The sequence below is a fragment of the Gemella cuniculi DSM 15828 genome (assembly GCF_000425665.1).
GTDB lineage: Bacteria > Bacillota > Bacilli > Staphylococcales > Gemellaceae > Gemella > Gemella cuniculi.
The window spans coordinates 1-54,528 of record NZ_AUDW01000018.1 but is presented as its reverse complement, the minus strand read 5'-3'; the positions used below and the strand labels follow the sequence as shown (position 1 = coordinate 54,528).

General features: G+C 30.3%; 66 protein-coding genes. 62 read left to right on the top strand and 4 right to left on the bottom strand.

Features of this window, described 5'->3' with window-relative positions; translation table 11 throughout:
* The 5 genes from H612_RS0102450 to H612_RS0102430 form a co-directional block, all read left to right on the top strand.
* On the top strand, positions 1 to 295 hold a 295-nt coding region (locus H612_RS0102450; protein WP_027130014.1), incomplete at its 5' end, for an IS30 family transposase.
* A gap of 265 nt (positions 296 to 560) precedes the next feature.
* A complete protein-coding gene (cdaA, locus tag H612_RS0102445; RefSeq protein WP_027130013.1) occupies positions 561 to 1,367 on the top strand; it encodes a diadenylate cyclase CdaA in 807 nt (268 codons plus the stop codon).
* Between the two features lie 11 nt (positions 1,368 to 1,378).
* Positions 1,379 to 2,338, top strand: coding sequence for a CdaR family protein (locus H612_RS0102440; protein WP_027130012.1), 960 nt, complete (start codon positions 1,379 to 1,381; stop codon positions 2,336 to 2,338).
* Between the two features lie 8 nt (positions 2,339 to 2,346).
* Positions 2,347 to 2,595, top strand: a complete 249-nt coding sequence (locus tag H612_RS0102435) for a hypothetical protein (protein WP_027130011.1) — start codon at positions 2,347 to 2,349, stop codon at positions 2,593 to 2,595.
* 238 nt (positions 2,596 to 2,833) lie between these two features.
* Positions 2,834 to 4,705: a polysaccharide biosynthesis protein gene (locus H612_RS0102430; protein ID WP_027130010.1), complete on the top strand. Its 1,872-nt coding sequence runs from the start codon at positions 2,834 to 2,836 to the stop codon at positions 4,703 to 4,705.
* A 503-nt stretch (positions 4,706 to 5,208) separates the two neighbouring features.
* On the opposite strand, the gene H612_RS0102425 is transcribed toward H612_RS0102430, so the two are convergent.
* Positions 5,209 to 5,547: a winged helix-turn-helix transcriptional regulator gene (locus tag H612_RS0102425; protein ID WP_027130009.1), complete on the bottom strand. Its 339-nt coding sequence runs from the start codon at positions 5,545 to 5,547 to the stop codon at positions 5,209 to 5,211.
* Between the two features lie 174 nt (positions 5,548 to 5,721).
* Here H612_RS0102425 and H612_RS08960 point away from each other — a divergent pair, with 174 nt between their 5' ends.
* The 4 genes from H612_RS08960 to H612_RS0102410 all read left to right on the top strand — a co-directional run bounded on the left by H612_RS08960 (position 5,722) and on the right by H612_RS0102410 (position 7,785).
* A complete protein-coding gene (locus H612_RS08960) occupies positions 5,722 to 6,027 on the top strand; it encodes a pyridoxamine 5'-phosphate oxidase family protein (RefSeq protein WP_211223594.1) in 306 nt (101 codons plus the stop codon).
* Positions 6,021 to 6,152 carry a hypothetical protein gene (locus H612_RS10350; protein WP_281170286.1) on the top strand — a complete coding sequence of 44 codons (132 nt, stop codon included), beginning with the start codon at positions 6,021 to 6,023 and terminating at the stop codon, positions 6,150 to 6,152. The genes H612_RS08960 and H612_RS10350 overlap by 7 nt, the downstream gene beginning before the upstream one ends.
* A gap of 71 nt (positions 6,153 to 6,223) precedes the next feature.
* Entirely contained in the window at positions 6,224 to 7,042 is an 819-nt protein-coding gene (locus H612_RS0102415) for an SIR2 family NAD-dependent protein deacylase (RefSeq protein ID WP_027130008.1), read from the top strand.
* The gene (locus H612_RS0102410; protein WP_027130007.1) at positions 7,030 to 7,785 is read left to right on the top strand and encodes a protein-ADP-ribose hydrolase; all 756 of its coding nucleotides are present in this window, start codon (positions 7,030 to 7,032) and stop codon (positions 7,783 to 7,785) included. Before H612_RS0102415 ends, H612_RS0102410 begins: the two co-directional genes overlap by 13 nt.
* A 798-nt stretch (positions 7,786 to 8,583) precedes the next feature.
* On the opposite strand, the gene glpK is transcribed toward H612_RS0102410, so the two are convergent.
* Both glpK and H612_RS09850 read right to left on the bottom strand, forming a co-directional pair.
* Positions 8,584 to 10,080, bottom strand: coding sequence for a glycerol kinase GlpK (gene glpK, locus H612_RS0102405; RefSeq protein ID WP_027130006.1), 1,497 nt, complete (start codon positions 10,078 to 10,080; stop codon positions 8,584 to 8,586).
* Between the two features lie 191 nt (positions 10,081 to 10,271).
* Positions 10,272 to 10,412: a hypothetical protein gene (locus H612_RS09850; RefSeq protein ID WP_156882776.1), complete on the bottom strand. Its 141-nt coding sequence runs from the start codon at positions 10,410 to 10,412 to the stop codon at positions 10,272 to 10,274.
* Positions 10,413 to 10,795: 383 nt separating this feature from the next.
* On the opposite strand from H612_RS09850, the gene H612_RS0102395 reads away from it, so the two are divergent.
* From H612_RS0102395 to H612_RS08955, 10 genes are all read left to right on the top strand, one after another.
* On the top strand, positions 10,796 to 11,206 hold the full coding sequence (locus H612_RS0102395) for a hypothetical protein (protein ID WP_027130005.1): 411 nt from the start codon (positions 10,796 to 10,798) through the stop codon (positions 11,204 to 11,206).
* A gap of 2 nt (positions 11,207 to 11,208) precedes the next feature.
* Complete coding sequence (gene yaaA, locus H612_RS0102390; protein ID WP_027130004.1) at positions 11,209 to 11,937, top strand: peroxide stress protein YaaA; 729 nt, start codon at positions 11,209 to 11,211, stop codon at positions 11,935 to 11,937.
* Positions 11,938 to 11,983: 46 nt separating this feature from the next.
* The gene (locus H612_RS0102385) at positions 11,984 to 12,571 is read left to right on the top strand and encodes a flavin reductase family protein (RefSeq protein ID WP_027130003.1); all 588 of its coding nucleotides are present in this window, start codon (positions 11,984 to 11,986) and stop codon (positions 12,569 to 12,571) included.
* A 373-nt stretch (positions 12,572 to 12,944) separates the two neighbouring features.
* Positions 12,945 to 16,226, top strand: coding sequence for a DNA polymerase III subunit alpha (locus H612_RS0102380; protein ID WP_027130002.1), 3,282 nt, complete (start codon positions 12,945 to 12,947; stop codon positions 16,224 to 16,226).
* A 124-nt stretch (positions 16,227 to 16,350) separates the two neighbouring features.
* Positions 16,351 to 17,313 carry a 6-phosphofructokinase gene (pfkA, locus tag H612_RS0102375; RefSeq protein ID WP_027130001.1) on the top strand — a complete coding sequence of 321 codons (963 nt, stop codon included), beginning with the start codon at positions 16,351 to 16,353 and terminating at the stop codon, positions 17,311 to 17,313.
* 119 nt (positions 17,314 to 17,432) lie between these two features.
* On the top strand, positions 17,433 to 18,878 hold the full coding sequence (gene pyk / locus H612_RS0102370) for a pyruvate kinase (protein WP_027130000.1): 1,446 nt from the start codon (positions 17,433 to 17,435) through the stop codon (positions 18,876 to 18,878).
* Positions 18,879 to 19,921: 1,043 nt separating this feature from the next.
* The gene (locus H612_RS0102365) at positions 19,922 to 20,194 is read left to right on the top strand and encodes an autorepressor SdpR family transcription factor (RefSeq protein WP_084167231.1); all 273 of its coding nucleotides are present in this window, start codon (positions 19,922 to 19,924) and stop codon (positions 20,192 to 20,194) included.
* The gene (locus H612_RS0102360; RefSeq protein WP_027129998.1) at positions 20,181 to 20,801 is read left to right on the top strand and encodes a DUF1648 domain-containing protein; all 621 of its coding nucleotides are present in this window, start codon (positions 20,181 to 20,183) and stop codon (positions 20,799 to 20,801) included. The genes H612_RS0102365 and H612_RS0102360 overlap by 14 nt, the downstream gene beginning before the upstream one ends.
* A gap of 208 nt (positions 20,802 to 21,009) precedes the next feature.
* Positions 21,010 to 21,387: an ABC transporter ATP-binding protein gene (locus tag H612_RS10215; protein ID WP_245570435.1), complete on the top strand. Its 378-nt coding sequence runs from the start codon at positions 21,010 to 21,012 to the stop codon at positions 21,385 to 21,387.
* A 14-nt stretch (positions 21,388 to 21,401) separates the two neighbouring features.
* Positions 21,402 to 23,333, top strand: coding sequence for an ABC transporter ATP-binding protein/permease (locus tag H612_RS08955; RefSeq protein ID WP_245570436.1), 1,932 nt, complete (start codon positions 21,402 to 21,404; stop codon positions 23,331 to 23,333).
* A gap of 395 nt (positions 23,334 to 23,728) precedes the next feature.
* Here the strand turns inward: H612_RS08955 and H612_RS09500 are convergent, their stop codons facing one another.
* Positions 23,729 to 26,023: an LPXTG cell wall anchor domain-containing protein gene (locus H612_RS09500; RefSeq protein WP_027129997.1), complete on the bottom strand. Its 2,295-nt coding sequence runs from the start codon at positions 26,021 to 26,023 to the stop codon at positions 23,729 to 23,731.
* Between the two features lie 533 nt (positions 26,024 to 26,556).
* On the opposite strand from H612_RS09500, the gene tadA reads away from it, so the two are divergent.
* From tadA to H612_RS08940, 43 genes are all read left to right on the top strand, one after another.
* Positions 26,557 to 27,015 carry a tRNA adenosine(34) deaminase TadA gene (gene tadA, locus H612_RS0102345; protein ID WP_027129996.1) on the top strand — a complete coding sequence of 153 codons (459 nt, stop codon included), beginning with the start codon at positions 26,557 to 26,559 and terminating at the stop codon, positions 27,013 to 27,015.
* A gap of 386 nt (positions 27,016 to 27,401) precedes the next feature.
* Positions 27,402 to 28,217, top strand: coding sequence for a methyltransferase domain-containing protein (locus tag H612_RS0102340; protein ID WP_027129995.1), 816 nt, complete (start codon positions 27,402 to 27,404; stop codon positions 28,215 to 28,217).
* A gap of 50 nt (positions 28,218 to 28,267) precedes the next feature.
* Complete coding sequence (locus tag H612_RS0102335; protein ID WP_027129994.1) at positions 28,268 to 28,546, top strand: hypothetical protein; 279 nt, start codon at positions 28,268 to 28,270, stop codon at positions 28,544 to 28,546.
* Between the two features lie 72 nt (positions 28,547 to 28,618).
* Complete coding sequence (locus H612_RS0102330) at positions 28,619 to 29,662, top strand: competence protein CoiA (RefSeq protein WP_027129993.1); 1,044 nt, start codon at positions 28,619 to 28,621, stop codon at positions 29,660 to 29,662.
* Between the two features lie 22 nt (positions 29,663 to 29,684).
* A complete protein-coding gene (gene dprA / locus H612_RS0102325; protein ID WP_027129992.1) occupies positions 29,685 to 30,575 on the top strand; it encodes a DNA-processing protein DprA in 891 nt (296 codons plus the stop codon).
* A gap of 24 nt (positions 30,576 to 30,599) precedes the next feature.
* On the top strand, positions 30,600 to 31,274 hold the full coding sequence (locus tag H612_RS0102320) for a hypothetical protein (protein ID WP_035500182.1): 675 nt from the start codon (positions 30,600 to 30,602) through the stop codon (positions 31,272 to 31,274).
* 331 nt (positions 31,275 to 31,605) lie between these two features.
* Positions 31,606 to 32,796 carry a CapA family protein gene (locus H612_RS0102310; protein ID WP_027129990.1) on the top strand — a complete coding sequence of 397 codons (1,191 nt, stop codon included), beginning with the start codon at positions 31,606 to 31,608 and terminating at the stop codon, positions 32,794 to 32,796.
* 112 nt (positions 32,797 to 32,908) lie between these two features.
* Positions 32,909 to 33,523, top strand: coding sequence for a nitroreductase family protein (locus tag H612_RS0102305; RefSeq protein WP_027129989.1), 615 nt, complete (start codon positions 32,909 to 32,911; stop codon positions 33,521 to 33,523).
* Between the two features lie 170 nt (positions 33,524 to 33,693).
* On the top strand, positions 33,694 to 34,359 hold the full coding sequence (locus H612_RS0102300; protein ID WP_027129988.1) for an HAD family hydrolase: 666 nt from the start codon (positions 33,694 to 33,696) through the stop codon (positions 34,357 to 34,359).
* Between the two features lie 96 nt (positions 34,360 to 34,455).
* On the top strand, positions 34,456 to 34,842 hold the full coding sequence (locus H612_RS0102295; RefSeq protein ID WP_027129987.1) for an OsmC family protein: 387 nt from the start codon (positions 34,456 to 34,458) through the stop codon (positions 34,840 to 34,842).
* A gap of 435 nt (positions 34,843 to 35,277) precedes the next feature.
* On the top strand, positions 35,278 to 35,436 hold the full coding sequence (locus H612_RS10040; RefSeq protein ID WP_169515552.1) for a hypothetical protein: 159 nt from the start codon (positions 35,278 to 35,280) through the stop codon (positions 35,434 to 35,436).
* Complete coding sequence (gene rpsJ / locus H612_RS0102290; protein ID WP_003147624.1) at positions 35,396 to 35,704, top strand: 30S ribosomal protein S10; 309 nt, start codon at positions 35,396 to 35,398, stop codon at positions 35,702 to 35,704. Before H612_RS10040 ends, rpsJ begins: the two co-directional genes overlap by 41 nt.
* 19 nt (positions 35,705 to 35,723) lie before the next feature.
* On the top strand, positions 35,724 to 36,386 hold the full coding sequence (gene rplC, locus H612_RS0102285; protein ID WP_027129986.1) for a 50S ribosomal protein L3: 663 nt from the start codon (positions 35,724 to 35,726) through the stop codon (positions 36,384 to 36,386).
* Between the two features lie 32 nt (positions 36,387 to 36,418).
* Positions 36,419 to 37,042 carry a 50S ribosomal protein L4 gene (gene rplD / locus H612_RS0102280; RefSeq protein WP_027129985.1) on the top strand — a complete coding sequence of 208 codons (624 nt, stop codon included), beginning with the start codon at positions 36,419 to 36,421 and terminating at the stop codon, positions 37,040 to 37,042.
* A complete protein-coding gene (gene rplW, locus H612_RS0102275; protein WP_027129984.1) occupies positions 37,042 to 37,323 on the top strand; it encodes a 50S ribosomal protein L23 in 282 nt (93 codons plus the stop codon). The genes rplD and rplW overlap by 1 nt, the downstream gene beginning before the upstream one ends.
* A gap of 35 nt (positions 37,324 to 37,358) precedes the next feature.
* A complete protein-coding gene (rplB, locus tag H612_RS0102270) occupies positions 37,359 to 38,189 on the top strand; it encodes a 50S ribosomal protein L2 (protein ID WP_027129983.1) in 831 nt (276 codons plus the stop codon).
* Positions 38,190 to 38,276: 87 nt separating this feature from the next.
* Positions 38,277 to 38,555, top strand: coding sequence for a 30S ribosomal protein S19 (rpsS, locus tag H612_RS0102265; protein WP_027129982.1), 279 nt, complete (start codon positions 38,277 to 38,279; stop codon positions 38,553 to 38,555).
* A gap of 34 nt (positions 38,556 to 38,589) precedes the next feature.
* Positions 38,590 to 38,925, top strand: coding sequence for a 50S ribosomal protein L22 (rplV, locus tag H612_RS0102260; protein ID WP_027129981.1), 336 nt, complete (start codon positions 38,590 to 38,592; stop codon positions 38,923 to 38,925).
* Positions 38,926 to 38,974: 49 nt separating this feature from the next.
* Positions 38,975 to 39,628: a 30S ribosomal protein S3 gene (gene rpsC, locus H612_RS0102255; protein WP_027129980.1), complete on the top strand. Its 654-nt coding sequence runs from the start codon at positions 38,975 to 38,977 to the stop codon at positions 39,626 to 39,628.
* Positions 39,629 to 39,631: 3 nt separating this feature from the next.
* Positions 39,632 to 40,057: a 50S ribosomal protein L16 gene (gene rplP / locus H612_RS0102250; protein ID WP_003147629.1), complete on the top strand. Its 426-nt coding sequence runs from the start codon at positions 39,632 to 39,634 to the stop codon at positions 40,055 to 40,057.
* Positions 40,057 to 40,266: a 50S ribosomal protein L29 gene (gene rpmC / locus H612_RS0102245; protein WP_003144404.1), complete on the top strand. Its 210-nt coding sequence runs from the start codon at positions 40,057 to 40,059 to the stop codon at positions 40,264 to 40,266. Before rplP ends, rpmC begins: the two co-directional genes overlap by 1 nt.
* A gap of 14 nt (positions 40,267 to 40,280) precedes the next feature.
* Positions 40,281 to 40,544, top strand: coding sequence for a 30S ribosomal protein S17 (rpsQ, locus tag H612_RS0102240; RefSeq protein ID WP_003144356.1), 264 nt, complete (start codon positions 40,281 to 40,283; stop codon positions 40,542 to 40,544).
* A 39-nt stretch (positions 40,545 to 40,583) separates the two neighbouring features.
* On the top strand, positions 40,584 to 40,952 hold the full coding sequence (gene rplN / locus H612_RS0102235) for a 50S ribosomal protein L14 (protein WP_021753546.1): 369 nt from the start codon (positions 40,584 to 40,586) through the stop codon (positions 40,950 to 40,952).
* 36 nt (positions 40,953 to 40,988) lie between these two features.
* On the top strand, positions 40,989 to 41,294 hold the full coding sequence (rplX, locus tag H612_RS0102230) for a 50S ribosomal protein L24 (protein ID WP_027129979.1): 306 nt from the start codon (positions 40,989 to 40,991) through the stop codon (positions 41,292 to 41,294).
* Positions 41,295 to 41,326: 32 nt separating this feature from the next.
* Positions 41,327 to 41,866 (top strand): 50S ribosomal protein L5, encoded by a 540-nt coding sequence (gene rplE / locus H612_RS0102225; RefSeq protein ID WP_027129978.1) that lies wholly within the window; start codon positions 41,327 to 41,329, stop codon positions 41,864 to 41,866.
* A 19-nt stretch (positions 41,867 to 41,885) separates the two neighbouring features.
* Positions 41,886 to 42,155 (top strand): 30S ribosomal protein S14, encoded by a 270-nt coding sequence (gene rpsN / locus H612_RS0102220; RefSeq protein WP_003144337.1) that lies wholly within the window; start codon positions 41,886 to 41,888, stop codon positions 42,153 to 42,155.
* Positions 42,156 to 42,187: 32 nt separating this feature from the next.
* The gene (rpsH, locus tag H612_RS0102215; RefSeq protein ID WP_006364587.1) at positions 42,188 to 42,583 is read left to right on the top strand and encodes a 30S ribosomal protein S8; all 396 of its coding nucleotides are present in this window, start codon (positions 42,188 to 42,190) and stop codon (positions 42,581 to 42,583) included.
* A gap of 23 nt (positions 42,584 to 42,606) precedes the next feature.
* Positions 42,607 to 43,143, top strand: a complete 537-nt coding sequence (rplF, locus tag H612_RS0102210; RefSeq protein WP_027129977.1) for a 50S ribosomal protein L6 — start codon at positions 42,607 to 42,609, stop codon at positions 43,141 to 43,143.
* 27 nt (positions 43,144 to 43,170) lie between these two features.
* Positions 43,171 to 43,527 carry a 50S ribosomal protein L18 gene (rplR, locus tag H612_RS0102205; RefSeq protein WP_027129976.1) on the top strand — a complete coding sequence of 119 codons (357 nt, stop codon included), beginning with the start codon at positions 43,171 to 43,173 and terminating at the stop codon, positions 43,525 to 43,527.
* A 20-nt stretch (positions 43,528 to 43,547) separates the two neighbouring features.
* The gene (gene rpsE, locus H612_RS0102200) at positions 43,548 to 44,045 is read left to right on the top strand and encodes a 30S ribosomal protein S5 (RefSeq protein WP_027129975.1); all 498 of its coding nucleotides are present in this window, start codon (positions 43,548 to 43,550) and stop codon (positions 44,043 to 44,045) included.
* Positions 44,046 to 44,061: 16 nt separating this feature from the next.
* Positions 44,062 to 44,238: a 50S ribosomal protein L30 gene (rpmD, locus tag H612_RS0102195; protein ID WP_003144406.1), complete on the top strand. Its 177-nt coding sequence runs from the start codon at positions 44,062 to 44,064 to the stop codon at positions 44,236 to 44,238.
* A 28-nt stretch (positions 44,239 to 44,266) separates the two neighbouring features.
* Entirely contained in the window at positions 44,267 to 44,707 is a 441-nt protein-coding gene (gene rplO / locus H612_RS0102190) for a 50S ribosomal protein L15 (protein ID WP_027129974.1), read from the top strand.
* Complete coding sequence (gene secY / locus H612_RS0102185) at positions 44,707 to 46,011, top strand: preprotein translocase subunit SecY (RefSeq protein WP_027129973.1); 1,305 nt, start codon at positions 44,707 to 44,709, stop codon at positions 46,009 to 46,011. The genes rplO and secY overlap by 1 nt, the downstream gene beginning before the upstream one ends.
* 5 nt (positions 46,012 to 46,016) lie before the next feature.
* The gene (locus tag H612_RS0102180) at positions 46,017 to 46,670 is read left to right on the top strand and encodes an adenylate kinase (protein ID WP_027129972.1); all 654 of its coding nucleotides are present in this window, start codon (positions 46,017 to 46,019) and stop codon (positions 46,668 to 46,670) included.
* Between the two features lie 15 nt (positions 46,671 to 46,685).
* Complete coding sequence (gene infA, locus H612_RS0102175; RefSeq protein ID WP_003144387.1) at positions 46,686 to 46,901, top strand: translation initiation factor IF-1; 216 nt, start codon at positions 46,686 to 46,688, stop codon at positions 46,899 to 46,901.
* A gap of 26 nt (positions 46,902 to 46,927) precedes the next feature.
* The gene (gene rpmJ, locus H612_RS0102170) at positions 46,928 to 47,041 is read left to right on the top strand and encodes a 50S ribosomal protein L36 (RefSeq protein ID WP_003144208.1); all 114 of its coding nucleotides are present in this window, start codon (positions 46,928 to 46,930) and stop codon (positions 47,039 to 47,041) included.
* A 22-nt stretch (positions 47,042 to 47,063) separates the two neighbouring features.
* Positions 47,064 to 47,429 carry a 30S ribosomal protein S13 gene (gene rpsM, locus H612_RS0102165; RefSeq protein WP_004633585.1) on the top strand — a complete coding sequence of 122 codons (366 nt, stop codon included), beginning with the start codon at positions 47,064 to 47,066 and terminating at the stop codon, positions 47,427 to 47,429.
* Positions 47,430 to 47,454: 25 nt separating this feature from the next.
* Positions 47,455 to 47,844, top strand: a complete 390-nt coding sequence (rpsK, locus tag H612_RS0102160) for a 30S ribosomal protein S11 (protein ID WP_006364578.1) — start codon at positions 47,455 to 47,457, stop codon at positions 47,842 to 47,844.
* A gap of 35 nt (positions 47,845 to 47,879) precedes the next feature.
* Positions 47,880 to 48,821, top strand: a complete 942-nt coding sequence (locus H612_RS0102155; RefSeq protein ID WP_027129971.1) for a DNA-directed RNA polymerase subunit alpha — start codon at positions 47,880 to 47,882, stop codon at positions 48,819 to 48,821.
* Between the two features lie 21 nt (positions 48,822 to 48,842).
* A complete protein-coding gene (gene rplQ, locus H612_RS0102150) occupies positions 48,843 to 49,211 on the top strand; it encodes a 50S ribosomal protein L17 (protein ID WP_003144119.1) in 369 nt (122 codons plus the stop codon).
* A 744-nt stretch (positions 49,212 to 49,955) separates the two neighbouring features.
* Entirely contained in the window at positions 49,956 to 50,519 is a 564-nt protein-coding gene (locus H612_RS08945) for a TlpA family protein disulfide reductase (RefSeq protein ID WP_051210098.1), read from the top strand.
* Between the two features lie 310 nt (positions 50,520 to 50,829).
* Positions 50,830 to 52,404 (top strand): G5 domain-containing protein, encoded by a 1,575-nt coding sequence (locus H612_RS0102140; RefSeq protein WP_027129970.1) that lies wholly within the window; start codon positions 50,830 to 50,832, stop codon positions 52,402 to 52,404.
* 39 nt (positions 52,405 to 52,443) lie between these two features.
* Positions 52,444 to 54,528 (top strand): vWA domain-containing protein (locus H612_RS08940; protein WP_169515553.1); only part of this gene is annotated, 2,085 nt, incomplete at its 3' end.

The window sequence follows — 54,528 nt, the reverse complement described above, 5'->3', positions numbered from 1 at the left end:
TAATAAAGCTTTAAAGTCCTTTACCTCTGATAGAGGAAAAGAATTTTCTTGCTATAAAGATGTAGAAAAGATGGGAATAGATTTTTACTTTGCAGATCCATATTCTTCTTGGCAACGAGGTTCTAATGAGAATAGTAATGGTCTTTTTAGGGACCCTAAAAAGACTAATTTGAGTAATATTAATTTGACTGAACTAATTGAAAATTTAGTCCAATTGAATAATAGACCAAGAAAATGTCTAAATTTTTCAACACCATTCGAAGCATTGTTACACGAGATTAATTTATTGAGTTAGGTGTTGCACTTTTATTTGCAATTCACCTTTTATTAAAAAATTCAGCACAATAAACTTTTTTATGTTATAATAAAATGTGGGTTGTTATATTGTTTTTAAAAAGGTTTAACAATAATATTAAAACATAATTAATAGATTATAGTGAAAAAATATAATTACATGATTTTATTATAAATTAAAGAAAATTATTTTTTATCTGAATAAAAAGTAGCTGCTGTTTATTGTAAGTTTTTTAATAAAATCAAAATTAAGAAAGGAGACTATTATGATAGCTGATTATCTATCAAATATAAGTACGTTAGCATTGATTATTCACATTTTGGATGTTGCACTTGTCTGGTTGTTAGTTTATAAACTTTTGTCATTATTAAAAGGTACTCGTGGTATGCAACTGGTTAAAGGTATTTTGATTATTATTGGTCTTAAAATATTTTTTAATTTTATAGGTTTTACAACTATGACCTATATTTTTGATCAAGTGGTTACTTGGGGAGTGTTAGGAATAATAATTATTTTCCAGCCAGAATTAAGACGTGCTTTAGAATATATAGGAAGAGTACAGCTATCAAATATTCTTAATTTTAATTATAAAGATGTAGAAAAAAATAAAAGGGAACAAATCGTTAAATCTGTGGTTGATGCGTCCAGGCATATGGCAAGAAGAAGGATTGGAGCTTTAATAGTATTAGAAAATCAAACAGGACTTGATGAATATGTGGAAAGCGGAATAGAAATTAATGCAGAAGTTACTAATGAACTTATTATTAATATTTTTATACCAAATACACCGCTTCACGATGGGGCTATGATCGTTAGTAAGGATAAAATAAGGGCAGCAAGTTGTGTTTTACCACTTTCTGATAATAGAAGTATATCTAGTAGTTACGGAACAAGGCATCGTGCTGCATTAGGATTATCAGAGCTTACGGATGCAATCGTTGTTGCAATATCTGAAGAAACTGGTAAGATTACAGTTTGTCAAAATGGTAAGTTGACTACGGATTTTAACGAAGAAAACTTAACCAAGTATCTGACTAATAATTGGCAACAAAATAAAGATAAAATTATATAAGAGGTGATATTATGAGATTAAAAGAAAAGAATCAATTAAAGTTAATATCATTTTTAATAGCAATATTATTATTTATTTCTGTAAATCAAAATTTTAGAAATTTGTCTGTAGTAGGTGTTAGTGATAATACGGCAACAGCATGGGTAACAGATGTACCACTTGAGGTTGATTATGATAGAGATAAGTTATATGTAGTAGGAATACCGAATACAGTTTCTGTAAAAATAAGTGGCTCACCTTCAAAAGTTCAGAAGGAGAGTGTTGCTAAAAATTTTAAAGCAAAATTAAATTTAAAAAATGCTCAAATAGGTGACGATCAAAAGGTGAAACTTGAGGTTGAAGGACTTGATAAGAGTTTAGAAGGTACAGTTGAACCTAATACAATAACTATTTCTATAAGAGAAAAAGTAACAAAAGAGTTTAAAGTTACACCAATAGTTCGAAAAGAGAGGCTTCTAATTGGTTATGAAATAGATAAACTTAGTGTTACTAACGAAACTGTGAAAATATCAGGAGATGCTGATAGTATAAATAGGATAAAAGAAGTACGTGCGGAAAGCGAAACAAGAACAAAAATCAATAAAAATATTAAAGAAGAAGTAAAATTAATTGCTTATGACAGTGATTATAATAAAATAGATGATGTTCAGATTGATCCTGGTACGACTGTAATGAGTATTGATTTAAAAAATGTTGAAAAAGAAGTTCCTATTCAAGTTAATACTGTTGGAAATTTACCACAAGGTTATGAACTTGTCAGTGTTACACCTGATGTTAGCAAAGTAACGGTTCGTGCTGAGACTCAAAGTGATTTAGATAAGATTAATGAAATGTATGTTGATGTTGATTTGAGTGATATAAAAGAAGAGACAGAAGAAAGAAGCAATTTAAAAATATATTCAAAAGAAGATGTACGAGTAGCTGCCGATACACCAATAGTAAAGGTAACTATAAAAGTGAAAAAAAGGTAGAAGATTAAATGGATAAAAAATTATTATTTTTGGCTATTAATATGCTTGTAACTGTTCTTAGTTTAGGTATAATAATAGGGACAATGTTTATAGAAAATGAGAGAACAAAATTAATAGCTATAGTTGTGGCAGTAATTATTTTAATAGTTCAAAAAATCATTGAGATAATAGTGATTAAAGAAACTAGGAAAGTAAGTTTTGTAATATTGATTATAATAATTATTGCTGCAGGATATTTTGGCTATAGACTATTTTAATAAAATGGGTTGTAGGAGTTAACTTGAAAGTAGAAAAGGATGTAAACTTTTGAGTTACTCCTTTCAACAGTTTAGATTATAATTGAGATATTGAAAAAACTTATTCATATTAATTTTAAGGTTAGTGTAGTATTATGTTTTTATAATATCGAATAATTTTTATTTTAAATTTAGTAGAATACGAAAAAATATTTTTTGAATTTTATAATACAATACTTTATTGTTTAGGAGATATATAATGGAAAAGTTGTTTTCATCAAAAATATATATATACCATAGATTCAAGTTGATTATGATGCTTGATCTATTTATTGTTTTATTAGGGACTCTCGCTTCTATTTTTTTAGGGAGAAATGGTTATCCTTTTGAAATGTTGGAAAATCATGGAGCGAGTATTTTAGAATTTTTAATTATTTCATTAGTTGTTTATGGAATACTATTTCGATTATTTGGTATAAATAAATCTTTATGGTCATATTTGGGCGTTAATGAAATTGTTAATATTTGTGCGTCTATTTTAATTGCGGATCTTATTTGCAGTGTACTGTACCAACTTATGTTACCTGATACTTTTTCCAATGTGCGTTTTGCAATATTCTCTCCACTTTTAATAGTGGCGGGTGTGATGTTCCTAAGAATGCTGTACAGAGCTTTAAGAGAAAGAGAAGCAAGTGTTCATGGGAAAAATTCTTATAAAAATACATTAATAATAGGAGCAGGGGATGCGGGATATATTCTTTTAAAAGAACTTTCTAAGAACAACGTATTTAAAGCTAGTGTAGTTGGACTTATTGATGACAATAGAAAAAATTCAATTATTAGTGGAGTAAGCGTCCTAGGGACTACTTATGAACTTTTAAAAATTATCCCTAAGTATGAGGTTGAGCAAGTATTTTTAGCAATACCTTCAATAGGTACTTATGATAAAAATAGAATACTAAATATTTTAAAAGAAGCTGATGTAAGTGTTAAGGTTATGGGTTCAGGAATAACTCTTGAAGAAGGAGAGAGCATTTCTAAGCACCTTAAAGATGTTTCAATAGAAGATTTATTAGGACGAGGTGAAGTTAAACTTTCTCAAGGAGAAATACGTAGTTATCTTCGTGGGAAAAATGTTCTTGTGACAGGCGCAGGGGGTTCTATTGGAAGCCAAATCGTCCGAGAAATTTTTAAATTTAAACCTCAAAATTTAATCTTGTTGGATATTAATGAAAATGCATTATATATGCTAGAGAGAGATTTAGATTTTGAAAAATCTCATATTAAAGATTATGAAAATATAAATTATATTTCGGAAATTGTAAGTATTAGAGATAAACAGGCATTAAGAGAAGTTTTTGATAAATATAAACCAAATGTAGTATTTCATGCAGCTGCACATAAACATGTGCCTTTAATGGAACGTCGTCCACAAGAAGCAATAAAAAATAATGTTTTTGGTACTAAAAATGTTATGGATGTTGCTATCGAAAAAGAAGTAGAGAGATTTATAATGATTTCTACAGATAAAGCGGTTAATCCAACTAATGCAATGGGAGCATCCAAGAGATTGACAGAAATTATTCTTCAATCAAAAGGGGATAAGTACAAAACTAAGTTCGCAGCTGTAAGATTTGGAAATGTATTAGGTTCTAATGGATCAGTAATACCAATTTTTAAAGAACAAATTAGAAAAGGGGGACCAATTACAATAACTCATAAAAATATTATTCGCTACTTTATGACTATTCCAGAAGCGGCACAATTAGTTTTGCAAGCAGGATATTATGCAAGCAGCGGAGAAATTTTCTTATTAGATATGGGAGAACCAGTCAAAATATTAGATCTTGCTACCAATTTAATTAAACTTTCTGGACTTGAACCATATAAAGATATTGATATAGAGGAAATAGGGTTAAGACCAGGAGAAAAAATGTACGAGGAATTATCACTTGACTATGAAAATAGTGAGAATACAGATAATAAAATGATTTATAAAAACACAACTCTAGACATAGATGTTGAAATTTTAGAAGAAAGATTAAATAAACTTTCTTCACTGTTGAACACAGCAAGCAATGAAGAAATTAGAGAAGAATTATTTAAAATAATAAATTGTTATAATGGATAAAACAACTTAATTTTTAAAGGTTATTCATAGGAAAAATCACAAAAAAATCTTAAACTAAAACTTTAGTTTAAGATTTTTTACTTGGAAAATAATAAAATTGAATTAGTTACTTAGCATTTTTTGCTGTTTTTAGGATGTAAGATAAATATTATATAAGGGTTGGTACTTCTTTTTTGCTTGGGGAGTATTCTAGAATGAAAAATTTCTAGATAAAAATAATTTAGATTAGTATAGCTTAAATAATATAAAATTCCAAAAACATTACTAAAGCATATTAAACTATACAAGGCGGTTTAATATTAAAGGTTACTGCTAACATTACTATTTTAAGATTTATTTTCGTAAATATAATGTTTTTAGTTTTTCGTATAAGATAAGGATAAAATAAAAAGGATAGGAGTCCAAGTAGATATATTCATTCAAGGTTGATTAAGCATATAACTTTTAGGAGCATTGCTTAGTTAAACCCAATCCTTTTATTGCTTCATCACTTAAGAGAATTACTAATTTTCATAGTTAGTTTTGTAAAATACTCCCCATTCATGCATGCTGTCGATAATAGGTTTAAGAGAATAACCTAATTCTGTTAAAGAATACTCAACACGAGGTGGAACCTCTGGGTAAACTTTTCTATTGATGACACCTTTATTTTCTAGCGAACGAAGATTTTCTGTTAAAACTTTTTGGCTAACAGCTCCAAGTGATTTTTTTAATTCTCCAAAACGCATAGTTCCTTCAAATAAATCACGAAGTATTAAAATAGTCCATTTATTACTTAGTAATAGCAATGTGGTTTCAACCGGGCAAGCTGGTAATTTATCAGGTAATTTTTTACTAGTCATCGTTGCTCTCCTTCAAATAAAAATCTTTTTTTTCTACCGAAAGTTACCTTTAGGTAACCACCCCACCTTAAAGTGCATACTTGTAAGGTGTTTTTTTTGATGTTACCATATAATTATAACACAATAAAGTTGAAGATTGATAGTAAAAAAAGTCAGTATTATTGGAGGTTGATTATGAACTATTTAAAAATATTGGTAGAAGATATTCATTCTGTAGTTTTAGGTACTCTTGATAGAAATGATAAGGTTGCTACAAGGGTAATTGATTTAATGTATGAAGATGGAAAGACGGTTTACTTTTTAACTGCCAATACAAAATTAATGTATAAACAGCTTTTAGAAAATCCCTTTGTTTCGGTTACAGGATTAACAGTGGGAAGTGATACTATGAAAAGAAAAAGTATCACATTGCAAGGAAAGGTTCAGTGTATAGGAAAAACTAACTTAGATATTCTTTTGAAAAAAATCCTTATATGTTAGATATTTATCCTACAGAAAAATCAAGAGAAGTGTTAGAAGTTTTTTGTTTTGAATATGCACAAGGGGAATTTTATGATTTAACGACTCTTCCACCAAAAGTTGCGAGTTTTGTTATTAGGAAGTAAAAACGATAAAAATATAGAAAAGTGATGAACAAGTAGAGAAATTGGTAGTTTAATGATCGGAGATGTTTATAATGAAAAATAATATAGAACTAGCAAAAAAACTAATACAAGAAGCGGATGTTGTCTTAATTGGTGCGGGAGCTGGGTTATCAACGGCAGCGGGGCTTTCTTATGATGGCGAGAGATTTGAGAAAAATTTTAGTGAATTTATAAAAAGGTATGGAATGAATGATATGTATTCAGCGGGTTTTTATCCTTTTGAGACTTCAGAGGAAAAATGGGGATATTGGAGTAAACACATTTATCTAAATCGTTATGAGGATAATGGTTTAGAGTTATATAGAAAACTTTTTGATGTTGTTAAGGAAAAAGAATATTTTATTATTACTACTAATGTTGATAGTCAGTTTGAAAAAGTTGGATTCGATAAGCAGAAAATTTTCGAAGTACAAGGTAACTACGGAGAGTTTCAGTGTTCAGCACCATGTCATGATGAAGTCTATAATAATAAAGACCAAGTATTTAGAATGTTAAATGAACAAAAGAATTTAAAGATACCTAGCGAATTAATACCAAAGTGTCCTGTCTGTGGAGATGAAATGACTACGCATTTAAGAGTGGATAATCTTTTTGTTGAAACCAAACATTGGCATAAGCAGATTGATGCATACTATAATTTTTTGGAAAATAACAAAGATAAAAAAATAGTAATGTTGGAGCTTGGTGTAGGTTTTAATACTCCGACAATTATACGATTTCCGTTTGAGAGATTGAACAAAATATTATCCAAAGCAACTTTAATAAGGGTCAATAAAGAAAAATTTGAAGTGGAAAATGTTACATTAATAACTGATAATATGAGTGAGGTGTTTGAAACATGGAAAAGTTAGATTATTTAATAAAAACATTAAATCCTAATGAAAAAATACCTAAAAGTCTTGAAGAAAAAGAGTGGTTATTAAGAACGCTTATGAATATATGGGAGCCTAAAGATTTATCAAAAGAATTTTTTAGTATACAAGATAGTTATCTTCAAGAGAAATTATTGGAAAGAAAAATTACAAACATTTCAAATTTAAAAGAGATACAACCTAATATATACCTTTGGCAAGGGGATATAACAACTTTGGAAGTTGATGGGATAGTAAATGCTGCGAATAAGGCATTGCTTGGATGCTTTGTACCTCATCATAGATGTATAGATAATGCAATACATTCACAAGCAGGCTTGCAACTACGTTTAGAGTGTTTAGAGTTAATGAAAAAGCAAAATCATTTTGAGAAAACTGGAGAAGCGAAGATAACTAATGGATATAATCTTCCTGCTAAGTACGTCATTCACACAGTTGGACCAATTATTTATAGTAGTGTAGAAGATAAAGATAAAAAACTTTTGGAATCTTGTTATAAAAGCTCTTTACAGCTTGCGGTTAAAAATAATCTAAAAAGTATAGCGTTTTGTTGTATAAGCACAGGAGAATTCAGATTTCCTAATAATCTTGCAGCAGAGATTGCAGTAAAAACTGTTAAAGATTTTTTAGAAGAAAATTCGACACAAGATTTAAAAGTAGTTTTTAATGTTTTTAAAGATAGTGATAAAGAAATTTACACTAAATTGTTGGAAAAGAAGTAATTAATATTTATGTACGTGGCTTTAGTAGTTAAGTTAAATTTTTAAAACGGGGATAAAATTCTATTTAATAATTAAATATTTTAATTTCAATTTAATTATAATTTAAACTTTTTTTAAGCCTTGTACTATATAATAATAATCAGAACAAGACTTTTAATATTTTTTTCATAATATAGGCTCATCTATTAGATGGGCTTTTCTCCTGTAATTTAATACGAGAAAAAAAAGAAATTAAAAGTTAAGATTCTGATCTAGCTCTCAAAACTTTTTTAAGTTTTGAGAGCTATTTAAAATTGAAATGTGATCAAGAATGGTAATATCTATGTAAAGTAAAAATATAATGAAACTAATAATGAAATTAATGACACGGAAATGGAAGAGGAGAACTAATGGATTAATGGAGTTATTTTTTTGAATAGTAAAATCAGAGATGTTTTATGGACATTGGGGAAACAAGTATGAACTTAAAGAAATAGAATTATAATAAACAGATAAAAAAAAGATTAAATAGATTAAGTTCAGTAAACTGCAGATTAAAATATAAAGGAACTGAATATGCAGTTTAAGTTTTATGACTATTTGTCAAAGGTTTTACTTCCTTTAAACCTTTGACAAATACATCTTAAAATCTAGATCACACTTTAGGGAGTGAAACACCCTAAAAGTAATAAGATTTATTTAATTTAAAGTTGAAATTTTTTATTAATTATAGTTATTACATGTTTTGCCTAAATTTTGTGGGGCATTACATTATAAAAATGCCTTTTATTTTTAACACTACACAACAACTTTTATTTATTATTCTTCAGCAAATACCTGCGTAGCTTTTATTGCTTGTTTCCAACCTTTGTAAAGTTTTTCACGTCGTTTGTTTTCCATATTTGGAACAAAAAGTTTACCTGCAGAATTTAGATTTTTTACTTCATCAATATTTTTCCAATATCCAGTAGCTAGTCCTGCAAGAAAAGCTGCCCCAAGTGCAGTAGTTTCTAAATTTTCAGCTCGGGCAATTTTCACACCAAGAATATCAGCTTGAAATTGAAGTAAATAATCATTATGGGCTGCACCGCCATCGACTTTTAATAAGGGTATCTCAAGTTTTGTATCTATTTTCATAGTATCTATTATATCTCTAACTTGATAAGCTATTGATTGTAAAGTAGCTTTTACTAGATCTTCTTTAGTTGTACCTCTTGTTAAGCCGAATATAGTTCCACGAGCATTTGGATTCCAATAAGGAGCACCAAGTCCAGTAAATGCAGGAACAAGGTAGACTTCATCATTGTTTTTAGAATCAAAGGCAAGTTCTTGTGTTTCTGAAGATGATTTTATCATTTTTAATCCATCACGTAGCCATTGAATGGCACTACCTGCGATAAAAATTGAACCTTCTAATGCGTAGTATACTTTTCCATTTATTCCATAGCCAATAGTAGTTAATAAATTATTTTTAGAAAGTTCCATATTTTCTCCAGTATTCATGATAATAAATGAACCAGTGCCATAAGTATTTTTAATCATACCTTTATCAAATGCAAGCTGCCCAAATAGTGCTGCCTGCTGATCACCAGCCATTCCGCTAATTTTAACTTCTCCTCCATAAAAGTGATAGTCGATCGTTGTTCCATAAATTTCAGAATTGGATTTTACTTCGGGAAGAAGTTTTTCGGGAATGTTTAGAAGAGTTAGTATTTCTTTATCCCATTTAAGATCACGAATATTATACAGCATTGTTCGTGCTGCGTTTGTGTAATCTGTAACATGTGTAGCCCCACCTGTTAATTTCCATATAAGCCATGTATCGATTGTTCCGAACAATAATTCTCCTTTTTCAGCTTTTTCTTGAGCCCCCTCTACATTGTCTAAAATCCAACGTATTTTTGTTGCAGAAAAGTAAGCATCAATCACAAGACCAGTTTTTTCATGAAACATTTTTTGGTGACCATCTTTTACCAATTTATCGGCAATAGAGGCACTTTGGCGACTCTGCCACACTATCGCATTATAAATTGGTACTCCTGTTTTTTTATCCCAAATAACTGTTGTTTCTCTTTGATTAGTTATTCCAATACTTTCAATTTGATTAGGTTTAATACCACTTTCTATAAAAACTTCTGCGATGACTGATTGAACAGAATTCCAGATTATATTAGCATCATGTTCCACCCAACTCGGTTTTGGGAATATTTGAGGGAATTCTTTTTGACTGCTCGCTACAATTTCTGCTTTTTTATTAAAAATTATTGCTCTTGAGCTCGTTGTTCCTTGATCAATTGCCATTATATATTTTTCCATACTTCACCTCGAATAAATTTGTCAATATTATTATATCATTTTTTGTAACTTAGATGATACAGTAATGTTGGAAAATTTGTTCTTAATTTACTATTCTCTCTTTTTCAAAAATAAATCGCTAGCAAAGACTAGCGATTTAAAGTTATCATTTTTTCTTTAGAAAGGTTGCTTCACTGTTATCAAAAGAAATTTTAGGTAACTATTCTAACAAGACTAGGTGAATGTTGAGCAGTATCTAATTTTTCACAAATTATAATTGTTGATAACAGTATTGTAAGTATAAGAATTATTAATAAAATTATAATTTTGTCTAAACTTTCTTTATTTTTCATAATTACCTCACTTTATTAAAATTAGTATAATGATATAGAAGATGAAGTTGTTATATCAATCGCATCTAGTCCACTTCCTGCATTGTAGTAGCCATAGCGCCAAGTTTATCAAAACACCAAGTAAGAATTCTAGACTTCTTACGATTAATACAGACTATAGTCTATCTGTAACTATAGTATAACAAAAAAAAGAAAGCAATGTAAAAATTTTTATATAAAATTAATATGAAAGAATAAAGAAATTTTCTATAAAAATCATAATACGGGTCTTGCTTATTATTAGCGTTTTTCTTTATTTTTTTATAAAATAGATATAATAATAGAAATAAAAACAAGACTTTGTTGAAAAATAAGTATTAGCTTAATAAAAAAGGAGAAGTAAAATGAATAGTTTACAGCAGTCTTTAGTACAACTTTTAGAAAAGTTAGAAAACAAAAATATTTTGAAAAAAGAAAAAATAAATTTGGATAAATTTAAAACAGAAGAATTGGCAAAATATATACAAAAACGTTTTAAAATAGAATATCCAGAAATAGAAGTGCATCGTCTTTTGGAAAAAGTTCATTATGCTAATACATATGAAGATGAAACTTTAAAAGAGGTAGCTTTTTTAGTTGATGAAATAAGTGAGTATATGTTTAAATTAGAAATTGCTAATCGGGATTTTGTTGTTGGATATTTCAATACGCTTATTATAGATCCAACAATTGAACCTACAGAATACAATTTCGTCTTGATGGAAATAAATAGTTTAATAGAAAATAGCTTTGTAGAAATACTAAAAGAGGATTAAAGATGAAAATTTTAATACCGACAGCGAAAGAGTTGAATAAAAAAGCTGTAGCAGTAGAAAAAGTGGGATTAAGCGAAAAAACTAAAATTATTATAGAGGAAATAGCTAGTAAGAGTTCTGGGGAACTGGCAAAAATATATAAAATAAAAGAAGAAAAAGCTAAAATAGAGCTAGAAAGATGGGGAAGATTAGCAGGTAAACAAAACAAAAATTACAAAGCATTAGAATTATTTAATGGGCTGATGTACCGAAATATTGATAAGAAATCTTTCAATAAAGAAGATGAGGTTTATATTAAAGAAAATATTTTTATTACATCTTCTTTGTATGGAATAATAAATGCTTTCGAACCTATAGCAGAGCATAGATTAGATTTTTTACAAAATATAAAGGTAAACGATCAAACATTAAAAAGTTTTTGGAAAGAAGACTACGATAGAAGCGTAGGAGATGAGAGCTTAGTGATATCATTGTTATCAAGTGAGTTCGAAGAAGTGTTCTCTAGAAAAGTTAGAGACAAATTTATAAAAATAAATTTTATGGAAGAAAAAGATGGTGTGTTAAAGGTTCACTCAACGATTTCCAAAAAAGCACGTGGGAAATTTTTAACACAATTAATAAAAAGAAAAGTAAGAACTATTGAAGAACTTAAAAAAATCGACTTCGATAATTTTAAATATCAAGAAGAATTTTCGAAAGAGAGAATTTTAGTTTTTGTAGCAGAAGGATAAAACTTTATTGGTTTTAAATTTAAATTAAATAAAAAGGAAAATGGCAATGAAACTAGAAATAGAAACAAAAAAATTATATTATGGATTTCCTGTTATTTTAATAGGATATAAGGATAGTAAGTGGAGATATAATATTACGACTTCCAGTTCATCTTATTCGTTAGGAGATATGATTACTGTAGGAATAACTAAGAGCAGCAATGCAATAAAAAATATAAAGGAATATGGAGAATTTACAATTAATATTCCATGTCAGGAAATTTTAAATAAAGTAGAAATGGCAGGATTTCATTCTGGGCAAAATAAGATAGGTATGGCGGATATGACGTATGATTTAGGAAAATATGTGGACGCTCCTGTGTTAGATGAGTGTTTGCTTGGGATAGAGTGTGTTGTTGACAAAATTGTTGAACATGGTGAGTATGCTAATATTATCGGGACTATAAAACGCAGGGTTGTTTGTGATGAAGTTATAGATGAAGAAGGCAAATTAAAAAGTAAAGAATTTGATCCAATTTATTTCTTAGGTGATGAACATCAAAGAATTTATCGTTACTTCAACAAAGAAGAAAGTAAAGTTTTAGGTGAAAATATGGGGTGTTCTGCGGATGAAAATGAAATAACATGTGGTTAAAATTCAGATAATAAAGAATATGAAACAAGAAGGTCTGGTTCAATCTAAAAGCCTAAAATTCTACTAACTATAATATAGAAGCGGTATTTTTCAATTTTAAAATGCATTTTTATAAAGTAAGTAAATTTAAAATTTAATAAATTTAGTAGGAATTTACTGGTTTGTTTGTTTCACAAGATGTGAAGATTAAATTTTTTTTAAAACGAAATACTCTTGTGAAACTTTATACACCTTTTTGATTCTTTATAATCAATGATATAAGCTTTTTGGGAGTGACTTAACAAAACGTTTTTCATAAAAATCATAATTTTTGAGCCACTCCTTGCTATATTTTCTAGATACTAATGATTATAAAAAGAAAGGAGGAAATATTATGACTTATTATAATTTACAGGTGCATAGTGCGTATGATTTATTAAATAGTACGATAAAAATTGATGAACTATTTAGTAAGTTAAAAAAAGATAATCAGCAAGCGGTAGTTATAACAGATCCAAACATGTATGCAGCGATAAAAGCTGAAAAACAAGCACAAAAAACAAATATAAAATTGATTCATGCACTAGAGGTGAAACTAGGGTATGGAATTAATTTTTTGAATTTTAATATTCTATGTAAAAATAGCAAAATGTTTTATAAACTCCTAGAAATTTCAACAAAAATAGCTAGCCAAAAAGAGATGTTGTTAGAAAATTTTTTAATTGATATGCAAGATTATAAGGATGATTTTACAATTATTTTGGTTGATGAATTGCGTGATAGCATGGAGTTTTCTTATTTAATGCAACTGCTAGAAGGTTTTAATTTTTATTTTGGGTTTAATGAGAATTTTGATTATAGTCTTTATCAATATTATGAAAATACAGTTTACACAAGACCAAGTTATTATTTAAACAAAGATAATTATCAGCAGGTGGTTGTTAGTCGTGCTATAAGGGATAATTCTAAATTGAATATAAGAGAGCTTACGGCAACGATAGGAGACGATTTTGTTAAAATACAAAGTGATTTTAAAGAATTGTTGGATACCATTGAGAATAAAGATTATCGATGCGTGTTAAAAAAATCTTTAGAGCAACAAGAAAGTATTATAAAATATTCTAATTATAAATTGGATTTTACAAGTTATCATTTGCCAAAATATGTTTTTGGTAGTAATGAAGATATCTATAACAATCTAACTTCAAAAGAATACTTACACTATTTGGTACAAAAAGGTGCAAAGGAAAAGTTAGAAGGCAAAGACCCATATATTTATAAAAGAAGATATGATTATGAATTGAAAATTATTGATGAGATGGGTTTTAATGATTATTTCTTAATAGTATATGATTTTGTGAAATATGCTAAAGATAATGGGATTTTAGTAGGAGCAGGGCGTGGAAGTGCAGCTGGAAGTTTAGTCTGTTATTTATTGAATATAACAGAAGCGGATCCTTTAGAGTTTAATCTTCTTTTTGAAAGATTTTTGAATAAAGAACGTATTTCTATGCCTGATATAGATATAGATTTTCAAGATACAAGACGTGATGAAGTTATAAAATATGTTGAGGAAAAATATGGAGAAGATAAAGTAGCACAAATTATTACTTTTACTACATTCCAATCAAAAAGTGCTGCAAGAGAATCTGCAAGAATTTTGCAGTTCAGTGATGAAACTTTAAAATTCATAAGTAGTAATATTAGTTCTACGAGAACATTACGAGAATGTTATGAAATATCTGAATCGCTTAGAAATTTCGTTAATTCAAGTAACCAAAATAGAAGATGGTTCAAAGTAGCACTAAGTTTAGAAAATTTACCAAAAAATCCATCAGTTCATGCAGCAGGGGTAGTAATTAGTGATCATAACCCGTTAATAAATTATACTCCACTAGCGGTATCGAATATGACGAAATATATCACTCAATGGACGATGGATGATATAGAAAATGTAGGATTACTAAAAATAGATTTTCTTGGTATTAGATATTTAACTATGGTATCCAATATTGTTTCTGCTATAAGAAAAGAAAATCCAGATTTTGATATAAATGCGATAGATTATAAAGATAAAAATGTCTATAATCTATTTGCAGAGGGAAGAACAGAGGGGATTTTTCAATTTGAATCAAGTGGTATGAAAGAAAAGTTGCGTTTGTTAAAACCAACAGAGTTTAATGATATTGTTGCAATGAATGCACTTTATAGACCAGGTCCAATGGCACAAATAGAAACATATGTACGTAGAAAACATGGGTTAGAAAAAGTTAATTATCCTCATGTTAATTTAGAAAAAATATTAAAAGATACTTATGGAGTAATTGTTTATCAGGAACAAATAATGCTTATTGCAGTGAATTTTGCACATATGACACTTAATGAAGCGGATAATATGAGGCGAGCAGTGAGTAAAAAGAAAAAAGAAGATTTGGAATATTATGGTAAAATCTTTATAGAAAAGTCAGTCTTAGCTGGCTATAATATTGACACAGCAAAAAAACTATTTGATTTGATAGTTACTTTTGCTAATTATGGGTTTAATAAAAGTCATGCAGTTGTTTATAGTATGTTGGCATATAGATTAGCGTATTTAAAAGTTTATTACACAAAATATTTTATGACTGCACTTCTAAACAACGTAATTAATAGTGAGAAGAAGATAAATGAATATAAACAAGAATTAACAAATTTGGGGATAAGGTTAGTAAAACCAGATATAAATGTTAGTCTTGGAGAATTTAGTGTTTATAAAAACGATATTGTTTTTGCGCTAGTTGCAATAAAAAATGTTGGATATCGTAGCAGTTATGAAATAGTGCAGGATAGATTGAAATTCGGTAAATACACAGATATTGATGATTTCTTAAAAAGAATGAATAAAAAAGTAGATTATCAAGCAGCTGTTTCGCTAATAAAAGCAGGTGCACTAGATAGTTTTGGATATAATCGTGCAACACTTATAAAAAAAGTAAAAGATTATTATGAAGATACTAGACAATATATTAATAATGTTAGGGTTGCATTATCCGCAGAAAGTGGTTTAACTTTAAAAGTAGAGGAAATAGAGGATTATCCAATCCAAGAAAAAATAAAAATGGAAAAAGAAGTTACAGGAACTTACTTTTTAAAACATCCTGTACAAGTAGAAAAAGAAAGATATTCTTACCTTCCGCTTCAATATATAGGTCGAGAATTGGCTGATAGTTATGTAGAAATAATAACCAAAAAAGAAATAAAAACAAAAAATGGAGATTACATGGCATTTCTTACGGTTAATGATGGGAAAAATGATTATGATGTAACAGTATTTCCTAGCGTTTATAAATATGCTAATACTTTTATAAAAGTTGGTAAATTTGCTGTGATGACTTTGAAAAAACAATTACGAAATAATAGAGAACAATATATCTTGGAAAAAATAACAAATTTGAAAAATTATAATGAATATTGTCTAAATAATATAAAAATTATTTATATTATTTCTGATAAAAAAATAGTTAGCTTAATTGATAAGTATAAATCTGATTCTTCAGGCATAAAAGTTATATCTTTATTAAATAATACTTCAACGCAAGGAGTAACAACTTTCATAAAAAATGAACAAGATTTTGTTCATAAATTTTTGGAACAGTTTTCAAGAAACCGTATTAAAATAGCATACACAGAAGAATAATTAAAAAAACAAACAAAAAACAAACAAAGATGTTTTTTTACTAGAAAAAAAGCTAAAAATATGGTATTGTTGATAAGTAAATCTAAAAATATTAATTAAAGCTAATGGAAGAAGGTAAGACTATATGAAAAAAATAGCAGTTTTAACAAGTGGTGGCGATGCACCTGGAATGAATGCAGCGGTGCGTGCAGTTGTAAGAACAGCAATTTATAATGGTTTAGAAGTTTACGGCGTATACCAAGGATATAAAGGTTTAGTAGAAAATAATATAAAAAAATTAGAAGTAGGAGATGTTGGTGGAATAATTAATCGTGGTGGAACAATGCTTTATTCTGCACGTCTTCCAGAATTTGCTAACCCCGAAGTAAGAAAAATAGCCATAAAAAATCTTGAGGCTCTAGGTATTGATGGACTTGTAGTAATAGGTGGAGATGGTTCATATCGTGGAGCAATGGCATTAAGTAATGAAATGAAGATTAAAACGGTAGGTATTCCAGGAACTATTGATAATGATATTTGTTGTACAGATTACACAATAGGTTTTGATACTGCACTTAATACTATTGTAGATGCAATCGACAAAGTTCGTGATACTGCTTCAAGTCATGAACGTGCATTTATTATTGAAGTAATGGGGCGTAATGCAGGAGATTTAGCTTTGCTTGCTGGGATTGCAGGAGGAAGTGAAAGTCTTTTAATCCCTGAGAAAAAAGAAGATATTAGTGAAATTGTAGCGAGAATAAAAGCTGGAGAAGATCGTGGGAAAAAACACTCAATTATTGTTTTAGCAGAAGGAGTAATGGGTGGACAAGAATTAGCAGCTAAGTTAAAAGAACTTACAGGAGAAGAAATCCGTGCTACGATTTTAGGACATATCCAACGTGGAGGAACTCCATCGGCAATGGATAGAGTTTTAGCATCACGTCTTGGTAATTATGCTGTTCAATTACTACTTGCTGATGAATCAGGAAGAGCAGTTGGTATTCAAAATAATAGATTAGTAAGTACAAAATTTGAAGATGTATTTAGTAATGTTCACGAAGTAGATTTATCTATTTACGAAGTTTCAAAACAACTTTCAATCTAGTTTTTTATTTGAAATGTAATTTGTTGGAAATTATGAAAATAAAAAAGAAATTATTTGAAAACGCACTGAAAATAAGATAAAATAACTATTAAGGATAAAACTAAGAGGTAAAAAATAATATGATACAGAAAAAAACAAAAATAATTTGTACAATCGGGCCTAAATCTGAGTCAAAAGAAAGACTTACAGAAATGGTTGAGTTAGGAATGAATGTATGCCGTTTAAACTTTTCACATGGAGACTATTCAGAGCATGGAGAAAGAATTAAAACTATAAAAGAAGTTAGAGAAGAAACAGGAACAAACTTAGCCATTTTGTTAGACACAAAAGGTCCTGAAATTAGAACTAACAACATGGAAAATGATGCAATCATCTTAGAAACAGGAAAAGATGTTGTTGTGTCTATGACAGAAGTTTTAGGGACACCAGAAAAATTCTCTATCACTTATGGAGAATTAGTGCATGATGTTAAAGCTGGAGATACTATTTTACTTGATGATGGATTAATCGGGCTAACAGTAAAAAGTGTTGATAAAAATGAAGGATTAATTTTTACAACTGTACAAAATGGTGGAGTGCTTAAAAATAAAAAAGGTGTTAATGTTCCAGGTGTTTCTACTAAATTACCAGGCATTACTCCTAAAGATGAAGAAGATATTCGTTTTGGATGTAAACAAGATATTGACTTTGTAGCAGCATCATTCGTTCGTACTAAGGAAAATGTTTTGGAAGTTAGACGTATTCTAAAAGAAGAAGGTTGTGAACATGTTCAAATTATTCCTAAAATTGAATGTCAAGAAGCTATAGACAATATTGATGAGATTATTGAAGTATCAGATGGTATTATGATAGCTCGTGGTGACCTTGGGGTAGAAGTTCCAGCAGAAGAAGTACCGATTATGCAAAAATCTATTATTTCAAAATGTAATGCAGCAGGGAAATTCGTAATTACAGCTACACAAATGTTAGATTCAATGCAAAAAAATCCACGTCCTACTCGTGCTGAAGTATCAGATGTAGCTAATGCGATTTATGATGGAACTGATGCGATTATGTTATCAGGTGAATCAGCAGCGGGGGCATATCCAATCGAATCAGTTCGAACAATGGCAACTATCGCTAAACGTACAGAAGAGATGCAAGACTATTCACGTATTCTAAAAGATCGTTCAAGAAAAATAGTATCTAAAGATATTACAAATGCAATAGGAGTGTCAGTGGGATATACGGCTTTAAACTTAGACTTACATACTATTGTAACTTACACAGAATCTGGGCAAACAGCAAGACTAATTTCAAAATATAGACCAAATGCTGCAATCTTAGCAGTAACTCCGAGTGAAAAAGTTGCACGTGGATTAAGTTTAGTTTGGGGAGTAGATGCAAAAGTTTCTTCTCAAGTTAAATCAACAGATGAAATGTTAGAAACAGCAAAAGAAATTGCAGAAACCTCTGGTTATGCATCTAAAGGAGATGCAATTGTAATTACTGGAGGAATTCCAGTAAATACAGCGAGAAGTAATGTAGGATGCACAAACTTCTTAAAAGTATCGGTAATTGATTAATAAATAATAAAAAACCTTGAAATTTACTTAATTTCAAGGTTTTTTAATTTAAGAATGGTAAAAATAAATTATTTGTATTTTGATGTGAGGAGCTTATCTCTTGTTCGAATTTAGGGATCATATGCATCATTATTTATTTTATAAATATCTTGTGTGGATAAGAACTTTAATAAAAACTTCACATGACATAAACAAAAAACAGCCTATAGAAGACTGTTTTTCGTTATATGAACACAAAATAAAATTTAGGGCAAATTGTTATTTTGTAGTGAGCTAGAGAAATCTAGCGTTAAATTAAAAGTTTATTGTTAAAAGTTTTAACAATCAAAAGTTATTTATTAGCAACATGATTAAGAAGTTACAATGTTGCAGTTTGAAGGCATAATGAAAAAATACCTTTAGCTAATTTTAACGGTAATTAAAAATTACTGTGTGAAAAGATAAACACAATCTTTTAATCTATTGACTCTTGCGAAAGAAAGTTATCGCTTATATTTTGATTTTATAAACGACAAGATTTTATTTATTACACATTCCTCCAGGGAAAATAACTAAAAATTAATATAAACAAAACAAAGGTTAAAATATTTTTAGTTAAAATCTTTAAAAATGTATGAAAATTATACTTTTTTATCTTTGAGGTATTGTACAATTATTTTCAATTTTATTTTATCAAAAATAGGAAAAATGTCAATAGTATGATATTTCTATATGCTGAAAAAATTAAGAAATATATTCGTAGATTTGTATAAAGTATTATTTTTTAATATCTAAAAAAATAAATATTATCTAATAAATTATAAATTTTCAAGTGATTTGTACAAACTCATAGATAGTAATATTTATTTTGAAATAAGACTATAAAAATAAATTTTCAGATCAACTTATACCAAGTTATATAAAGGATGGAAAAAGTTTTCAATAGCTATTTAGAAAATTTTCGAAATAGTTATTGACTTTTTTGGGAAATAGGTGTATATTCTATTTAGATAGTTATCGAAATAGAATTGCAATTTTTTTAAATGGAGGTGGAAAACTTGGGAATGAGTGAAACGTTAAAAGCTATATCAGATCCTGTTAGAAGAAATATTTTGGAGCTGTTAAAGGAAGATAGAAAATCTGCTGGTGATATTGCAGGAAAATTTAATTTGTCAGCTGCAACTGTATCGTATCATTTAACTCAACTAAAAAAAGCGGGATTAATAATGGAAACAAAGTATAAAAATTTTGTTTATTATGAATTAAATGCCAGTGTTTTTGAAGAAGTGTTGATGTGGATATATGAATTAGGAGGAAAAAAAGATGAGAGTAGATAAAAAATTTTTAATAGTAAGTATGGTTATATGTTTATTACCAATAACTATGGGATTGTATTTTTATAATGAATTACCTAGTAGTATGGCTGTTCATTTTGGAGTAGATGGTCAACCAGATAGATTTATTAGTAGAGAACTTGGGGTTGTAATGTTACCTATTTTCTTAGCGATGATTCAATTAATATTAGCCGTAAGTGTAGATTTAAAACAAACTGCCAAAAAAGGTAGGGCATTAATAAAGAGCATCTTACCAATTTTTAGTGTTATTTTCCAAAGTGTGCTAATTATTTATGCAATTAGAGGAAATGTTGAGATAGCAAAATTAGTGATTTTTATAATAGGAATTTTATTTATGGTATTAGGGAATTACATGCCGAAAAAAGAGTTTTGGGGAAATTATAATATAAAACTTTTTGGATTGGAAAAAAATATAAACGAACAAAAAGTAATAAGAGTTTATTCGAAATTTATGTCCTTCAGTGGTTTTGTAATTTTTTGTAGCGGACTATTCAAGTTGATTGTTTCAATAGTTATAATTATTGTTTTTGCGGTATTATCTGTTATTTATCCATTCTACTTAGCTAAAAAATATAAAATTATTAATTAATTATTCTAATATTTACAATTAGAAATATAGTTTATATTTAACCGTGGATCTTTTATTATCCTAAGATAATGATAGGTAAAAGGATGTGTTTGATATAAATTTAAATTTTAACAATATTATTATAGAAACTAGAGATATTTAAAGTCTATATTAACTAACGTGATTATACTAGTAGGAATTATAAAGTAAAGTCAGAGAGGGTAAGATAATGTTAGAATTAAAAAATATTATTAAAAAATATCGTACTGGCGATAGTGATGTAGAAGTACTAAAATCTGTAAATATATCCTTTAGAAAGCATGAATTTGTTTCAATACTTGGAGCTAGTGGTAGTGGTAAGACTACACTTTTAAATATTATTGGAGGATTGGATAAGTATACTTCTGGTGACATGCTTCTTATGGGACGTTCTACTAAAGAATTTACAGATCGAGATTGGGATAGTTATCGAAATGGGACGATAGGATTTGTCTTTCAAAGTTACAATCTAATTTCGCATCTGAGCGTTATAGAAAACGTTAAGTTAGCAATGTCTATTTCAGGAGAATCAAATAAAGAAGCTGATGAAAAAGCAAAAAAGTACTAAAAGATGTAGGACTTATTGATCATTTATATAAAAAACCAAACCAGTTATCTGGCGGTCAGATGCAAAGAGTGGCAATAGCTCGTGCCTTGGTGACAGATCCAAAAGTTATTTTGGCAGATGAGCCAACAGGAGCATTGGACAGTAAAACTAGCGTTCAGATTATGGAATTAATTAAAGAAATAAGTAAAGAAAAGTTAGTTATAATGGTAACACATAATCCAGAGCTTGCTAAAGAATATAGTGATAGAATAATTCGTGTTAAAGACGGGGAAATAAAAGAAGATACAAATCCTTATGCTTTAGAAAAAGAAAATCAAAAAGGATATTCTCTAAAGAAAACAGCCATGTCTTTTGGTAATGCTATAAAATCGAGTTTTAAAAATTTGTTAACGAAAAAATTTCGTTCGTTAATGACTACTGTAGCTAGTAGTATTGGGATAATTAGCATCGGACTTGTTCTTTCTATCTCATCAGGAATGGATAAGTATATTAGTACTATGCAAAATGAAAATTTATCCAGTATGCCGATAACAATTAGTGCTAATCAAGTAAATTTTGGAATAGGTGAAGAAACAAATTCTTCAAGTTCAGATAAAGAAAAGTTGGTGCCAAAATCAAGACGAGATGTACATAGAAATCTTTATGAAATAGATGCATTAGGAAATGGTGAAACATTTATTAATTATATTCAAAATAATGCGAAAAATTATTATTCGACGATAAGATTTACTAAAGGATATAATATGAAAGCCTTAACAAAAAATTCTAGTAGTGGTGAGGTAGCTGAAGTAAAAGAAGCAGCGAGTAATATTGTTGGGGACAACAGTATTTTTGGAGAACTACCGACAGATAAGAATTTAATACTAAATCAGTATGAAGTTGTAAAATCAGAAAAACAAAATTTTGAGTATCCAACTGGTAATGAAATAGTGTTATTTACAGCTAAAAATAATGAAATAGATAAAAATGTTTTAAAAGCACTTGGATTTAATGAAAACTCAGAAGTTAAGTATGAAGATGTAATAGGTAAAGAATTCAGCATTGTAGATAATAACACTTATTATTCAAAAGTAGAAGATAGATTTTTCCCAGCAACAGTTGATGAAAAAATGTATAATGCTGGGACTAAAGTAAGAGTTGTAGCAGTTTTAAAAGCAAAAGATAGTTTTACAAATCCACAAACTTCACTAGGTTATACAAAAGAATTGCAAGATGCTATATTAGATAAGGAAAAAACTTCTGATATAGTAGTTGCACAAGCAAAAAACAAGACAAAAAATATTCTGACTAATGAAAAGATGACAGAAGATGTGGCTAATGAAGTTTTATCAAAATTAGGAGCGGAAACTTCTCCAAGTTCTATCTTAATTTATCCTAAGACATTTAGTGATAGAGATGAAATAGCAAAAACTATAAGTGAATATAATAAGAAAATAGCAGATAAATATGGGCAAATGAGTGCAGATTATAGCAAATATAGCATAACTTATTCTGATTTAGCTAAACAAATGACAAGTATTATGTCACAAATGATTGATACAATTACATTAATTTTAACAGCATTTGCTGGGATTTCTTTAATCGTATCATCAATTATGATTGGAATTTTGACCTATGTATCTGTGGTTGAGAGAACGAAAGAAATTGGTATCTTAAGGGCTATTGGAGCACGTAAAAAAGATATTACAAGAATATTTATCTCAGAAGCTGGACTTATTGGTCTAGTGTCAGGTGTGTTAGGAGTGGTAGTTTCAGCTTCACTAGCTGCACCGATTAGTAAAGCTATAGCTAAAGCATTAAAAATAGATAGTTTTAACGCAGGGTTATCCATGGAATATGCAGTAGGTCTAATAGCGTTAAGTATTATTCTAACTTTAGTAGCTAGTATAATTCCATCAAGAATAGCTGCGAAAAAAGATCCAGTAGAAGCGTTAAGAACAGAGTAGAAATTTAGATAAAGAAGTAAAAATTCTAAAAAAATATGAAATTAAAGAGCATAGAAGTTATGGGAATATAATTTCTATGTTCTCTTTGTTTGTGTATATATTGAATCTTTAAGACAGAAATTCATAATTTATGACTTTATTTAATTTTAGAAGGTGTTTTATAAAAGGAAAATTACTAAAACAGTTTAGTACCATGAGGGGATATTTTTATCGCAAGTTTTACTTTTGTGTTTTTTTGTTCTAGTAAATATTAATATTAAAAGAATGTGCAGATATGAATGTTGAAATATTTGAATAGCTAAATCTAGAATATAATTAATTTAAGGAGTTTAGTGGTATAAATAAAAAAGTAAGGAGCTGATATAATCATCAGCTCCTTTTTAGAGAATTGTTTTTTAACGTTTAACCTTTCTGCTAGCCAAGGTACTAAGTAATACCAAAATTCCAGCAAAAGTTGTATTAGCAGCAGAGTTACCAGTATTAGGTAGTTTGGTTGCTTTAGTATTTGTGCTGTGTGCGTTGGTATTAGGCTTCTCAGCTTTCTTAGGTGCTTCAGCTTTCAGTTCATCGACTTTCGGCATGTTGCCTTTAGGATTTTCAGTTTTAGGTTGATCGACTTTTGGCATATTCCCTTTAGGTTTCTCATCTTTAGGTTGATCGACTTTTGGTATGTCACCTTTAGGATTTTCAGTTTTAGGTTGATCGACTTTCGGCATGTCACCTTTAGGCTCCTCAGCATTAGGTTGATCGACTTTCGGCATGTCCCCTTTAGGTTTCTCATCTTTAGGTTGATCGACTTTCGGCATGTCACCTTTAGGCTCCTCAGCATTAGGTTGATCGACTTTCGGCATGTTACCTTTAGGCTCCTCAGCATTAGGTTGATTGTCCTCTTCATATACTAATGCATAACGAGAGAAGTGATCAGTTTTAAAAGTAATAACACTATTAAACTCTCCATCAATAGGATCACGTTTTTCTAATTGTCCTAAATTATTTATGTAGTAAATAGCGATTACTTTTTTACCACGTTCCTTAGGTAGTGTGACTGTGAAATCACCTTTTAGTTTTACTACTTCTTTTCTGTAAATATTAATAAAGTTAATGTCGTATACATCAGCTTTTTTTCCGTTTAACGCAGGGATGGTGCTAGAATCTATTTTTTGAACATCAAGTTTAAGATCAGCAAAATTCATTCCAGAAATACGAACTTTTTCATCTTTTGTTGCAATCGTGTAGTGAGGGTTAGTTGTAGAAATCGTTCCTTTATCTACAACATTAAGGTATTCTACTAGGTAACAAGTTCTATGATCATAAGGGAATTTACCAACTTGCTTGTTTTTTATAACAATAGGGAAAGTTTCTATATCGTATTTATCGCTGTTTACTAAACCTACCATATAGTCAACACCTTCTCTTAAATTTACTTTTACTATTCCATTTTTGCTTGTAGCACGAATAGTTTCGTTGTTACTAACAAATTCAAAAGTTAATTCATCTTTTAAAACTTTTCCTTTGTAAGCCACTTGCATAGTAGCTTCAACAGATTCTCTTTGTGGCTCTACATAATCTTTATCTTTTTTGATTAATTCGAAGCTATCGATATATCTTTCATAAGGATCGTCCATATCAATTGGATAGTGATTCATAAATGCGTAGATACGACGATGCTTCATACCGTAGTTATCGTTTTCTTTTAAGTACACTTCATACTCATCGTCAGCTATTAGCTCTATTTCTGGGAGTTTTCCATCTTCAGAAGTAAACTCTCCTGCAGGTTTTTGTTTAGAAACATTAAAGAAGACAAAAGTTAATTTGTCTTTGATAGTTTCACCTTCAGGATTTTTAGAGTCAACTAACTTCATTTTTTTAATTTTTACTTTTTGTTGATTAGTTTCATCACAACCACAATCTTCTGAGTTAGAATCTTCTTTGTTAGTTGGATTATTTGGTTGAATAGTAGAAGAAGTATTTTTTTTCTTTAAGTCTAAACTTACTACTAATTCCCCATTATCATCACGATAAGGTGTTCCATCTTTAATAGTAAAAGAAAAACTATCCATATTATATTTAGAGTTATCCAATAATTTTACTGTATAACTTGTATTTTGTTTTAGTTTTGCACCTACTTGACCTTCGTCATTGTCAGAGGTAATAGTTTCATCATTACTTTTGAATTCGAATTTTAAGTTATCTGTTACTTCATCTTTTCTGTCTAAAACAGCAAGAAAAAGAGTGGTTCTTTTTTCATTTATTTTATTAGAATTATCAGCCTCATCTGTTGTTGAATTATCAGATTTTTCTGTTTCAGCAGAGGTGATTTTACTCACATCTAAACTAAGAAGCATGTCGTTATTATCATCGCGATAAGCTATACCGTCTTTAATAGTAAAAGAAAAACTGTTCATAGAATATGTATTATTTTTTTCTAGGCTAACGGTATAACTAACCTCTTCTTTTACCTTTTTAAAATCGATATATCCTTCTTCATTTGTGGCTTGAATAACGTGATTACTTCCGTCATTGCTAATTAGTTTAAAACTAATTGGTTCTTCAACGGGTTCTCCATTTTCTAAAACCATAGGTGAAAAAGTTCTTTCACCAGCTTTAACTATATTTTTTTCATATATTGCTACAGTGCATAGCAGTAACGTAAATAAAAATGTTATAAAAAATTTTATTTTCTTATTCATTTTTACTCCTCCTCATAATATTTTTTTCAAAGTTATTATAACACACAAGAAAGGTTATTAGTAGGGAGGTGTTGCTCGTTGGAGGAAGTGAGAAAACTAATATTTTAGTATAATGAATTTTTAAAAACATATTTGTAGAAAAATAAAGAAGATTTCAAGTTGTTATAATAATTGTTTTTTTATCAAAATTTATTTTTTTAAAATTACTATTAATAAATCCATTATTAATATATTCTAGACTATAATATTTTTTTTAATAATTGAATGTAGTTATCATTTGAAAGTTTTGTAATTACTGATTTTAAAGTAATTGACATAAATAAATTTAGCTTTTATAATAGGAGAATATAAGAGGATTTGAAAAAATTTCTTTAAGTATGTAGTAATAGAACTCATCTATGCTTTTTTTTGTTATTTTTATTTTAAGATGTTAAAAATAACAAAAAAATTTAACTTTAATAATCTTTTATTTATTGTATGTTTAGAGTAAGAATTGTCATTTGGGTGCTAAATAGATTTGAGAGGATATTGATATGAAAGAACATGAATATTATATGGAGTTAGCTTTGGAAGAAGCACGGCGTGCTTATAAAAAAGGGGAAGTTCCAGTAGGAGCTGTTTTGGTGATTGATGGAGAAGTTGTAGCTAAGGCACATAATACTCGTGAGCATAATCAGCAAGCGTTGAATCATGCAGAACTTCTTGTAATAAAAGAAGCATGTGAGAAAATAGGTTTTTGGAGATTAGATAATAGTTTTTTATATACAACTGTTGAACCTTGTGTTATGTGCAGTGGTGGGATTGTTCAAGCCAGGGTAGAGAATGTGATTTTTGGGGCAGCTGATTCTAAATATGGTTGTTGTGGTAGTTGTTTTAATCTAGTGAATACTAAAAAATTTAATCACAGAGCTAATGTTATATCTGGAATTTTGGAAGAAGAATGTTCTACACTTATGAAAGATTTTTTCAAAGAACTTAGAGAAAAAAAGTAGAGCGTGCAACTTGAATTATAAATATCAAAATAAAAATTTTGTACTTGAAGGGCTAATGTTAATTAAGTAAGTCAATTCAAAGATGTAAAGTAATAAATTTTATAAATTTGGATGATGTTTAAAATTTATCATTTGCAAGTTGTATTTTAATTATAAAATACTGAAAAAAAATAATAAATAAAATTTTCAAACGATGATTTTTATAGCGAATATAAAGATGTCGTTTTTGTTTTTAAAAAACATATTATATAAAGGTTTTAGATAAGAAAAATAAAGTTTATTAAAAAACTGAAAAAAGCGAAAATTTATAATGTTTTTTTATGTTATCACTATCTTTATCTTATGTTATTTGATACAATTAAGTAAGAAAGTAAAAGAGGAACTTTATGCGAATAGAAAATGTTATAAACAAATTTAATCAAGAAAAAATTTATTTGTGTCCAAAGTGTATGAGTAATGCAGAAATAAAAAATATTAGTTTAACTTGTGGTGAAAAGCATAGTTATGATTTTTCTAAAAAAGGTTATTTACATTTGATTAATAATTACAGGAAAACAAAATATAATGAGGAATTATTCTTAGCAAGAGGAATTATTTTTAAAAACAATTTTTATAAAAAGGTATTAGAGTGTTTGGGAGAATTAATAAGCAAGTATTCTAAAGATATTGTAGTGGATATTGGATGTGGTGAGGGATATTATATTAAGGAATTAAAGAGATTATTCCCTGAGAAATATTTTTATGGACTTGATAATAGTAAAGATGCTATAGAGTTAGCAACAAAAGATGATAAACGCAATCCCTATATAATAGCAAATTTAGCCAAGCTGCCCTTTCGATCTAATAGTATTTCATGTATTTTAAATATTTTGACACCAGCTAATTATAATGAATTTTTTAGAGTTTTGGGCGATAGAGGGTATTTGATAAAAATTATTCCTAATTCTAATTATTTAAGAGAGATTAGAAGTATTACCAAAAATAAAACATATACTAATGATGATACAATTAAGCTAATAGAAGATAATTGTAAAATTGTGGAGAGAATTAAAATTTATGAAACTTACCAACTTGATGAATATTTGGCTGAACAGTTTTTAAAGATGACTCCATTAACATTTTCTAAGGATATATCAGTAGATGATATCAAAAATTTAAAAACCATAACTATAGATTTAGAAATCTTAGTTTGTAAAAAATAAAATTTTAATAATTAAGATAAATTTTTTAAAAGTATAAAGGGGGAATTTTTATGAATATAAAAAATTATGATCGTGTTATAGAGGTTAAAAAGCATGAGAAGCAACCATGGTATAAAAAATGCTTAGAGTTTTCTATAGAGAGTAATATGGAATTTATGTCAGAGCTTTATGACAGTAAAAAGAATTATTATCTCTGTGAAAAAGAACAAAAAGTTTATCTTGTGGATAGTGATAACCATAAAAATGAAATATCTTGGATAGATTTAACAAAGTTTGTTGAAGTGGAGATAGAGGATTTCATATACAGAAAGTATAGAGAGTTAAAGTAAATTGGCAATTAAATAGATATTAAATATTGTTTTAAAAATAAAATGGATATACATAAGAAAAAGGAGAATATTATGTACGTAGCATACGATAACAAAGATGAAGTTTGCAATGCTTTGGATAGTGATATTAAAAAAACTGGGGAGTATTATTGTCCTATATGTAAGGGGAAGGTTATTTTTAAAAAGGGTATAAAGATTCAATCGCATTTTGCTCATGCCAAAAATTGTTCGTGTGAATATGAAACTTATAAAAAAGAAAGTAGTGAACATCTTGCAACTAAAAAAGATCTTTATGAGCATTTTAAGGGAAGATATCGTAATGTAGAAGTGGAACATATTTTTAAAACAGAAAGTAGTATTCAGATAGCAGATGTTTATATAAAAGATAACAATGTTGCATTTGAATATCAACGTTCAGTAATTCCTTATGAACTCATTGAAGAAAGAACAAAGGGATATTCAAAAGCTGGAATAAAACTAATTTGGCTGATAGATACGAAAAAATTTATAAAAGAATTAAAAAATTATGATGGAATAAGCTATATTAGATATGCACCGTTTGTTGATAATTTTCTAAATTATTATCAAGGAAAAGTATTTTTTTATGGTTGGAACAATGAGGATAAAAAATTTGAATTTTACCAAATTTGGGCACACAATCTGAAAAAAAGAAATGCAGTTTGTATAAAAACTAGTTATGATATACGTAATTTTGATGTGCCGTTAGATTTACAGCTTTTGGATAAGGATTTAACATCAAAACTATACCCCGAAGATATAAAAAATTATGTTTATGAACAATTAAAATATGATAAAACTATAAAAAATAAAGTGTTAAGTATGTTCTATAATCAAAAAATAGAGCTTAATAATATACCTGATGCAATAGGTATTAATATGCTAGAGCAGGTGTTAATTCAGACCCCATTAGTTTATTGGCAAGGTTTAATGTATCGATTTTTTAAAGAGGGTAAAACTTATTCTGAACTTATAAGAATAATGAGTAACATTATAGAGTTTAAAAATAGTATTTATATAAATAATGTGCAAAGAGGAGAGATATTTTTAAAAGTATTTAAAGAATATTATAAACTGTTGGTGGAAAAAGAAGATTAAAATTTTATAGGGGGAATTTATTATGGGGGAGTTATATGGGAAGTTGACGAACAAAGAGAAAAAGATTTTGTTATCGCTTTTAGCGATAGAAAAAATCACATCTTTGAAACTACATAAAGTTATTCAAAAATTAGGTAGTATAGAAAAGATTTTAGAAATAGATATGGAAGATTTTTCAGATTGTTTTGGAGAATCTTCCAAGGAAATTTATACTAAGCTAATTTATAATTTGGATTTTGATTTTGAAAGTTACTTTGAGTTCTATAATGTCAAATATATTTTCTATGACGATCCTTACTATCCAAATGAATTTTTTAGATTATATGATTATCCTTTTGTAATTTTTTATAGAGGGAATAAAGATTTACTTCTTTTTAGAAGAAAATTTTCAATAGTAGGCAGTAGAAATAATACAAATTACTCAAAAGTTGCTTTGGAAAAGATTGTGCCACATTTAGTAGAAAATCATTTTGTAATTATTAGTGGTCTTGCACTTGGAGTCGATAGTTTAGCTCATGAAACAACGATAGAAAATAATGGATTCACTATAGGAATAATTGCACATGGGCATAATATTATATATCCAGAAAAAAGTAGATATCTTTATGATAAATTAACGCAAAATCATCTTATCATATCAGAGTATTTTCCCACTTCGCCAATAAGGAAATATAAATTTTTAGAAAGGAATAGACTTGTAGCTGGGATTTCTACTTCGTTGTTAGTAACAGAAGCAGCAAAGAGAAGTGGGACGTCAAGAACGATAGATTTTTCACTGGAAATAGGGAACAATGTATTTTGTCTTCCAGGGAGATTTGGTGATAAGATGAGTTGGGCGATGAATGAATATATAAAAGAGGGGGCGATACTAGTAAATAAATTAGAGGATTTTGGTAATGAATTAGGATTTTAGTAGATATTTGAAAGGGTGATAATAATGACGACAGATATCTTATTTATTAATCCACTAGGTTGGGATAGATATATTTGGACAAGAGTCTTGGAAAATATGCCAGACCAAACCTTTGATTTTATTGAATTTACAGAAGAGAGTTTTAAATCTATATCAAAAAAAGAAATAGATCAGGTTCTATTAGATAAAATGACAAAAGTAAAAAGAGGCGGTTATATAGTATGTGCTTCTTATGGGACTGTTGTTTTGCTTAATGGGCTGGAAATGTTTAGTGAATACCTTGATGGAATTAATTTAATTATTATTGAGGGATTAGAGCCTATACCTCCAAGATCAATATTGAGATCCTATTTTGAATCAGAAATAAAGTTCACTAGTAAAGAAGAATATCTATCAAAAACACTTAGTGTAGATGAATTGAAAGACAAGTTTCTAACAGAACTACTGCTTAGAAAACTTAGAAAACAAGGTAGTGAGTATGTAATAAGTCCATCACCTGATATAGAGTTGCAATATTTATCTTTGTACGCAGGAGTTGACAATTTAGAGTTGTTAAAAAAATGTAGAGAAATTTTTAATAATGTTACTATTTTTTCCTACTTTAAATTGACGAAAACAAATTATACACAAATAGAGGAGGATGATCATTTGCTTATGGTTACAAAACCACAAATGATTTTGAACGAATTAGGGAAATAGAGATAGTTTATGGAAATTTTAAAATTAAGAAATAATAAGTACATTGGGAGAAAGAAAAATCAAAGCGGAGGAGACAAAGATATTTTTCATCTCTCAATAGAAAATATAAATTTTGATAAATAGGGTGATTGATAATTTTGCTTAATTGTTAAATTATCAATCACTTTTTGTTTTGACAAAAGATTTATAGATTATTTGATGAAGAAAATTTTAAAATTTGATATAATAAAGGTTATATTTTATGGTTTTATATTGAACAAATTTTAGTAAGATAAAGTTTTCAATGACAACTGTGTTATAAAAAAACTATATATTTAAGGAGTTGATTGTGGTGAAAAAAATATTATTGAGTTTATGTTCTGTGATGGTGTTTGTTGGTGCTATAGCTGTTGGTATATTTTGTATAGAAAATTCTGATAAAAAAAGTGTAGAAAATTCTGATATTGCAAGTGAGAAGAATTCACATGTTAAAAGGGCAAGAGTAGTTGCCAATGGAGACATTTTATATCATGATGCATTATATTATACTGCAAGGCAAAGTGATGGAAGTTATAATTTTGATCAGTTTTTTGAATATGTCAAACCATGGATTGAAAAAGCGGATTTGGCGATAGGTGACTATGAAGGTACAATAAGTGATAAGAGTCCTTTGTCGGGATATCCACTTTTTAACGCTCCAAAAGAAACAGCGGATACTATGAAAAGTCTTGGTTACGATGTTGTAGATTTGGCACATAATCATATTTTGGATACAGGATTATATGGACTAAAATATACAGCTAAAACTTTTAAAGATTTGGGATTGGATGTAGTAGGTGTTCATACGGAGAAAAAACGCTCGGAGGATAAGATTTTAGTTAAAGAGGTAAACGGAATAAAAATAGCTATCCTTGCTTATGCATATGGGTATAATGGGTTAGAAGCCAACCTTTCACAAGAAGATTATAATAATTATCTTTCTGATCTAAATGAAGATAAGATAAAAAGTGATTTGGAAAAGGCTAAGCAAGAAGCGGATGTAACAATAGTGATGCCTCAGATGGGGATAGAATATAATTTGCAACCTACTCAAGAACAAAGAAGATTGTATAATAAAATGATAAATTGGGGAGCGGATGTTGTTTTAGGAGGGCATCCGCATGTAGTAGAGCCAGCAGAAACTGTAGAAAAAAATGGTGAAAAGAAATTCATTATTTACTCTATGGGAAACTTTATTTCTAATCAAAGAATGGAGATAATGGATAATAAGTGGCCTGAACGAGGAGTTTTTATGGATATTACCTTTGAAAAAGAAAATAATAAAACTATAATAAAAACTGTAAAAGCACATCCTACTTTGGTGCATTCTACTCCGAATGGAAGAAAAACACCACAAGGATACCCACTTTTTGATTATCGAGTGATGATTTTAGAAGATTTTATTGAAGGTGGAAAATATCGAGATAAATTAGATGACGCTATGAAAAATAAAGTTGATATAGCTTATAAAGAAATGAATGAACATGTGGATTTACAGTGGTAATCTGATAGAAGTAATTTTTTAATGAGAATTTGATAAAGTATTTTATTAGTTGATACCAATTATCAAGTGTAGTATAATCATATAGTTAATAAAGTTGAAGGAGATTATGGTAATGAAAGATTTTTTTGAAGTAATAAAGAATAGACGTTCAGTAAAATATTATGATAATAGCGTTAAAATATCACGAGAAGAAATTTTAGAAATGTTAGATGATGCTAATAGTGCACCATCATTTTGTAATTTTCAACCTTGGAGATATATAGTAGTAGACACACCAGAAGGAAAAGAAAAATTATCGGCAGCCAATTATAATAAAACTCAAAATGACACTTCAGCGGCTATGATTATTCTTTTAGGTGATTTAAATTATTTTGATAAGTTTCATGATATTTACGGTACGGCTGTGGATAAAGGATATATGTCGCCTGAAATAAAAGAAGAGTTTCGTGGGAATATGGAGTATTTGGTAAATTCATTAGATAAAGAAACGAAAAAAGAAATAGTGTATTACGATTGCGGATTATGGTCAATGCAGTTTTCTAATGTAGCACATGCTAGAGGGTATGATACTAATATTTTGGGTGGATTTAATAAGAAAAAAGTAGTTGAGTTATTTGATATTAATGAAGATTTAGTACCAATAATGTTAATTGCATTAGGGAAGAAAGAACGTGATGGAAGACCTACTACAAGAATGAGTGCGAAAGATTTGGTAAGTTTTGAATAATTAGGGTAAAGAAAGAAGTTTGAAATAAGAATTTTATTTTTGATAAAATAAGGTAGTGAAATCTTAAAGCAGATTAGTTTAAAAATTTTAAAATTTACTATCTTATTTTTCTTAATTTTAAACAATGTTAATAATGAGTAATATTTATAAGTTCATGAAGGAGAAAATTAGTGGAGAAACTTGAAGCGGTAATATTTGATTTTGATGGGACAATTGTAGATACAGAGAAAATCTATTATGAAAATATGGCGGATTTAACAAAAGAATATCTGGGGGAAACTTTGGATAAAATGGATTATATAGAAAATGTATCTGGAACAAATGAGGAAACTAGTAGAAAGTACTATAAAGATAAATATGGAATGACAGATGAAGCTTATGATAAATTCGAAGAAGAAATCACTCAGCGTATAATAGAAAATTATCATAATGCTAGTGTTCTTCCTGGGATAAAAGAAACGATGCAATATTTGTACAGCAATGGTATAAAAATGGCTGTTGCTTCTAATGGGAAAGAAGAACATATAAGAACGGGATTAGAAAGAAAAGGATTTGAGAAATATATAGAGGCTATTGCCACTAAAATAGAAGTAGAAAATCCAAAACCTGCACCAGATGTTTATTTACTTGCGGCGGAAAAATTAGGTGTTGATATAAAAAATACAATAGCTATAGAAGATTCTAGACCAGGAGCATTAGGTGCGAGTAAATCGGGAGCAACTTTAATATTACAAACTAACGATATTACTAAATATATGGACTTTTCTGGTATTGAGTACAATTATAGAGATATTAATTTGTTAGAAGTCGTGAAGAGCATAGTAGAGGATATGTAGTCGCTTACCTTAATAATTGTAAAAAATATAAATTAGGGATATAATTAAGGTATGTATTTACCTTTTGGGTAAAAATAAAAAATAAGGAGAACAAATATGTATAAGGTAACAGGAACAATTAATAAGGGATATACAGTTCATGCTACTACTTCGCTTGGTGGCAATTACGATATGTTTATGGATGAAAGTAAAGACGGTCCAGTAAATTTATTTTCTGTGGCGTATGTAGGATGCATGACTATGTGTGCAAAGGGATATTTTCATAGAGCATATGGACTAGAAGATTTAGAAGTTAAAACAGATCTTGTAGTTGATTATGAGAATAGAAAAATTGTGGCAGATATTTATGTAGATAGAACAGAAAATGAATTGGCTAATGGGGATAGACAAGGAGTTTTAGATAATATAAAACTACGTTGCAAAGTGTCGCATATGTTATCAAGTGATTTGGATATTACTTATAATGTTCACGCCAAAAAATAAATTAAATTAAAGAAAGCGAGAATTTTTTCTCGCTTTTTAATTATGGATTTAAATTAGTTTGATATTGAGAAAAGTGAAATATAAAATATTCACGATATATATTGAAAATTAAAAAAATTCTCTTGCCTTGGCACCAAAGTTGAAAACAAAAAAGAATGATAAATATACTATAGAAACATTATCCATTTAATATAGTAAGATTTTGTAAAACAATGTATAGTTATAGTTAATTTAGAAAATCTAATAAAAAATCTTCCATAAAAAAGATAGTTAGTGTTTAATATGGGAGAAATTGAAATATATTTTTCGCATGTCAGCCAATAAGAAATTAGGAAAACATATTCATAATTTTTTTTAAAATTTTTATATTAAATCTCTTGCAATATAGATGTTTAACGTGTATAATAGTGAATGTTGGTCTGAAAAAGACTTGCGTTGAAGCGAAAGGTTACTGACACGCCCGGCCGCTTTGCCATGCCATGGCGTGCTGGAGAACTTTCGTGGAGAAGTTGCTACTTGATAGCAGCGAATAAATGTAATAGGAGGAGAAATGATGGCAAAACAAAAAATTCGTATTCGTCTAAAAGGATATGACCACAGATTAGTAGATCAAAGTGCAGAGAAAATCGTTGAAACTGCAAAACGTTCTGGAGCAAAAGTTTCTGGACCAATTCCATTGCCAACGGAAAAAGCAGTTTATACAATTTTACGTTCAGTTCACATTTATAAAGATAGCCGTGAACAATTTGAACAACGTACACACAAACGCCTAATCGATATTATTGAACCAACACAAAAAACAGTTGATGCTTTAATTAGCTTAAACTTACCATCAGGTGTTGACATCGAATTAAAATTATAATTATAGGAGGTGACTTTCGATGACCAAAGGTATCTTAGGAAGAAAAGTAGGAATGACTCAAATCTTCGCTGAAAATGGAGAATTAATTCCAGTAACAGTAGTTGAAGCAAAAGGTAACGTCGTACTACAAAAGAAAACAGAAGAAGTTGAAGGATACAACGCAATCCAATTAGGATTCGACGATAAACGTCCTTACGATAAAGAACGTAAAGATCGTTTAGTAAAAGTTGCGAACAAACCTGAACAAGGTCACGCAGATAAAGCTACTACTGCACCAAAACGTTTCATTCGTGAAATTAGAGATGCAGAAGTTGCTAGTTATGAAGTAGGTCAAGAAGTCCAAGTTGATATTTTTGCAGCAGGGGACTTAGTTGACGTAACAGGAGTAAGTAAAGGTAAAGGATTCCAAGGGGCAATCAAGCGTCATGGACAAAGTCGTGGACCAATGGCTCACGGTTCTCGTTACCACCGTCGTCCTGGATCAATGGGTCCTGTAGCACCTAACCGTGTATTTAAAGGAAAAGCATTACCAGGTCAAATGGGTGGAGTTACAGTTACAACTCAAAACTTAGAAGTAGTAAGCGTTGATGTAGAAAATGGATTAATCTTAATTAAAGGATGTATTCCAGGTTCTAAAAAAAGCTTCGTAAAAATCCAAACAGCAGTTAAATCTGGTAAATAATCGGAAAATATACGGAAGGAGGAAATTAGAAAATGCCACAATTAGATTTATTTAAACAAGACGGTACTAAAGTTGGTGCAGTAGAAGCTAATGATGCAGTATTCGGAATTGAACCAAATCAACACGTTTTATTCCAAGCTGTAACTTTACAAAGAGCATCACTTCGTCAAGGTACACACAAAACAAAAGGACGTTCTGAAGTTTCAGGTGGTGGTCGCAAACCATGGCGTCAAAAAGGGACAGGTCGTGCTCGTCAAGGATCTATCCGTTCACCACAATGGCGTGGAGGTGGAACAGTATTTGGACCAACACCACGTAGCTATAGCTTCAAAATGCCAAGAAAAATGCGTCGTTTAGCATTACGTTCTGCTTTATCTTCTAAAGTAGCAGCTAACGAAGTATTTGCATTAGAAACTTTAACATTTGATACAATCAAAACTAAAAACTTTAAAGAAATGTTAACAAAACTTAGCTTAGATAAAAAAGTATTATTCGTAGTTTCAGAGTTCGAAGAAAATACAGTATTATCAGGAAGAAATATTCCAGGAGTTACTTTCTTAGAAACAACTGGTCTTAATGTATTAGACATCTTAGGAAGCAACAATGTTGTATTTACTAAAGATGCATTAGAAAAAGTTGGGGAGGTATTAGCATAATGGAAGCACGCGATATTATCAAACGCCCAGTATTAACTGAAAAAAGTTATTTATTGATGCAAGAAAATAAATACACTTTCCTAGTAGACACACGCGCTCACAAAATTCAAATCAAGCAAGCTGTTGAAGAAATCTTCGGTGTGAAAGTTGAAAAAGTGAACGTAATGAACTACAAACCAAAATTCCGTCGTGTTGGAAGATATGGTGGATACACTAATAAAAGAAGAAAAGCTATCGTTAAGTTAGCTGATGGACAAACAATCGAAGGATTATTCGCATAAGAATAACCAATACCACTAAGGAGGAAAAATGACAAATGGCTATTAAAGTATATAAAGCTATTACTAATGGTCGTCGTAATATGACATCATTAGACTTTGCAGAAATTACAACAAGCAAACCAGAAAAGTCATTATTAGCGCCGCTACCGAAAAAAGCGGGAAGAAATAACCAAGGTAAAATTACTGTTCGTCACAATGGTGGAGGACACAAAAAACAATACCGTATTATTGACTTCAAAAGAAATAAAGACAACGTACCAGCAAAAGTTGCTACAATCGAGTACGATCCAAATCGTTCAGCAAACATCGCATTATTACACTATGTAGATGGAGAAAAAAGATACATCATTGCTCCTAAAGAATTAGAAGTAGGACAAATTATAGTATCTGGTCAAGATGCTGATATTAAAGTAGGTAATGCACTACCATTAGCAAATATCCCAGTAGGGACATTAATTCATAATATCGAATTAAAACCTGGTAAAGGTGGACAATTAGTGCGTTCAGCTGGAGCAAGTGCTCAAGTACTTGGTAAAGAAGGTAAATATGTATTAGTTCGTTTGAAATCAGGAGAAGTAAGAATGATCTTAGCAACTTGCCGTGCGACAATCGGTGAAGTTGGTAACGAACAACATGGACTAGTAAATATTGGTAAAGCCGGTAGAACTCGTTGGTTAGGTAAAAGACCTACTGTACGTGGATCTGTTATGAACCCGAACGACCACCCACACGGTGGTGGTGAAGGGCGTACATCAATTGGACGTAAATCACCAATGTCACCATGGGGTAAACCTACACTTGGTAAGAAAACTCGTTCTAAAAAAGCTCGTTCAAACAAATTTATCGTACGTGCTAGAAATAAATAATAAAACGAAACAAAGGTTAGTTGGTGAGGAGCAAGTGCTCTTTACCAAAGACCTAAGTATGCAAAGTATCGGAAAGGAGATAACAAAATGGCTCGTAGTTTAAAAAAAGGACCATTCGCTGATCACCACTTATTAGCAAAAGTTGAAAAAATGAGCGAACAAGAGAAAAAACAAGTAATCAAAACTTGGTCTCGTCGTTCAACAATCTTCCCATCATTTATAGGATTTACTTTTGCAGTGTATGATGGAAGAAAACATGTACCTGTATATGTGACTGAAGATATGGTAGGACATAAATTAGGTGAATTTGCACCAACAAGAACTTACAAAGGTCACGCAGCAGATGACAGAAAAACAAGAAGATAATTATAGAAATTAGAAAAATCAAGGAGGCACATTCATGGAGTCAAAAGCAATCGCTAAGACAGTCCGCATCGCTCCTCGTAAGGTAAGATTAGTATTAGACTTAGTACGTGGAAAAAAAGTGGGCGAAGCATTAGGAATTTTAGAATTCACAACTAAAGCAGCTTCATTACCAGTGGCAAAAGTTATAAAATCAGCTGCTGCTAACGCTGAACACAATTATGGAATGAATGTAGAAGACTTAGTAGTATCAGAAGCATTTGCAAATGAAGGACCAACTCTAAAAAGATTCCGTCCAAGAGCAAAAGGTGCTGCAAGTTCAATTAACAAAAGAACAAGTCATATCACTATCGTTTTAAGTGATAACAAATAATTAAAATTAAGAAATTTAAAGCTAAACTAGTAAAAGGAGGCTACAAACTGTGGGTCAAAAAGTACATCCAATAGGCTTACGTGTTGGGGTGATTCGTGATTGGGATTCAAAATGGTATGCGGAAAAAGATTTCGCTGCTAACTTACACGAAGACTTCAAAATCCGTGAGTTCATCAGTAAAAAATTAAAAGACGCTTCAGTTTCTAAAGTTGAAATTGAAAGATTTGATAAGAAAGTAAACATTTCAGTACACACTGGTAAACCAGGTATGGTTATTGGTAAAGGTGGTTCTGAAATTGATAAATTAAGATTAGAGTTAAATAAATTAACTGGAAAAAGAGTACACATTAATGTAGTTGAAATTAAAAAAGTTGATATCGATGCTAAATTGGTAGCTGAAAATATCGCTCGTCAATTAGAAGCTCGTGTATCATTCCGTCGTGCTCAAAAACAAGCTATCCAAAGAGCTATGAGAGCAGGAGCTAAAGGAATTAAAACTCAAGTATCAGGTCGTCTTGGTGGAGCAGATATCGCTCGTGCAGAGCACTATTCAGAAGGTTCAGTGCCACTACACACATTAAGAGCTGACATCGACTATGCTCATGAAGAAGCAGATACAACTTATGGTAAACTTGGAGTTAAAGTTTGGATTAACCGTGGTGAAGTATTACCAACTAAGAAATCTGAAAAAGGAGGTAACTAATTTATGTTAATGCCTAAACGTGTTAAATATCGTCGTCAACACAGACAATCAACAAAAGGTAAATCTAAAGGCGGAAACGTAGTAGATTTTGGTGAATATGGATTACAAGCTACTACAGCAGCAAGAGTTACTTCTCGCCAAATTGAAGCTGCTCGTATTGCGATGACTCGTTATATGAAACGTGGTGGTAAAGTTTGGATTAAAATCTTCCCTCACATGCCTTATACTAAAAAACCTTTAGAAGTTCGTATGGGATCTGGTAAAGGTGCAGTAGAAGGATGGGTTGCAATAGTAAAACCAGGTAGAGTGATGTTCGAAGTTGCTGGAGTAAGTGAAGAAGTTGCACGTGAAGCTCTAAGACTTGCATCTCACAAGTTACCTGTTAAATGTAAATTTGTAAAACGTGAAGAAACAGGTGGTGAAGCATAATGAAAACAAATGAATTCAAATCTATGATTAGAGAATTAACTTCACAAGAGTTAGAAACAAAAATCAAAGAACTTAAAGAAGAGCTTTTCAACTTACGCTTCCAATTGGCAACAGGTCAATTAGAAAATACAGCTCGTATTAGTCAAGTTAGAAAATCAATCGCTCGTATGAAAACTGTTATTCGCGAGAGAGAATTAGCGAATAAATAATATAGGAGGCAAACATGACTGAGAGAAATGATAGAAAAGTTTACGTTGGAAAAGTAGTTTCTGATAAAATGGATAAAACTATCACAGTTTTAGTAGAAACATATAAAAAACATCCTCTATACGGTAAACGTGTAAAATATTCTAAAAAATTCAAAGCACATGATGAAAATAATGTAGCAAAATTAAACGATATCGTTAAAATAATGGAAACTCGTCCATTATCTGCAACTAAAAACTTCCGTTTAGTAGAAGTAGTAGAAGAAGCAGTTATTATTTAATAAAACTAGGATAAACCCTAAGAAGGAGGCAAAAAGCGCATGATTCAACAAGAAACACGCTTAAAAGTGGCTGATAACTCAGGAGCAAAAGAAGTTTTAACAATTAAAGTTCTAGGTGGTTCAGGGCGTAAAGTTGCTAATATTGGTGACGTAATTGTATGTTCTGTTAAGAAAGCAACACCAGGTGGAGTTGTTAAAAAAGGTGATGTAGTTAAAGCCGTAATCGTTCGTACAAAAACAGGAGCTCGTCGTAATGACGGTTCATATATAAAATTTGATGAAAATGCTTGTGTAATTATCCGTGATGATAAGAGCCCACGTGGTACACGTATTTTCGGACCAGTTGCTCGTGAATTAAGAGACGGTAACTACATGAAAATCGTATCACTAGCTCCAGAAGTATTATAATAAAAAAAGTACAGCAAAGAAGGAGGTTAGCAAGAAATGTTCATTAAAAAAGGTGATAAAGTTGTAGTAATTACTGGTAAAGATAAAGGTAAAGTTGGAACAGTAATCGAAGCACAACCTAAAAAAGACCGCGTGGTTGTTGAAGGTGTTAACATTATTAAAAAACACGTTAAGAATTCACAAGATGCACCTCAAGGTGGAATCATTGAAAAAGAAGCAGCAATTCACGTATCAAACGTAATGTTACAAGATCCTGAAACTGGGAAACCAACAAGAGTAGGTTTCGAAATTAAAGATGGTAAAAAAGTACGTATCTCTAAAAAATCAGGAAAAGAAATATAATAAGTAGTTGAAGAAAGGAGGCACTATTTTAGATGACTCGTTTAGAAGATAAATTTAAATCTGAGATAACAAAAGAATTAATGACAAAATTTGAGTACAAAAGCGTAATGCAAGTACCAAAAATTGAAAAAATAGTAATTAATATGGGTGTGGGTGATGCAGTTCAAAACTCAAAAGCCCTAGATAATGCAGTAGCTGAATTAGCTTTAATTTCTGGACAAAAACCATTAATCACAAGAGCTAAAAAATCAATCGCTACTTACAGACTACGTGAAGGTATGCCAATCGGAGCTAAAGTTACTTTGCGTGGAGAAAGAATGTATGAATTCTTTGACAAATTAGTAACAGTTGCACTTCCACGTGTACGTGACTTCCATGGTGTTTCTAAAAAAGCATTTGATGGTCGTGGTAACTACACACTAGGAGTTAAAGAACAATTAATTTTCCCTGAAATTGATTACGATAAAGTAAGTAAAGTACGTGGTATGGACATCGTAATAGTAACTACAGCTAACACAGACGAAGAAGCTCGTGAGTTACTAGCACTTTGTGGAATGCCATTCGCAAAATAAGAAAGGTGAGGTAATATACATGGCTAAAAAAGCAATGGTAGAGCGTGAACTTAAACGCCAAAAGTTAGTTGATAAATATGCAGCTAAAAGAGCGGAATTAAAAGCTAAAGGCGATTACATCGGACTTAGTAAACTTCCTAAAAACTCAGCACCAGCTAGATTACACAATCGTTGTAGCATAACTGGACGTCCTCACGGATACATTGGGAAATTTGGAATCAGCCGTATTAAATTCCGTGAATTAGCTTACAAAGGACAAATTCCTGGAGTTAAAAAAGCAAGTTGGTAATATATTAGTAGAAGAAAGGAGGATTTATCCTAATGACAATGACAGATCCTATCGCAGATATGCTAACACGTATTCGTAATGCTAATATGGTAAAACACGAAACATTAGAATTACCTGCGTCAAATATTAAAAAGCAAATTGCAGAAATATTAAAACAAGAAGGTTTCATCAAAGATGTAGAATACATCGAAGATAACAAACAAGGAATAATCAAAATTTCTCTAAAATACTCTAAAGGTGAAAGAGTAATTAAAGGAATTAAAAGAATTTCAAAACCTGGTTTACGTGTTTATGCTAAAGCAGATGAACTGCCAAGAGTATTAAATGGACTAGGAATAGCAATCGTATCAACTTCAAATGGAGTTGTAACTGATAAAGTTGCTCGTAAAAATAACACAGGTGGAGAAGTATTAGCTTACATCTGGTAATAATATAAGGAGGTGCCAATTAAATGTCACGTATAGGTAATAAAGTTATTACAATACCTGCAGGTGTTGAAGTTAACATAGCTGATAACTTCGCAACAGTAAAAGGACCTAAAGGTGAATTAAAACAACAATTTGATAAAGACATGACTTTCAACATTGAAGAAAATGAAATCACAGTAGTACGTCCATCAGACTCAAAACGCCACCGTACAGTACACGGAACAACTCGTGCTATTTTAGCAAACATGGTTGAGGGAGTTTCTAATGGATTCAAAAAAGAACTTGAGTTAATCGGGGTTGGATACCGTGCTCAAATGCAAGGTAAAAAATTAGTACTAAGTGTTGGGTATTCTCATCCAGTTGAATTCGAAGAAATTGACGGAATTAAATTAGGTGTTGAAGGAAACACTAAAGTTAGTATCGAAGGAATTAACAAAGAAGTAGTAGGACAATACGCTGCTAAAGTTCGTGCAGTACGTCCTCCAGAACCTTATAAAGGTAAAGGTATTCGCTATGTTGGTGAGTATGTACGCCGTAAAGAAGGAAAAACTGGTAAATAATAGATAACAGAAAGGAGTGTTTCAAATATGATTACGAAACTTGATAAAAATAAAGTTCGTAAAAAAAGACACGCAAGAGTACGCGTTAAAGTTCAAGGAACTGCTGAAGTACCACGTTTAAACGTATATCGTTCAAACACAAATATTTATGCACAAATCATTGATGACACTAAAGGTGTTACATTAGCACAAGCATCTTCATTAAAACTTGAAAATGTATCAAAATCAAGTGTAGAAGCAGCTAAAGAAGTTGGAAAACTAATCGCAGAAGTAGCAAAAGAAAAAGGAATTACAAAAGTTGTTTTCGACCGTGGAGGATACTTATATCACGGACGTGTTAAAGCATTAGCTGAAGCAGCACGTGAAAACGGACTAGTATTCTAATAAAGGAGGGAAATAAGTAGATGCGTCAAGAAGAAATCAAAAAAGAATTTGAAGAACGCGTAGTTGCCGTTCGTCGTGTAGCTAAAGTTGTTAAAGGTGGACGTCGTTTTCGTTTCTCTGCTTTAGTAGTAGTAGGTGACAAAAATGGTCGCGTGGGATTTGGTACTGGTAAAGCTCAAGAAGTACCAGATGCAATTAAAAAAGCAGTTGAAGCTGCAAAACACAATTTAATTACTGTACCAGTAGTTAATGGAACAATACCTCACGAAATCACTGGTCAATTTGGAGCAGGTTCAGTATTAATTAAACCAGCTGCACCTGGTACTGGGGTTATTGCCGGTGGTCCAGTTCGTGCCGTATTAGAATTATCAGGTATTTCAAATATCTTATCAAAATCTCTAGGTTCTAACACACCAATTAACATGGTTCGTGCTACAATCGAAGGATTAACAAGATTACAAACAGTAGAACATGTAGCTGCTTTACGTGGAAAATCTGTAGAAGAATTATTAGGATAAGAGGAGGGACAAGAAAATGACATTAAAAGTAACCCTAACTCGTAGTACTATTGGTCGTCCAAAGAATCAAAGAAAAGTTGTTGAAGCTCTTGGTCTAAAAAAAATGCACCAAACAGTAGAACACAAAGATAATGCTGCGATTCGTGGTATGATTAATAAAGTTTCACACTTAGTGACAGTAGAAGAAAAATAATTATTAATACAAGGAGGTGCTAGTCTAAATGAAATTACATGAATTACAACCAGTTGAAGGTTCTCGTAAAGAACGTAATAGAGTAGGTCGTGGGATTGGATCAGGAAATGGTAAAACAAGTGGTCGCGGTCAAAAAGGACAAAAAGCACGTAGTGGCGGTGGAGTTCGCCCAGGATTTGAAGGTGGACAAAATCCACTATTCAGACGTATTCCAAAACGTGGATTTAACAATATCAACAGAAAAGAGTATGCAGTTGTTAATCTAGCGGATTTAAATAAATTTGAAGAGGGAACAGTAGTATCACCTGCTTTATTACTAGAAGAAAAAGTTATTAAAAAAGAACTTTCAGGTGTTAAAGTATTAGCTAACGGAAAATTAGAGAAAAAATTAACTGTTCAAGCTCATAAATTCTCATCTTCAGCAAAAGAAGCTATTGAAGCAGCTGGTGGAGTCTGCGAGGTGCTATAATGTTTGGTGCAGCGCTAAATTTGTTTAGAGTTAAAGAAACTCGAAACAAAATATTATTTACCTTATTTGGTATATTTTTATTCCGTATTGGTTCATTTTTACCAATACCAGGAGTTGATGCAGATGTTTTAAAAAATCAAGATGCATCAGGATTATTTGGTATATTTAACACATTTGCAGGAGGAGCATTACAACAATTTTCTGTATTTGCTATGGGTATTATGCCTTACATTACAGCATCTATCGTAATTCAACTTATGCAAATGGATGTTATTCCTACTTTAACAGAGTGGTCAAAACAAGGAGAAGTAGGTCAGAAAAAAACACAAAAATTGACTAGAGTATTAGCTATTATTTTAGCATTTATACAATCACTAATTATGTCTTACGGATTCAATAAGGCTTATAGTGGATTAATTAAAGATACTTCAGTATTAGGATTTATTACAGTAGCCTTAGTATTAACAGCAGGTACTGCTTTACTACTTTGGTTAGGTGATCAAATTTCACAATATGGTGTAGGTAATGGTGTATCTATTATTATCTTAGCGGGTATTATTGCACGTATGCCTATGGAATTTGTACAAATTTATCAATCACAAATTAAAGATGCAGAGAATTTAACATTAGCTATTTTAAAAGTAGTGATTGTTGGAGTTATAGTTATAGGAATAGTAGCAGCAGTTGTATTTATGCAAGAAGCTATTCGTAAAATTCCTATTCAATATTCTCAAGCAAGAGCTGGGCGTAGAATGCTAGGATCACGTTCAACATTCTTACCACTTCGTGTAAACAGTGCGGGGGTTATTCCAGTAATTTTTGCTATAGCATTTTTACAATTACCTAGAACAATTGCAATTTTTGCACCAAATAACCAAAAGTTACAAAAAATTGTGGCTTATTTCGATTTTAGTCATTGGGTTGGACTAACTTTATATGTAGCTTTAATCATAGCGTTCTGTTACTTCTATGTAATGGTACAAGTTAATCCAGAAAAAATGGCAGATAATTTAAGAAAACAAGGAAGTTTTGTTCCAGGGGTTAGACCAGGTAAAAAAACTGAAGAATACATTACAGGTATTTTATACAGACTGACGTTTGTAGGTTCAATATTCCTAGCAGCTGTTTCGGTTCTTCCAACAATATTCACTAACTTAGCCAAACTACCAGCATCTGTTCATATAGGTGGAACAAGTTTAATAATTGTTGTCAGTGTAGCACTAGAGACAGTTAAGCAACTTAATACTCAATTAACAGATAGAAACTACAGAAGTTTCATTACTGGTGGAAAAGGTGGTAAATAATTATGATGAATATTATATTAATGGGATTACCAGGAGCGGGAAAAGGAACTCAAGCAGATCAAATCAAAGAGAATTATCCAATTCCACATATTTCAACAGGAGATATGTTCAGAGCTGCTATTAAAAATGAGACACCGCTTGGAAAAGAAGCAAAAAGTTATATTGATAAAGGACAATTAGTTCCTGACAGTGTAACTATAGGATTAGTTGAAGAAAGATTGAATCAAGAAGATGCAAAAGAAGGCTTTTTACTTGACGGTTTTCCAAGAACAGTAGAACAAGCTGAGGCCCTTGATAAAATTTTAGCAAAAACTAGTAGAAAAATTGACAAAGTGTTAAACATTGATGTAGATCCGTCTATCTTGTTACCAAGATTAACAGGAAGAAGAATTTGCAAGCAATGTGGAACAACTTATCACCTAATCTTCAACCCAACAAAAGTTGAAGGTGTTTGTGATAAAGATGGTGGAGAACTATATCAAAGAAGTGATGATAATGAAGAAACTGTACAAAATCGCCTAGATGTTAATATTAAACAAACTAAACCACTATTAGACTTTTACAGTCAAAAAGTGGGGGTAGTAGAAAATATTAATGGTGATCAAGACATCAAAGTAGTTTTCCAAGATGTACAAAAAGTATTAGATAATCTAAAATAGTCAGGGAGGAAAGATATGGCAAAAGATGTCATTGAAGTAGAAGGTTTAGTAGTAGAAAACTTGCCGAATGCAATGTTTAAAGTAGAATTAGAAAATGGTCATATTATTTTAGCTCATGTTTCTGGAAAAATCAGAATGAATTATATAAGAATTTTACCAGGGGATAAAGTTACAGTAGAAATGAGTCCGTATGACCTGACAAAAGGTAGAATAACTTATAGATTCAAGTAAGTTATAAACTCAAGGAGGAAATAACGATGAAAGTAAGACCATCAGTAAAAAAAATCTGTGACAAATGTAAAGTAATTCGTCGTGGTGGTAAAGTATTAGTGATTTGCGAAAACGCAAAACATAAACAAAAACAAGGATAATTAATTAGGAGGTGCAAACTTAATGGCACGTATAGCAGGAGTTGATATTCCTCGTGAAAAACGAGTTGTTATATCATTAACTTATGTATATGGTATAGGTTTAAAAACTGCTCAAAAAATCTTAAAAGAAGCTGGAGTTTCTGAAGATATAAGAGTAAAAGACTTATCAGGTGAACAACTAGATAAAATTCGTGAAATCGTAGATAACTACAAAACAGAAGGTGACCTTCGTCGTGAAGTTTCATTAAACATCAAACGTCTAATGGAAATCGGATGTTATAGAGGTATTCGTCACCGTCGTGGACTTCCAGTAAGAGGGCAAAATACTAAAAATAACTCTCGTACTAGAAAAGGTCCTAAGAAAACAGTTGCGAACAAGAAAAAATAATTAGGATAGGAGGAGAAACAAAACTATGGCTCGTAAACAACAATCACGTAAACGTCGTGTGAAAAAAAATATACAAAACGGTATAGCACACATTCGTTCTACATTTAATAACTCAATAGTAACAATTACAGATGAACATGGTAACGCAGTATCATGGTCAAGTGCAGGAGCACTAGGATTCAAAGGTTCTAGAAAATCTACTCCATTCGCAGCACAAATGGCAAGTGAAGCAGCAGCAAAACAAGCTATGGAACACGGAATGAAATATGTAGATGTAACAGTAAAAGGTCCAGGTGCAGGACGTGAAGCAGCTATTCGTGCATTACAATCTGCTGGATTAGAAGTTACATCAATCAAAGACGTAACTCCAGTTCCTCACAATGGATGTCGCCCACCTAAACGTCGTCGTGTATAATAATTGCGTAGACTAAATTTAGGAGGTTTAACATAATGTTAGCAATAGAAAAACCAAAAATTCAAATCATTGAAGAATCAACAGACAAAAGATTTGGTCGCTTTGTAGTAGAACCATTAGAACGTGGTTACGGAACTACATTAGGTAATTCATTGAGAAGGATGTTAATCTCATCATTACCAGGAGCAGCAGCAAGAAGTATAGATATTCAAGGTGTTCAACATGAATTTCAGGCTATTAAAGGTGTAGTAGAAGACGTTACAGAAATTATTATGAACGTTAAAAATATTGCCTTTAAAGTACATTCTGATGAAGAAAAAATAGTATCAATCAATGTAAAAGGTCCAGCAGTAGTTACTGCAGAAGATATTGCTATTGATTCTGATATTGAAGTAATCAATGCCGATCAACACATTGCAACAGTAGCTGAAGATGGACAATTTGAGATGCTTATCTATGTAGGTAAAGGTCGTGGATTTGTTCCAGCTGATGGAAACAAAAGACGTGACTTACCAATCGGTGTTATTCCAATTGATTCAATTTATACACCAGTAACTAAAGTTAACTACACAGTAGAAAAAACTAGGGTAGGACAAAGTACAGACTTTGACAAACTTATTTTAGATGTTACTACAAATGGTACGATTACAGCTAACGATGCTTTAGCATTAGCATCAAAAATATTAATTTCTCATTTAGAATTATTTATGGAAATGTCAGAAGAAGCAAAAGCTGCTGATATATTGATAGCTAAAGAAGAGGATAATAAAGTTCAAATGTTAGAAATGACTATAGAAGAACTTGATTTATCAGTTCGTAGTTATAACTGCTTAAAACGTGCAGGAATAAATACTGTTCAAGAATTAGCTAACAAAACAGAACAAGAAATGATAAAAGTAAGAAATCTAGGACGTAAATCGTTAGAAGAAGTTAAAATTAAACTTCAAGAATTAGAACTAGGTTTTAAAGAAGAATAAAACTAACAAGGAGGCACACTAATGGGTTACAGAAAATTAGGACGTACATCAGCTCACCGTAAAGCGATGTTAAGAAACTTAGTAACAGCTCTACTTGTACACGGTAGAATTGAAACAACTGTTACTAGAGCGAAAGAAGTTCGTTCATTAGCAGAAAAAATGATTACATTAGGTAAAAAAGGTGATTTAGCAGCAAGACGTAATGCAGCTAAGTTTATCCAACCTGTTGCAGTAGCAACTGAAGAAGGTAAGAGTCAATTAGCTCTTAAAAAATTATTTGAAGAAGTAGCACCTAAATATGCAGACCGTAATGGTGGATACACTCGTATTTTACGTGTAGGACCACGTAAAGGTGATGGTGCAGAAACAGCTATTATAGAATTAGTTTAATAAAAATTTTTCATACAACAATAACACATACTACATACACACACAACTAAACAACACATACAACAATTTAAACTAATTTTTTTGGCAAAAGAGTGCTTGAAATGCGTAGTAAAAGGCTACGACGTCTAGCTCTAACGTATCCTAGCAAGTGCTAGGATATACCTTTTGTCCCTTTGAAAATTAAAATCTAATTATACTTTAAAAGATTACCAGGCAAGGTAGTCTTTTTTGCTTTGTACGTTAGGATTTCAAGTGCCAAAGGTACGAGAAAATTCTTACGTACAAAGTACACAACGAAGACTTACTTTCAAAGGAGAAAAAGAAAGTATAGTCAAAACTGCGAGAAACACGTTAAAATTTTAAGAGTCGAAGATTCGTCAAGATTATCGCATGTAAATATGCACAAAAGTGACAGACTGTTATAACCTCCTGTGAAGTAATTTCGAGGAGCGAAGCAACGAGGATGCTCTAGTTTTAACCGCATAATAAAGTGAAAAACACATACGATAGGGAAAAAATCAATATATTTTTAAGGAAAGAAAAGACGATGAAGAAAGATGAAGAAATTTGTAATTCTAATTGTATGAAAAAATGATATAAATAGCCAATAATAAAAGAAGATAATAAATAAAACATAAAAATACAAATTATTAAGTATAAATACATCATAATACTTGACAATAATGCTGTTTATTAATATTATAGTCAGTAGTTAAAATTTAAAAGGAAATGAAGAGGTATACAATGAAAAAAAATATTATTATTGTGGCATTTATATTTATTATAATATCAGTAGGAGCGATATTTTTATATTCGCAAGAAACAAAAAATACGGTTAATAAAAAAGAAGAAAATATTTCACAAGAGCTTTTACAATTTAAAGATAAAAAAATACCAGAAATATCATTTATAGATAAAGATAATCAAGAAAAGAAAATTTCTGATTTTATGAATGATAAGCCAACATACATTATGGTATGGGCTAGTTGGTGTCCTGATTGTCAAAAACAATTACCAGAAATTCAAAAATTATATAAAAAATATTCAGATAAAGTTAACTTTGTTTTAATAAATGCAGTTGATGGTGAAAGAGAGACAGTTAGTAAAGCATCAGAATATATGAAAAAAAACAATTATGATTTTCCGTATTATCGTACATCAAAAAATACAACAGATATCTTAAAAGTAAAATCTATTCCTACCACATATATTACAAATAAAAAAGGTGATGTAAAAGTAATACATACAGCTAATTACACAACTTTAGATACCTTACAAAGTGAAATTGAAAACTTAATTAAAGAGTAAATTAAGTTAATATTAAAGATAACCTTATAAAAGAGATTACATTCAATAAACAACAATGGATGTAGTCTTTTTTATTTATTACTAATAGTAAATAAAATTTTTAAAAAAATCTATAATTTCACCTTAATTTCATATAGATAAGTTATAATATATAAAGATTAATTTAAATATATCTAACAACTAGTTATATCACTAGCATTTATAACACATAAATAAAGGAGCGAGGCGATGATTTTTAATAAAATTATCGCTCGCTTCTCTGTTTGAGAAAATATGTGTTGAAATTAAGATATTATGAAAGGAATAAATAATGAAAAATAAAAAAAATCTTGCAATTTTTGCAGGTACAGTTTTGTTGTTAAATGGAGTAATGATAACTGTTGATACTCCAAAGAATTCTTATGCTATTGCTGAGGAGAATATTCCCGCAGATGAGGATATTCCAGATAGTCAGCAGCTTAAATTGATTAAAGATGCAGAGAGAATTATTTCAGAGTTAGAAGAAGTTAAGAATAATGATGATAAGAAAGAAGCTGGAGAAATTATAGATTATGATGCGGAGAGTTTAAATGCAATATCAAAAATCACAAATAAAAATAAAAGATCTGCTTTAATTTCTCGTTATAATGCTATACTAACTTGGCTAGGTAAATCGCCTTTAGTAGATCCAACGCCACCGACAGGAGACTTATACGAAAATAGAAAAATTTATGTAAAAGAAGATGTAGATTTTGAGATTAAAACTGTAGAAGATATAACTTTAGAAAAAGGTAAAGTATACATACAACAAGAAGGTCAAAAAGGACAAGATGCAGTTGAATACGAAACTGTCTTTAAAAATGGAGAGGAACAAAAAGACAGTCGTAAAGAAGTAAAACGAACAAGAATAATAGAACCAATATATGAAATTAAACTTATTGGAGCAAAAGAAGATACTATTGCTCCAGCAATCACTATAAAAGAAGAAGTACAAACAGTAAAAGTACCATATAATAAAGTGAAAAAAGAAGACTCAAATCTTGAAAAAGGAAAAACAAGAGTAGAGCGAGGAGTAGAAGGAGCAACGAAAGTAACATATACAGTGACTTACAAAGATGGAAAAGAAACTTCACGAACTGAAACTAGAAGAGAAGTAGAGGTTGCTCCAGTAGATGAAGTTATATATGTAGGGACAAAAGAAATTCCTGAAAAAATTGAAATTAGACAATTTACTGAAAATAAAGAAATTGAGTTTAAAGAATTAGAGGAAAAAGACCTAACATTAGAAAAAGGTAAAAAGGTAGAAAAAACAGCAGGGAAAAAAGGTATACTGACTACAACTTATGAAGCAGAATTTAAAAATGAAAAAGAAATACCTGGAACAAGAAAAAAAGTAAAAGAAGAACAGACAACAGCCCCAGTTAATAGAGTAGTATTAGTAGGAACCAAAGAAAAAAGTATTAATCCAACTCCAACAACTCCAGTAGTAACTACTAAAGAAGAAGTACAAACAGTAAAAGTACCATACAATAAAGTGAAAAAAGAAGACTCAAATCTTGAAAAAGAAAAAACAAGAGTAGAGCGAGGGGTAGAAGGAACAGCAAAAGTAATATATACAGTGACTTACAAAGATGGAAAAGAAACTTCACGAACTGAAACTAAAAGAGAAGTAGAGGTTGCTCCAGTAGATGAGGTTACATATATGGGGATAAAAGAGAAAGAAAATATTGAAAAAATAAAAGCAACAGGGACAGAAGTATCTAACAGTCGCATTTTGAAAAAAATAGATAGTAAAGTTTTACCAAATACGGGGATAGAAGTAAATAGCAATATTCTTGCAGGGATAGTAGTATTCTTGACAGCAGGTGTATTGGTTGCACTTAGAAGAAAAGATAAACAAAAATAAATTTTTGGGAGATTTAAATTTTATAAGAAAGGATAAATTATGAAATATAAAAATATATCGAAAAAGTTATATTCAACGTTTTTAGCTTTTTCATTAATTTTTACAATGTTTAATGGCTATATTCAACCAATAAATACAGCAAAAGCTGAAAGTACTGGTACTGAAGGTAAGGTAACTAATATTACTTCAAAAGATGCAAATGTACAAATTCATCAAAATGGTTGTGAATTAAATATAAAAACAACACAAGAAACTAATTGGAAATTACCTAGAAAACCTATAGATTTGGTAATATTACAAGATGCAAGTGGATCTTTTCAAAATACTATAAGTGGAGTAAAAGAGGCATTAAAAACTTTAACTACACCAGTAGAAGCTAATAAATATGATTCAGAAACTCCAAGATTAGTATTTACTGATAATCAAGAAACATCGGATAGAGTTATGGTGGCAAGTTTTCAAGGATTAGATGGTTATAGAATTTACGATGATTATGAAACAACATATTATAGATATGGTAATACATACTATAGTAGAAATATTTATAAATCAGATAGTAATTTCACAGGGGACAGTCAATATGGAGTTTGGGAAAATAGCACAAAATTTAAAGTAGAAAGTACAGGTTTAGTATCAAATTCAAGAGATATACACAATTTTATAGATAATATAGTAGTAGGTGGCGGGACACCAACAGTACCAGCTATCAAAAAAGTAATTCAAGATTATAAAAATAAGGTGACTGTTAGTCAAGCACAAATGAAAAATGAGCGAAAAACTGTATTTTTAGTAATTACAGATGGTGTAGCTAATGGTGTAATGGATGATAATGGTAATGTTGTTATTCAATATAGTGGTTGGAGAAATAGTATTTTGCGTACACAGTGGAATTTAAGTACGACTACAGAAGCATCTCAAAATATTACTGCACGTGCTAAAGAATTGTCTGAAGTAGGGAAAGATCTTCAAGAGGCAGTTGGGAAAAATGGCTCAGTGGTTGTTGGTTTTTGGGAAGATGTTGTTGGTTTATCAAGAGAAAATCAGTATTACACAGCTTATAAAGAAGGTTTTTCAGGAACTAGTGTAAATATTGGTGATGATCATTCGGTTCAAGACATTTTTTCTAGTGCATTAAAATCGATAGCCTCTCCTGATAAAATGGTTAATGGTAAAAAAGCTACATTTTATGTAAATGAACAAAATAATATAGATGAATTTGCCAATAAGGTTCTTTCTGCTGTAGGAAATGCCTTAGTAAAAGAAAATGTTAATGGGGAATTTACAGTTACTGAAGGATATAGAGTTAAGTCGGTAACTATAAATGAAAAACAAGTAGTTGAAGATTTGACTGATAGTAAAACGCAAATTCGTGGAAAAGTCTCACAAGAAGGAAATAAAGTTACTATTTCAGTGCCAGAAGCAGCGTTTAATCCAGGAAAAAATAAATTCGACTATGAACTAGTAAGAACGGAAGAAGCACCTGAATTAAAAGAAGAAGATGAACAAACTCCACCAGATGATTATGTTCCTGGTAAAGAACAAAGAGAAGTAGGGCAACTAGTAGGACGTTTTAAAGTAGGAGATTACCAAACTGATGAGATAGGTTCAAAAGATACTGAAAAAGTAGAAGTAAACTCACTTAAATACTGTTATCCAAATGTAAAAAAATCAATTACAGATACAGACGCATCAAACGATAAAGGTGAAATACAAGATCCGATTTTACCAAAAAGACAATCTTATGCAGCAAATTTAGGAGAAGTACAAGAAGAATTTAGTTATAAAGTAGACTACAGAATGAACAATATTCCATTAAATATGGAAAAGAATGCTATGTTGGTTGATCCAGTAAACTATCGCCTAGAAGTACTAGATGCGTATGTTACAGATACTTTAACTGGAGAAAAATTAACTAATTTTGAAATAAGGAAAGTAAAAGATACTGACCCACAAACTAACAAAGAACGTACCATAGTGGTAGCGGATATACCGACATTACCAGGAGTAAATACAGAAACAGTAAAAGAAGGACAATACGGAGGACACAAATTTAAACGATACAGCTTACATGTAAAAGTTAAATTTAAAGATGAATATCCATTTGATGTAGATCAAAGAGAGTAT

Excerpts from the sequence above, each read along its gene's own strand:
- cdaA (WP_027130013.1), top strand. The coding sequence starts at position 561 with ATGATAGCTGATTATCTATCAAATATAAGTACGTTAGCATTGATTATT.
- H612_RS0102440 (WP_027130012.1), top strand. The coding sequence starts at position 1,379 with ATGAGATTAAAAGAAAAGAATCAATTAAAGTTAATATCATTTTTAATA.
- H612_RS0102435 (WP_027130011.1), top strand. The coding sequence starts at position 2,347 with ATGGATAAAAAATTATTATTTTTGGCTATTAATATGCTTGTAACTGTT.
- H612_RS0102430 (WP_027130010.1), top strand. The coding sequence starts at position 2,834 with ATGGAAAAGTTGTTTTCATCAAAAATATATATATACCATAGATTCAAG.
- H612_RS0102425 (WP_027130009.1), bottom strand. The coding sequence starts at position 5,547 with ATGACTAGTAAAAAATTACCTGATAAATTACCAGCTTGCCCGGTTGAA.
- H612_RS08960 (WP_211223594.1), top strand. The coding sequence starts at position 5,722 with ATGAACTATTTAAAAATATTGGTAGAAGATATTCATTCTGTAGTTTTA.
- H612_RS10350 (WP_281170286.1), top strand. The coding sequence starts at position 6,021 with ATGTTAGATATTTATCCTACAGAAAAATCAAGAGAAGTGTTAGAAGTT.
- H612_RS0102415 (WP_027130008.1), top strand. The coding sequence starts at position 6,224 with ATGAAAAATAATATAGAACTAGCAAAAAAACTAATACAAGAAGCGGAT.
- H612_RS0102410 (WP_027130007.1), top strand. The coding sequence starts at position 7,030 with ATGGAAAAGTTAGATTATTTAATAAAAACATTAAATCCTAATGAAAAA.
- glpK (WP_027130006.1), bottom strand. The coding sequence starts at position 10,080 with ATGGAAAAATATATAATGGCAATTGATCAAGGAACAACGAGCTCAAGA.
- H612_RS09850 (WP_156882776.1), bottom strand. The coding sequence starts at position 10,412 with ATGAAAAATAAAGAAAGTTTAGACAAAATTATAATTTTATTAATAATT.
- H612_RS0102395 (WP_027130005.1), top strand. The coding sequence starts at position 10,796 with ATGAATAGTTTACAGCAGTCTTTAGTACAACTTTTAGAAAAGTTAGAA.
- yaaA (WP_027130004.1), top strand. The coding sequence starts at position 11,209 with ATGAAAATTTTAATACCGACAGCGAAAGAGTTGAATAAAAAAGCTGTA.
- H612_RS0102385 (WP_027130003.1), top strand. The coding sequence starts at position 11,984 with ATGAAACTAGAAATAGAAACAAAAAAATTATATTATGGATTTCCTGTT.
- H612_RS0102380 (WP_027130002.1), top strand. The coding sequence starts at position 12,945 with ATGACTTATTATAATTTACAGGTGCATAGTGCGTATGATTTATTAAAT.
- pfkA (WP_027130001.1), top strand. The coding sequence starts at position 16,351 with ATGAAAAAAATAGCAGTTTTAACAAGTGGTGGCGATGCACCTGGAATG.
- pyk (WP_027130000.1), top strand. The coding sequence starts at position 17,433 with ATGATACAGAAAAAAACAAAAATAATTTGTACAATCGGGCCTAAATCT.
- H612_RS0102365 (WP_084167231.1), top strand. The coding sequence starts at position 19,922 with ATGAGTGAAACGTTAAAAGCTATATCAGATCCTGTTAGAAGAAATATT.
- H612_RS0102360 (WP_027129998.1), top strand. The coding sequence starts at position 20,181 with ATGAGAGTAGATAAAAAATTTTTAATAGTAAGTATGGTTATATGTTTA.
- H612_RS10215 (WP_245570435.1), top strand. The coding sequence starts at position 21,010 with ATGTTAGAATTAAAAAATATTATTAAAAAATATCGTACTGGCGATAGT.
- H612_RS09500 (WP_027129997.1), bottom strand. The coding sequence starts at position 26,023 with ATGAATAAGAAAATAAAATTTTTTATAACATTTTTATTTACGTTACTG.
- tadA (WP_027129996.1), top strand. The coding sequence starts at position 26,557 with ATGAAAGAACATGAATATTATATGGAGTTAGCTTTGGAAGAAGCACGG.
- H612_RS0102340 (WP_027129995.1), top strand. The coding sequence starts at position 27,402 with ATGCGAATAGAAAATGTTATAAACAAATTTAATCAAGAAAAAATTTAT.
- H612_RS0102335 (WP_027129994.1), top strand. The coding sequence starts at position 28,268 with ATGAATATAAAAAATTATGATCGTGTTATAGAGGTTAAAAAGCATGAG.
- H612_RS0102330 (WP_027129993.1), top strand. The coding sequence starts at position 28,619 with ATGTACGTAGCATACGATAACAAAGATGAAGTTTGCAATGCTTTGGAT.
- dprA (WP_027129992.1), top strand. The coding sequence starts at position 29,685 with ATGGGGGAGTTATATGGGAAGTTGACGAACAAAGAGAAAAAGATTTTG.
- H612_RS0102320 (WP_035500182.1), top strand. The coding sequence starts at position 30,600 with ATGACGACAGATATCTTATTTATTAATCCACTAGGTTGGGATAGATAT.
- H612_RS0102305 (WP_027129989.1), top strand. The coding sequence starts at position 32,909 with ATGAAAGATTTTTTTGAAGTAATAAAGAATAGACGTTCAGTAAAATAT.
- H612_RS0102295 (WP_027129987.1), top strand. The coding sequence starts at position 34,456 with ATGTATAAGGTAACAGGAACAATTAATAAGGGATATACAGTTCATGCT.
- rpsJ (WP_003147624.1), top strand. The coding sequence starts at position 35,396 with ATGGCAAAACAAAAAATTCGTATTCGTCTAAAAGGATATGACCACAGA.
- rplC (WP_027129986.1), top strand. The coding sequence starts at position 35,724 with ATGACCAAAGGTATCTTAGGAAGAAAAGTAGGAATGACTCAAATCTTC.
- rplD (WP_027129985.1), top strand. The coding sequence starts at position 36,419 with ATGCCACAATTAGATTTATTTAAACAAGACGGTACTAAAGTTGGTGCA.
- rplW (WP_027129984.1), top strand. The coding sequence starts at position 37,042 with ATGGAAGCACGCGATATTATCAAACGCCCAGTATTAACTGAAAAAAGT.
- rplB (WP_027129983.1), top strand. The coding sequence starts at position 37,359 with ATGGCTATTAAAGTATATAAAGCTATTACTAATGGTCGTCGTAATATG.
- rpsS (WP_027129982.1), top strand. The coding sequence starts at position 38,277 with ATGGCTCGTAGTTTAAAAAAAGGACCATTCGCTGATCACCACTTATTA.
- rplV (WP_027129981.1), top strand. The coding sequence starts at position 38,590 with ATGGAGTCAAAAGCAATCGCTAAGACAGTCCGCATCGCTCCTCGTAAG.
- rplP (WP_003147629.1), top strand. The coding sequence starts at position 39,632 with ATGTTAATGCCTAAACGTGTTAAATATCGTCGTCAACACAGACAATCA.
- rpmC (WP_003144404.1), top strand. The coding sequence starts at position 40,057 with ATGAAAACAAATGAATTCAAATCTATGATTAGAGAATTAACTTCACAA.
- rpsQ (WP_003144356.1), top strand. The coding sequence starts at position 40,281 with ATGACTGAGAGAAATGATAGAAAAGTTTACGTTGGAAAAGTAGTTTCT.
- rplN (WP_021753546.1), top strand. The coding sequence starts at position 40,584 with ATGATTCAACAAGAAACACGCTTAAAAGTGGCTGATAACTCAGGAGCA.
- rplX (WP_027129979.1), top strand. The coding sequence starts at position 40,989 with ATGTTCATTAAAAAAGGTGATAAAGTTGTAGTAATTACTGGTAAAGAT.
- rplE (WP_027129978.1), top strand. The coding sequence starts at position 41,327 with ATGACTCGTTTAGAAGATAAATTTAAATCTGAGATAACAAAAGAATTA.
- rpsN (WP_003144337.1), top strand. The coding sequence starts at position 41,886 with ATGGCTAAAAAAGCAATGGTAGAGCGTGAACTTAAACGCCAAAAGTTA.
- rpsH (WP_006364587.1), top strand. The coding sequence starts at position 42,188 with ATGACAATGACAGATCCTATCGCAGATATGCTAACACGTATTCGTAAT.
- rplF (WP_027129977.1), top strand. The coding sequence starts at position 42,607 with ATGTCACGTATAGGTAATAAAGTTATTACAATACCTGCAGGTGTTGAA.
- rplR (WP_027129976.1), top strand. The coding sequence starts at position 43,171 with ATGATTACGAAACTTGATAAAAATAAAGTTCGTAAAAAAAGACACGCA.
- rpsE (WP_027129975.1), top strand. The coding sequence starts at position 43,548 with ATGCGTCAAGAAGAAATCAAAAAAGAATTTGAAGAACGCGTAGTTGCC.
- rpmD (WP_003144406.1), top strand. The coding sequence starts at position 44,062 with ATGACATTAAAAGTAACCCTAACTCGTAGTACTATTGGTCGTCCAAAG.
- rplO (WP_027129974.1), top strand. The coding sequence starts at position 44,267 with ATGAAATTACATGAATTACAACCAGTTGAAGGTTCTCGTAAAGAACGT.
- secY (WP_027129973.1), top strand. The coding sequence starts at position 44,707 with ATGTTTGGTGCAGCGCTAAATTTGTTTAGAGTTAAAGAAACTCGAAAC.
- H612_RS0102180 (WP_027129972.1), top strand. The coding sequence starts at position 46,017 with ATGAATATTATATTAATGGGATTACCAGGAGCGGGAAAAGGAACTCAA.
- infA (WP_003144387.1), top strand. The coding sequence starts at position 46,686 with ATGGCAAAAGATGTCATTGAAGTAGAAGGTTTAGTAGTAGAAAACTTG.
- rpmJ (WP_003144208.1), top strand. The coding sequence starts at position 46,928 with ATGAAAGTAAGACCATCAGTAAAAAAAATCTGTGACAAATGTAAAGTA.
- rpsM (WP_004633585.1), top strand. The coding sequence starts at position 47,064 with ATGGCACGTATAGCAGGAGTTGATATTCCTCGTGAAAAACGAGTTGTT.
- rpsK (WP_006364578.1), top strand. The coding sequence starts at position 47,455 with ATGGCTCGTAAACAACAATCACGTAAACGTCGTGTGAAAAAAAATATA.
- H612_RS0102155 (WP_027129971.1), top strand. The coding sequence starts at position 47,880 with ATGTTAGCAATAGAAAAACCAAAAATTCAAATCATTGAAGAATCAACA.
- rplQ (WP_003144119.1), top strand. The coding sequence starts at position 48,843 with ATGGGTTACAGAAAATTAGGACGTACATCAGCTCACCGTAAAGCGATG.
- H612_RS08945 (WP_051210098.1), top strand. The coding sequence starts at position 49,956 with ATGAAAAAAAATATTATTATTGTGGCATTTATATTTATTATAATATCA.
- H612_RS0102140 (WP_027129970.1), top strand. The coding sequence starts at position 50,830 with ATGAAAAATAAAAAAAATCTTGCAATTTTTGCAGGTACAGTTTTGTTG.